At 58.9% G+C, this 54,830-nt stretch carries 60 protein-coding genes and 1 pseudogene (2 of these 61 only partly in view); 25 read left to right on the forward strand and 36 right to left on the reverse strand.

The window, feature by feature from the left end; all coding sequences use genetic code 11:
* The 4 genes from F0155_RS02685 to F0155_RS02700 all read right to left on the reverse strand — a co-directional run.
* Window positions 1–707 carry the 5' portion of an acetate/propionate family kinase gene (locus F0155_RS02685; RefSeq protein WP_192913738.1) on the reverse strand. 433 nt of this gene lie to the left of the window's left edge, so the window shows 707 of its 1,140 coding nt (coding positions 1–707); its start codon is at window positions 705–707; the stop codon falls past the left edge of the window.
* Window positions 708–728: 21 nt separating this feature from the next.
* Complete coding sequence (gene xsc / locus F0155_RS02690) at window positions 729–2,507, reverse strand: sulfoacetaldehyde acetyltransferase (protein ID WP_150522930.1); 1,779 nt, start codon at window positions 2,505–2,507, stop codon at window positions 729–731.
* 353 nt (window positions 2,508–2,860) lie between these two features.
* Window positions 2,861–4,330, reverse strand: a complete 1,470-nt coding sequence (pdxR, locus tag F0155_RS02695; protein ID WP_150522931.1) for a MocR-like pyridoxine biosynthesis transcription factor PdxR — start codon at window positions 4,328–4,330, stop codon at window positions 2,861–2,863.
* 176 nt (window positions 4,331–4,506) lie between these two features.
* Entirely contained in the window at window positions 4,507–5,886 is a 1,380-nt protein-coding gene (locus tag F0155_RS02700; protein WP_150522932.1) for an aminotransferase family protein, read from the reverse strand.
* Between the two features lie 318 nt (window positions 5,887–6,204).
* Here F0155_RS02700 and F0155_RS02705 point away from each other — a divergent pair, with 318 nt between their 5' ends.
* From F0155_RS02705 to F0155_RS02715, 3 genes are all read left to right on the forward strand, one after another.
* Complete coding sequence (locus F0155_RS02705) at window positions 6,205–7,206, forward strand: taurine ABC transporter substrate-binding protein (RefSeq protein WP_150522933.1); 1,002 nt, start codon at window positions 6,205–6,207, stop codon at window positions 7,204–7,206.
* A 78-nt stretch (window positions 7,207–7,284) separates the two neighbouring features.
* On the forward strand, window positions 7,285–8,091 hold the full coding sequence (locus F0155_RS02710; protein ID WP_150522934.1) for a taurine ABC transporter ATP-binding protein: 807 nt from the start codon (window positions 7,285–7,287) through the stop codon (window positions 8,089–8,091).
* Window positions 8,088–9,350 (forward strand): ABC transporter permease subunit, encoded by a 1,263-nt coding sequence (locus tag F0155_RS02715; RefSeq protein WP_150522935.1) that lies wholly within the window; start codon window positions 8,088–8,090, stop codon window positions 9,348–9,350. Before F0155_RS02710 ends, F0155_RS02715 begins: the two co-directional genes overlap by 4 nt.
* 95 nt (window positions 9,351–9,445) lie before the next feature.
* On the opposite strand, the gene F0155_RS02720 is transcribed toward F0155_RS02715, so the two are convergent.
* Window positions 9,446–11,062 (reverse strand): GMC family oxidoreductase, encoded by a 1,617-nt coding sequence (locus F0155_RS02720; RefSeq protein WP_150522936.1) that lies wholly within the window; start codon window positions 11,060–11,062, stop codon window positions 9,446–9,448.
* A 125-nt stretch (window positions 11,063–11,187) separates the two neighbouring features.
* Between F0155_RS02720 and F0155_RS02725 the strand changes: the two genes are divergently transcribed.
* The 4 genes from F0155_RS02725 (at window position 11,188) to F0155_RS02740 (ending at window position 15,361) form a co-directional block, all read left to right on the forward strand.
* Window positions 11,188–12,420 (forward strand): TRAP transporter substrate-binding protein, encoded by a 1,233-nt coding sequence (locus F0155_RS02725; protein WP_150522937.1) that lies wholly within the window; start codon window positions 11,188–11,190, stop codon window positions 12,418–12,420.
* Window positions 12,421–12,512: 92 nt separating this feature from the next.
* Window positions 12,513–13,181, forward strand: coding sequence for a TRAP transporter small permease (locus F0155_RS02730; RefSeq protein ID WP_150522938.1), 669 nt, complete (start codon window positions 12,513–12,515; stop codon window positions 13,179–13,181).
* Between the two features lie 13 nt (window positions 13,182–13,194).
* Window positions 13,195–14,556 carry a TRAP transporter large permease gene (locus F0155_RS02735; RefSeq protein WP_150522939.1) on the forward strand — a complete coding sequence of 454 codons (1,362 nt, stop codon included), beginning with the start codon at window positions 13,195–13,197 and terminating at the stop codon, window positions 14,554–14,556.
* Window positions 14,557–14,587: 31 nt separating this feature from the next.
* Window positions 14,588–15,361, forward strand: a complete 774-nt coding sequence (locus F0155_RS02740; protein WP_150522940.1) for an IclR family transcriptional regulator — start codon at window positions 14,588–14,590, stop codon at window positions 15,359–15,361.
* A gap of 8 nt (window positions 15,362–15,369) precedes the next feature.
* Here the strand turns inward: F0155_RS02740 and F0155_RS02745 are convergent, their stop codons facing one another.
* Genes F0155_RS02745 through F0155_RS02755 form a run of 3 tightly spaced genes read right to left on the reverse strand, consistent with a single transcriptional unit; the run spans window position 15,370 to window position 16,930 of the window.
* Entirely contained in the window at window positions 15,370–15,774 is a 405-nt protein-coding gene (locus F0155_RS02745; protein WP_150522941.1) for a hypothetical protein, read from the reverse strand.
* Window positions 15,771–16,040, reverse strand: coding sequence for a hypothetical protein (locus F0155_RS02750; protein ID WP_150522942.1), 270 nt, complete (start codon window positions 16,038–16,040; stop codon window positions 15,771–15,773). Before F0155_RS02750 ends, F0155_RS02745 begins: the two co-directional genes overlap by 4 nt.
* Window positions 16,037–16,930: a glycoside hydrolase family protein gene (locus F0155_RS02755; protein WP_150522943.1), complete on the reverse strand. Its 894-nt coding sequence runs from the start codon at window positions 16,928–16,930 to the stop codon at window positions 16,037–16,039. Before F0155_RS02755 ends, F0155_RS02750 begins: the two co-directional genes overlap by 4 nt.
* A 164-nt stretch (window positions 16,931–17,094) precedes the next feature.
* Here F0155_RS02755 and F0155_RS02760 point away from each other — a divergent pair, with 164 nt between their 5' ends.
* Window positions 17,095–17,607, forward strand: coding sequence for a hypothetical protein (locus F0155_RS02760; RefSeq protein ID WP_150522944.1), 513 nt, complete (start codon window positions 17,095–17,097; stop codon window positions 17,605–17,607).
* Window positions 17,608–17,613: 6 nt separating this feature from the next.
* Here F0155_RS02760 and F0155_RS02765 read toward each other — a convergent pair whose 3' ends face one another.
* The 5 genes from F0155_RS02765 to F0155_RS02785 are packed head-to-tail and all read right to left on the reverse strand — an operon-like array spanning window position 17,614 to window position 24,220.
* Window positions 17,614–18,336 carry a DUF2793 domain-containing protein gene (locus F0155_RS02765; RefSeq protein WP_150522945.1) on the reverse strand — a complete coding sequence of 241 codons (723 nt, stop codon included), beginning with the start codon at window positions 18,334–18,336 and terminating at the stop codon, window positions 17,614–17,616.
* Complete coding sequence (locus F0155_RS02770) at window positions 18,329–22,207, reverse strand: baseplate multidomain protein megatron (protein ID WP_150522946.1); 3,879 nt, start codon at window positions 22,205–22,207, stop codon at window positions 18,329–18,331. The genes F0155_RS02765 and F0155_RS02770 overlap by 8 nt, the downstream gene beginning before the upstream one ends.
* Window positions 22,195–22,677 (reverse strand): NlpC/P60 family protein, encoded by a 483-nt coding sequence (locus F0155_RS02775; protein WP_150522947.1) that lies wholly within the window; start codon window positions 22,675–22,677, stop codon window positions 22,195–22,197. Before F0155_RS02775 ends, F0155_RS02770 begins: the two co-directional genes overlap by 13 nt.
* Window positions 22,655–23,548, reverse strand: coding sequence for a DUF2163 domain-containing protein (locus F0155_RS02780; protein WP_150522948.1), 894 nt, complete (start codon window positions 23,546–23,548; stop codon window positions 22,655–22,657). The genes F0155_RS02775 and F0155_RS02780 overlap by 23 nt, the downstream gene beginning before the upstream one ends.
* A 33-nt stretch (window positions 23,549–23,581) precedes the next feature.
* Window positions 23,582–24,220: a DUF2460 domain-containing protein gene (locus F0155_RS02785; RefSeq protein WP_150522949.1), complete on the reverse strand. Its 639-nt coding sequence runs from the start codon at window positions 24,218–24,220 to the stop codon at window positions 23,582–23,584.
* A gap of 94 nt (window positions 24,221–24,314) precedes the next feature.
* Here F0155_RS02785 and F0155_RS02790 point away from each other — a divergent pair, with 94 nt between their 5' ends.
* On the forward strand, window positions 24,315–24,569 hold the full coding sequence (locus F0155_RS02790; RefSeq protein WP_150522950.1) for an HP1242/YdcH family protein: 255 nt from the start codon (window positions 24,315–24,317) through the stop codon (window positions 24,567–24,569).
* Window positions 24,570–24,591: 22 nt separating this feature from the next.
* On the opposite strand, the gene F0155_RS02795 is transcribed toward F0155_RS02790, so the two are convergent.
* The 14 genes and pseudogenes from F0155_RS02795 to F0155_RS02855 form a co-directional block, all read right to left on the reverse strand.
* Window positions 24,592–25,170 (reverse strand): phage tail tape measure protein, encoded by a 579-nt coding sequence (locus tag F0155_RS02795; protein WP_150522951.1) that lies wholly within the window; start codon window positions 25,168–25,170, stop codon window positions 24,592–24,594.
* Entirely contained in the window at window positions 25,163–25,423 is a 261-nt protein-coding gene (locus F0155_RS02800) for a phage tail assembly chaperone (RefSeq protein WP_150522952.1), read from the reverse strand. The genes F0155_RS02795 and F0155_RS02800 overlap by 8 nt, the downstream gene beginning before the upstream one ends.
* A 29-nt stretch (window positions 25,424–25,452) precedes the next feature.
* Window positions 25,453–25,764 (reverse strand): annotated as a pseudogene (locus tag F0155_RS02805) (gene transfer agent family protein); the annotation flags it as partial.
* Window positions 25,765–25,784: 20 nt separating this feature from the next.
* On the reverse strand, window positions 25,785–26,198 hold the full coding sequence (locus F0155_RS02810; protein WP_150522954.1) for a phage major tail protein, TP901-1 family: 414 nt from the start codon (window positions 26,196–26,198) through the stop codon (window positions 25,785–25,787).
* A 30-nt stretch (window positions 26,199–26,228) separates the two neighbouring features.
* Window positions 26,229–26,660 carry a DUF3168 domain-containing protein gene (locus tag F0155_RS02815; RefSeq protein WP_150522955.1) on the reverse strand — a complete coding sequence of 144 codons (432 nt, stop codon included), beginning with the start codon at window positions 26,658–26,660 and terminating at the stop codon, window positions 26,229–26,231.
* Window positions 26,657–26,977, reverse strand: a complete 321-nt coding sequence (locus F0155_RS02820; RefSeq protein ID WP_150522956.1) for a phage head closure protein — start codon at window positions 26,975–26,977, stop codon at window positions 26,657–26,659. The genes F0155_RS02815 and F0155_RS02820 overlap by 4 nt, the downstream gene beginning before the upstream one ends.
* A complete protein-coding gene (locus F0155_RS02825; RefSeq protein ID WP_150522957.1) occupies window positions 26,974–27,540 on the reverse strand; it encodes a head-tail connector protein in 567 nt (188 codons plus the stop codon). The genes F0155_RS02820 and F0155_RS02825 overlap by 4 nt, the downstream gene beginning before the upstream one ends.
* A 164-nt stretch (window positions 27,541–27,704) precedes the next feature.
* Window positions 27,705–29,033, reverse strand: a complete 1,329-nt coding sequence (locus F0155_RS02830) for a phage major capsid protein (protein WP_150522958.1) — start codon at window positions 29,031–29,033, stop codon at window positions 27,705–27,707.
* Window positions 29,034–29,057: 24 nt separating this feature from the next.
* A complete protein-coding gene (locus F0155_RS02835; RefSeq protein WP_244303451.1) occupies window positions 29,058–29,480 on the reverse strand; it encodes an HK97 family phage prohead protease in 423 nt (140 codons plus the stop codon).
* The gene (locus F0155_RS23575) at window positions 29,477–29,677 is read right to left on the reverse strand and encodes a hypothetical protein (protein WP_192913745.1); all 201 of its coding nucleotides are present in this window, start codon (window positions 29,675–29,677) and stop codon (window positions 29,477–29,479) included. Before F0155_RS23575 ends, F0155_RS02835 begins: the two co-directional genes overlap by 4 nt.
* An 89-nt stretch (window positions 29,678–29,766) precedes the next feature.
* Window positions 29,767–29,991 carry a hypothetical protein gene (locus F0155_RS02840; protein ID WP_150522960.1) on the reverse strand — a complete coding sequence of 75 codons (225 nt, stop codon included), beginning with the start codon at window positions 29,989–29,991 and terminating at the stop codon, window positions 29,767–29,769.
* Window positions 29,984–31,183: a phage portal protein gene (locus F0155_RS02845; protein ID WP_150523080.1), complete on the reverse strand. Its 1,200-nt coding sequence runs from the start codon at window positions 31,181–31,183 to the stop codon at window positions 29,984–29,986. Before F0155_RS02845 ends, F0155_RS02840 begins: the two co-directional genes overlap by 8 nt.
* A 246-nt stretch (window positions 31,184–31,429) precedes the next feature.
* Window positions 31,430–32,707, reverse strand: a complete 1,278-nt coding sequence (locus F0155_RS02850; protein ID WP_204934379.1) for a DNA-packaging protein — start codon at window positions 32,705–32,707, stop codon at window positions 31,430–31,432.
* Window positions 32,652–33,176: a hypothetical protein gene (locus F0155_RS02855; protein ID WP_150522962.1), complete on the reverse strand. Its 525-nt coding sequence runs from the start codon at window positions 33,174–33,176 to the stop codon at window positions 32,652–32,654. The genes F0155_RS02850 and F0155_RS02855 overlap by 56 nt, the downstream gene beginning before the upstream one ends.
* A gap of 206 nt (window positions 33,177–33,382) precedes the next feature.
* On the opposite strand from F0155_RS02855, the gene F0155_RS02860 reads away from it, so the two are divergent.
* From F0155_RS02860 to F0155_RS02870, 3 genes are all read left to right on the forward strand, one after another.
* The gene (locus tag F0155_RS02860; protein ID WP_150522963.1) at window positions 33,383–34,453 is read left to right on the forward strand and encodes a GGDEF domain-containing protein; all 1,071 of its coding nucleotides are present in this window, start codon (window positions 33,383–33,385) and stop codon (window positions 34,451–34,453) included.
* Window positions 34,454–34,479: 26 nt separating this feature from the next.
* The gene (locus F0155_RS02865; RefSeq protein WP_150522964.1) at window positions 34,480–34,695 is read left to right on the forward strand and encodes a hypothetical protein; all 216 of its coding nucleotides are present in this window, start codon (window positions 34,480–34,482) and stop codon (window positions 34,693–34,695) included.
* Window positions 34,696–34,763: 68 nt separating this feature from the next.
* Window positions 34,764–35,138, forward strand: a complete 375-nt coding sequence (locus F0155_RS02870; protein WP_204934381.1) for a hypothetical protein — start codon at window positions 34,764–34,766, stop codon at window positions 35,136–35,138.
* 2 nt (window positions 35,139–35,140) lie between these two features.
* Here F0155_RS02870 and F0155_RS02875 read toward each other — a convergent pair whose 3' ends face one another.
* The gene (locus tag F0155_RS02875) at window positions 35,141–35,566 is read right to left on the reverse strand and encodes a secondary thiamine-phosphate synthase enzyme YjbQ (RefSeq protein ID WP_150522965.1); all 426 of its coding nucleotides are present in this window, start codon (window positions 35,564–35,566) and stop codon (window positions 35,141–35,143) included.
* Between the two features lie 77 nt (window positions 35,567–35,643).
* Between F0155_RS02875 and F0155_RS02880 the strand changes: the two genes are divergently transcribed.
* From F0155_RS02880 to F0155_RS02895, 4 genes are all read left to right on the forward strand, one after another.
* Window positions 35,644–36,939, forward strand: coding sequence for a glycosyltransferase (locus tag F0155_RS02880; RefSeq protein ID WP_150522966.1), 1,296 nt, complete (start codon window positions 35,644–35,646; stop codon window positions 36,937–36,939).
* 77 nt (window positions 36,940–37,016) lie between these two features.
* Entirely contained in the window at window positions 37,017–38,654 is a 1,638-nt protein-coding gene (locus F0155_RS02885; protein WP_150522967.1) for an FMN-binding glutamate synthase family protein, read from the forward strand.
* A gap of 25 nt (window positions 38,655–38,679) precedes the next feature.
* Window positions 38,680–39,453 (forward strand): helix-turn-helix domain-containing protein, encoded by a 774-nt coding sequence (locus F0155_RS02890; protein WP_150522968.1) that lies wholly within the window; start codon window positions 38,680–38,682, stop codon window positions 39,451–39,453.
* Between the two features lie 68 nt (window positions 39,454–39,521).
* Window positions 39,522–39,902: a VOC family protein gene (locus F0155_RS02895; protein WP_150522969.1), complete on the forward strand. Its 381-nt coding sequence runs from the start codon at window positions 39,522–39,524 to the stop codon at window positions 39,900–39,902.
* Window positions 39,903–39,971: 69 nt separating this feature from the next.
* Here F0155_RS02895 and F0155_RS02900 read toward each other — a convergent pair whose 3' ends face one another.
* A complete protein-coding gene (locus F0155_RS02900; protein ID WP_150522970.1) occupies window positions 39,972–40,553 on the reverse strand; it encodes an NAD(P)H-dependent oxidoreductase in 582 nt (193 codons plus the stop codon).
* A 107-nt stretch (window positions 40,554–40,660) separates the two neighbouring features.
* Here F0155_RS02900 and F0155_RS02905 point away from each other — a divergent pair, with 107 nt between their 5' ends.
* Entirely contained in the window at window positions 40,661–41,308 is a 648-nt protein-coding gene (locus F0155_RS02905; RefSeq protein WP_150522971.1) for a TetR/AcrR family transcriptional regulator, read from the forward strand.
* A 189-nt stretch (window positions 41,309–41,497) separates the two neighbouring features.
* Complete coding sequence (locus F0155_RS02910) at window positions 41,498–41,719, forward strand: hypothetical protein (protein WP_150522972.1); 222 nt, start codon at window positions 41,498–41,500, stop codon at window positions 41,717–41,719.
* Here the strand turns inward: F0155_RS02910 and F0155_RS02915 are convergent.
* The gene (locus F0155_RS02915) at window positions 41,716–42,189 is read right to left on the reverse strand and encodes a YcgN family cysteine cluster protein (protein ID WP_150522973.1); all 474 of its coding nucleotides are present in this window, start codon (window positions 42,187–42,189) and stop codon (window positions 41,716–41,718) included. The two genes, F0155_RS02910 and F0155_RS02915, sit on opposite strands and share 4 nt — an antisense overlap.
* A 336-nt stretch (window positions 42,190–42,525) precedes the next feature.
* Between F0155_RS02915 and F0155_RS02920 the strand changes: the two genes are divergently transcribed.
* The 3 genes from F0155_RS02920 to F0155_RS02930 are packed head-to-tail and all read left to right on the forward strand — an operon-like array spanning window position 42,526 to window position 45,856.
* Complete coding sequence (locus F0155_RS02920) at window positions 42,526–44,628, forward strand: transglycosylase domain-containing protein (RefSeq protein ID WP_150523082.1); 2,103 nt, start codon at window positions 42,526–42,528, stop codon at window positions 44,626–44,628.
* Window positions 44,625–45,299, forward strand: a complete 675-nt coding sequence (locus F0155_RS02925) for a DUF1214 domain-containing protein (RefSeq protein ID WP_150522974.1) — start codon at window positions 44,625–44,627, stop codon at window positions 45,297–45,299. Before F0155_RS02920 ends, F0155_RS02925 begins: the two co-directional genes overlap by 4 nt.
* Entirely contained in the window at window positions 45,296–45,856 is a 561-nt protein-coding gene (locus F0155_RS02930) for a DUF1254 domain-containing protein (protein WP_150522975.1), read from the forward strand. Before F0155_RS02925 ends, F0155_RS02930 begins: the two co-directional genes overlap by 4 nt.
* A gap of 578 nt (window positions 45,857–46,434) precedes the next feature.
* On the opposite strand, the gene F0155_RS02935 is transcribed toward F0155_RS02930, so the two are convergent.
* Together F0155_RS02935 and F0155_RS02940 are read right to left on the reverse strand one after the other, a co-directional pair.
* Window positions 46,435–47,307: a hypothetical protein gene (locus tag F0155_RS02935; RefSeq protein WP_208999096.1), complete on the reverse strand. Its 873-nt coding sequence runs from the start codon at window positions 47,305–47,307 to the stop codon at window positions 46,435–46,437.
* A gap of 49 nt (window positions 47,308–47,356) precedes the next feature.
* Window positions 47,357–47,566: a hypothetical protein gene (locus tag F0155_RS02940; protein WP_150522976.1), complete on the reverse strand. Its 210-nt coding sequence runs from the start codon at window positions 47,564–47,566 to the stop codon at window positions 47,357–47,359.
* A 199-nt stretch (window positions 47,567–47,765) separates the two neighbouring features.
* Here F0155_RS02940 and F0155_RS02945 point away from each other — a divergent pair, with 199 nt between their 5' ends.
* The gene (locus F0155_RS02945; protein ID WP_150522977.1) at window positions 47,766–48,929 is read left to right on the forward strand and encodes a DUF2336 domain-containing protein; all 1,164 of its coding nucleotides are present in this window, start codon (window positions 47,766–47,768) and stop codon (window positions 48,927–48,929) included.
* Here F0155_RS02945 and F0155_RS02950 read toward each other — a convergent pair.
* From F0155_RS02950 to F0155_RS02960, 3 genes are all read right to left on the reverse strand, one after another.
* On the reverse strand, window positions 48,924–49,298 hold the full coding sequence (locus F0155_RS02950) for a DUF1491 family protein (RefSeq protein WP_150522978.1): 375 nt from the start codon (window positions 49,296–49,298) through the stop codon (window positions 48,924–48,926). The two genes, F0155_RS02945 and F0155_RS02950, sit on opposite strands and share 6 nt — an antisense overlap.
* 80 nt (window positions 49,299–49,378) lie before the next feature.
* Complete coding sequence (locus F0155_RS02955) at window positions 49,379–50,137, reverse strand: peptidoglycan-binding domain-containing protein (RefSeq protein ID WP_150522979.1); 759 nt, start codon at window positions 50,135–50,137, stop codon at window positions 49,379–49,381.
* Window positions 50,138–50,225: 88 nt separating this feature from the next.
* Window positions 50,226–51,974: a PAS domain-containing protein gene (locus F0155_RS02960; RefSeq protein ID WP_150522980.1), complete on the reverse strand. Its 1,749-nt coding sequence runs from the start codon at window positions 51,972–51,974 to the stop codon at window positions 50,226–50,228.
* A 339-nt stretch (window positions 51,975–52,313) separates the two neighbouring features.
* Between F0155_RS02960 and F0155_RS02965 the strand changes: the two genes are divergently transcribed.
* The 3 genes from F0155_RS02965 to F0155_RS02975 all read left to right on the forward strand — a co-directional run bounded on the left by F0155_RS02965 (window position 52,314) and on the right by F0155_RS02975 (window position 54,183).
* On the forward strand, window positions 52,314–52,808 hold the full coding sequence (locus F0155_RS02965; protein ID WP_150522981.1) for a DUF5330 domain-containing protein: 495 nt from the start codon (window positions 52,314–52,316) through the stop codon (window positions 52,806–52,808).
* 270 nt (window positions 52,809–53,078) lie between these two features.
* On the forward strand, window positions 53,079–53,513 hold the full coding sequence (locus F0155_RS02970) for a SufE family protein (protein WP_150523084.1): 435 nt from the start codon (window positions 53,079–53,081) through the stop codon (window positions 53,511–53,513).
* Window positions 53,514–53,760: 247 nt separating this feature from the next.
* Entirely contained in the window at window positions 53,761–54,183 is a 423-nt protein-coding gene (locus F0155_RS02975) for a hypothetical protein (RefSeq protein WP_150522982.1), read from the forward strand.
* Window positions 54,184–54,316: 133 nt separating this feature from the next.
* On the opposite strand, the gene F0155_RS02980 is transcribed toward F0155_RS02975, so the two are convergent.
* Window positions 54,317–54,830: the 3' portion of a DUF6456 domain-containing protein gene (locus F0155_RS02980; protein WP_150522983.1), read on the reverse strand. It continues 311 nt past the right edge of the window; the window shows 514 of its 825 coding nt (coding positions 312–825); the start codon falls outside the window, past its right edge; the stop codon is at window positions 54,317–54,319.

A 54,830-nucleotide genomic window follows, 5' to 3' on the forward strand; every position in this document is an offset into this window, starting at 1 on the left:
TTGGCATCAATGGAACCGCACCTGGTGCCCATGGTCAGGCCTTCAAGCGGTGAATAACCCATTGTCGTTGCAACAGACTGACCGTCCCGTATGGCGCAGATGCTGGCACCATTTCCAAGATGAAAGGCCAGAAGGCGTTTTGGCAGCGGTTCGCCGGACAGGACCGGCAGCAGATGCACGAGGCTTTGATAAGAAATGCCATGAAAGCCGTAGCGCCGCAGCCCTGTTTGGGTCAGCTGCGGCGGGATCGCATAAGTCGTGGCAACGTCCGGGTTTGTCGCATGAAATGCGGTATCGAAGCTGACATATTGGGGCAGCTTCGGCGCCAACTTGGCAACCGCCCGGATACCGGAAAGATTGTGGGGGTTATGAAGCGGCGCAAAGGGTGAGCACCGCTCGATCTCCATGAGGAGTTCTGTGGTCACAAGGTGGGGGGCGCTCAAGCTTTGCCCGCCATGAACGACGCGGTGGGCGGCAGCGGCCAGATCGGACAGCTTGACCCCGTCGCCTTCAAGAGCGCTCAGGATCGCTGCCAGCGCGTCCTCATGGTTTGCAAGTGCAATGTCCTGCTTCCGGGGCCCGATCGTCAGCCGGGACGCACCGCCGATCTCGACGGCACTTCCAGAGACTTTCTTTGCCATATCCGCCCCGAAGAGAGCGAATTTGACTGAGGACGAACCGGAATTCAGAACCAGAACATTGCGCATCACAAGATCCAGCCTGTCACATCAGGCTGGGGTCTGGGGTCGCATATCCGACTTGGAAATGCCTGCAACCACCACCGGCTTCTTCATGGCATCACGCCGGAAGGGTTCGCCGAGCTCCTGATTGATCAGTGCTTCGATCAAGGTGGTCTTGCCTTCCTTCATCTGGCGCTCGATGGCCTTGTCCAGCTCCGAGGTCAGCTCATCCATCGTCCGTGCCTGCACGCCTTCCAGGCCACAAGCCTTGGCAATCCCGGCGTAGCTGACATTGTCGTCAAGTTCCGTGCCGACGAAATTGTCGTCATACCACAGGGTCGAATTTCGCTTTTCCGCGCCCCACTGGTAGTTCCGGAAGACGACCATGGTGATCGCAGGCCATTCGCTGCGGCCAATGGCGGTGAGTTCCGTCACCGCAATGCCAAAGGCACCATCGCCCGCAAAGCCGACAACCGGCGTATCGGGACAACCGATCTTTGCGCCCACGATGGATGGCAGGCCATATCCGCAAGGACCGAAGAGGCCCGGTGCCAGATATTTCCGGCCTTCTTCAAAGCTCGGATAGGCGTTGCCGATGGCGCAGTTGTTGCCGATATCGGAGCTGATGATGGCTTCACGCGGTAGAGCGGACTGAATGGCGCGCCATGCCTTGCGCGGGCTCAGCCAGTCAGGCTTTGCAGACCGAGCACGCTCATTCCAGGAGGTGCCAGGATCATCATCCTCATGGTCCATCGAGGACAGCTGCTGGGCCCATGCGGATTTTGTCTGCGCGATCATCGCCTTGCGGTCGGCACGACCTTCATCGCCTGCTGACGGGCTCAGCTTGGCAAGGATGCTGTCTGCCACCTTCTTTGCATCGCCGACAATACCAACGGAGATTGTCTTGGTCAGGCCGATGCGGTTCGGGTTGATGTCCACCTGAATGATGCTGGCATCCTTCGGCCAGTAGTCGATTCCGTATCCCGGCAGCGTCGAAAAGGGATTAAGGCGCGTGCCGAGCGCGAGAACCACGTCGGCCTTGGAGATCAGCTCCATACCGGCTTTCGATCCGTTGTAACCAAGCGGACCAGCAAAAAGCGGGTGTGAGCCGGGAAATGCATCATTGTGCTGGTAGCCGCAGCAGACAGGTGCATCCAGACGCTCAGCCAATGCCATGGAAGACGGGATCGCACCGGCAAGCACCACCCCTGCCCCGTTCAGGATGACCGGGAACTTTGCCTTGCTGAGAAGGTCTGCGGCTTCGGCAATCGCCGTTTCGCCGCCGCTTGGGCGCTCGAACTCGACAACTGCGGGCAGGTTGATGTCGATAACCTGTGTCCAGAAATCACGCGGCACGTTGATCTGCGCCGGAGCGCTGCAGCGGTGGGCCTGCTGGATCACGCGGCTCAGAACCTCCGCGATACGGGTCGGGTCGCGGACTTCTTCCTGATAGGCCACCATGTCCTTGAAGAGAGCCATCTGCTCAACTTCCTGAAAACCGCCTTGGCCGATGGTCTTGTTGGCCGCCTGCGGTGTTACCAGCAGAAGCGGTGTGTGGTTCCAATAGGCCGTTTTTACGGCTGTCACGAAGTTGGTGATCCCCGGACCATTTTGGGCAATCATCATGCTCATCTTGCCGGTGGCGCGGGTGTAGCCGTCTGCCATCATCCCGCCGGAGCATTCATGCGCGCAGTCCCAAAAAGTAATGCCTGCCTTGGGAAACAGGTCGGAAATGGGCATGAACGCCGAACCGATGATCCCGAACGCATGTTCGATCCCGTGCGACTGGAGCACCTTTACGAAGGCTTCCTCGGTCGTCATCTTCATGTCACTTACTCCCGTGAGTTCAAACAGGCGAAACCTGCATCAGCAATATTGGCAGTAGTTTTAACCTCCTTCCCCTACGTTGTATTAGGTCCAGTTTTTCTTGTAATGTAGATCCAGTTTTCAATTTCAGTCCCAAACTGGATCTAGACCCTCATCATCAGACACACCTTGCAACCATGGATTTTTCCGACCGGATGTATTTATTTTGATATTTGCGGTCTCATTTTTGGATAATTAATCCATTTTTCGACCCGAAGGGGCCGCCCATACACTTTTTTGATGGCAGCCGCTTAGAAGCTGATTTCGGTTTTCTGGCATCCAGATTTGCGGTCCAAACCGGATCTACAGCGCGCTCACCGCATCGCTTCGCCAATCCGTTTGGCGATCAAGGCCATTCCTTCGGGAATATTGGCTGAGGGGATCGAGGAATAGGCAAGGCGATAATAGCCCGGCACTTCACTGTTTCGGGCAAAGAAGGCACGCCCCGGCTCGATCAGGACGCCGTCATTGCGCAGATTGAGCGCAAGCTCGGAGCTGTCGATATCCTCTGGTGTGCGCATCCAGAAGGACGAGCCGCCAAAGGTGCCCTGCCCCGGCATCAAGAGCCGGTTTTCCGCCATGCACTGTTCCATGAGAGACCGACGCTTCTGGTAGATCCTGCCCATGCGGGCGATCTGCGCGTCGTAGTGTCCGAGAGAGAGAAAGTAGGCTGCCGTGCGCTGGATCAGGCCGGGAGGATGGCGCAGCACCAATGACCGCAAGGCCCTTGCCTCGCGCACAAAAGGTTCGGGAGCCACCAGATATCCGAGCCGCAGACCGGGAAAGAGGGACTTGGAAAAGGAGCCCGTGTAGATCACCGAGCCACTGCGATCGAGAGACTTGAGCGCGGGGGATGGCGACTTGAGGAAGGAAATCTCGAACTCGTAATCATCTTCGACAATCACGAAGCCGTTGCGGGCGGCGAGTTTCAACAGCGCATGACGACGAGACACCGGCATCGTCGCATTGCTGGGGCAATGGTGGCTTGGAGTGGTGAAGACAACGTCGATCTGCTCTGGAAGTTTTTCCGGCGGCAGTCCTGCCGCATCCACATCAACCGAGACTGTATTGCATCTTGTCTGGTTGAGGATCTGCCGCAACCCCGGAAAGCACGGGTTCTCGATCACGGCGACCCGGCGCTGGGTCAACAGCAGTTGCGCGGTGATCCAGAGCGCGTTTTGAGCGCCCATCGTGATGAGGATTTCCTCAGGCTTTGCAGCAATTCCACGCCTTGGCAGGATCTGGCGAACGATGAACTCCACAAGCATGGGATCGTCCCGCTCGTAGTAGTCCGTTGCCAGAATATCAAAGTCCTTCCGCCCGACCGCCTGCAACGCGCATGTCCGCCAATTGCTGTGGTCAAACAGGCTGGGGTCAGACTGCCCGTAAATGAAGGGATATTTGTAATCGCGCCAATTGGAGGGACGCACGAGCGGCACTTCATCGGAAAAGCGCTGGCTGATCACGCGGGACCAATCAATCTGATTGGCTTCCCCTTGCGCGGGCAGCTCGAACTTCGGACGGCTCGGCGCAGTGTTCGCAACGAAATAGCCAGAGCGTCCGCGGGAAACCAGATACTCGTTTGATACCAGTTCCGTATAGGCAATTGTTACGGTGATGCGCGCAACGCCAAGATGATCGGCCAGCTTACGGCTCGACGGCATCTTTTCTCCGGGCAGGCATCTGCCCGAGAGGATCGCTTCGACAATCAGCCGCTGTATCTGGTGCTGAAGCGTCGTTTCGCTATCGGGCTGAAGGAAAAAGGTCTCTGCCGGGATCGCCATAACTGGCCTTATTTCAAGAACCTACTGGCACCATTAAACAGAAACACTCTGCCCCTGACAACTCTTACAATGCGATTCAGGCAACGACGCCAAGTCACTCTACGGCAATAATAAAAAAGTGTGGCGGCACAGGGCCGCCACAGTTCTTCGGCTAAAGGGAGTAATCGATGCGAGTGTCAGCCGAAAACTCTTGTCAGCGCGACATCGATAGCGCTGGTGATCTGATCGATGTCATCCGGCGTCGCAATCAGGGCCGGTGACAGGCAGAGTGTGTTGTTGAGGCCCGGAAGAGCGCGGTTCGTGGCACCGATGATGACGTTTTGTGCCATGCACTCGCCAACCACCGCCTGAACCAGCTTCTCAGCCGCCGGTTCCTTTGTCGCCCGGTCTGCCACCAACTCGAGCCCGCAGAAGAGACCAAGACCGCGGACATCACCGACGGCGCGATGCTTTTCCTGCAGAGCATGGAGATTGCCCATCAGGCGGGCGCCCATGGCCGTGGTGTTGTCGAGAAGATTTTCGTCCTCGATGATCCGCATGTTTTCCAGTGCTGCTGCCGGCCCGGCGGTGCATCCGCCATAGGTGGAAATATCGCGGAAGTGGCTCATGTGATCGGACGGATCGTCCTTGAACATGTCGAAGACCTTTTCGGTCGTCACAAGGCAGGCAACGGCGGCATAGCCCGAGGCAACGCCCTTCGCCATGGTCACGAAGTCCGGCTTGATGCCGTAATGCTGATAACCGAACCACTTGCCGGTTCGCCCGACGCCGCACACCACTTCATCGAGATGGATCAGGATTTCATACTTTTCGCAGATTTCCTGAACCCGCTCCCAGTATCCCTTTGGCGGCGTGATCACCCCGCCACCGGCGGTTACCGGTTCAAGGCAGATGGCGCCCACCGTGTCTGGCCCCTCCCGCAGAATGACTTCCTCAATCGCGTTTGCGGCGCGTTCGCCATAGGCTTCCGTGTCCCATTGGGCCCGGTATTCGCAGCAATGCGGGACTTCCACAAACCCCGGTGTATAGGGACCATACTGGGCATTGCGCTCCGGCTGCCCACCGGCAGAAATCGCGCTGATAGAGGACCCATGATAATCCCGCTCACGGAACAGGATCTTGTGCTTCTTGCCACCATGACGCTTGTGAGCGATCTGGCGGACCATCTTGAAAGCCTTTTCGTTGGCTTCCGTGCCGGAGTTGATCAGGTATACACGGCTCATGCCCGGCATCTTCGAGATCAGCCGCTCGGAAAAACGGGCACCGGGGATGGAACCTGCGGAATTGGCGAAATAGTTCAGCTTGATCAACTGGTCGCGCACCGCGTTGGCAATGCTCTCGCGTCCATAGCCGACATTGACGGTCCAGACCCCGCCGGAGACGCCATCCAGATGCTCCCGCCCGGTCGCATCCCACAAACGCATGCCCTTTCCTTCGACCATGATTTTCGGGTCGTTGGTCTCAAGCGACTTGTGCTGCAGCAGATGGTGCCAGACATGGGCGCGGTCAGCTTCAATGACGTCGCTCAGATCGTTCGGCGAAGACGCAATATTCATGACATTTTCCTTTCGTGCCACATCAACACGTACAAATGCTGGGTACTCAACAAGCCTGCCGGTCCGAGTAACGGAAAGAAGCGCCGCTCCCTATTCAGTTCCTCGCCATGCTCATGTTCAAATCAAACTGCACGCGTTTTGGGCAACATATAGGGCCAGTTCTGAACTTACCTTAGGTCCAGACCACTGTTTCTATTGTCAGAAGGCTCAACACCCGCGACCATTTTTACCTACGCAGGAAAGCCGTGGTCACAATCACGGTTTCAAGACGGCAAAAGCTGCGGACCTGCGAAAGTCTAGGGAACAATGGGAAAATCTATGACCATCAAATCTAAGCTACTCGGCACGCTTGCAGCACTTTCGGTGATCAGCGGCGTACAGGTTTCGCATGCTGCAGACGAACTCACCGTTGCCTATTTCCTGGAATGGCCGATGCCGTTCCAGTACGCAAAGGTCAAAGGCACCTACGAAAAGGAACTCGGTGTTCCGATCAAGTGGGTTTCCTTCGACACCGGCACAGCAATGTCCGCTGCCATGGCATCCGGCGACGTCCAGATCGCGGTCAGCCAAGGCGTTCCGCCCTTCGTGGTCGCAGCCTCCGCAGGACAGGACCTCCTGTTGGTCGACGTTGCCGTCAGCTACTCGGAAAACGATAACTGCGTTGTCGCCGAAGCCCTGGAAATCGACAAGACCAATGCCAAGGAACTGGAAGGCAAGAAGGTCGGCGTGCCGATCGGCACCGCCGCACATTTCGGTTTCCTTGAGCAAATGAAGCATTTCAATGTCGACATCACCAGCATGGAAATCGTTGACATGGCCCCGGCTGACGGCGCTGCCGCCTTTGCGCAGGGCAATCTCGACATGGTCTGCGGCTGGGGCGGTGCGCTTCGCCGGATGAAGGAACATGGCAACGTGTTGCTGACGGGTGCGGAAAAGGAAGAGCTTGGTATTCTCGTTTTTGACGGCATCAGCGTTCCTTCTGATTTTGCCTCCAAGGATGGCGAACTCCTGACCAAATTCCTGAAGGTCACGGCTGACGCGAATGCCATGTGGCGTGCTGGCAACAACCGGGAGGAAATGCTGGACGTGATCGCCAAGGATGCCGGTATGGAGCTGGCAGACACGGCGTCGACCATCGACACCTTCACCTTCCCGACGCTTGAGGAAACCCTCAGCGCCAAGTGGATGGGCGGCAACGTCCAGAACTTCATGCTCGGCGTTGCCGACGTGTTCCAGGGAGCCGGTTCCATCCCCAAGGCTCTCGACACCTACACTGCCACCGTCGACGCCAGCTATCTGGCTGCTGCCGGTTCGCAATAAGCCGCAGTCCTGCAAGACGCGGGGTGGCCAGCGGCCACCCCCATGTTTCATGTCTCAAACTGCAGGAGAATGCAGGCTATGGGTGGCCTTCATATTGAAAATATTTCCATGCGTTTTGACCTGCCGAACGGGAGCCACGTTCAGGCCCTTCAGGACGTATCCATTGATCTTCGCAAGGGCGAGATCATGTCCATCCTCGGCCCGTCCGGCTGCGGTAAGACAACACTCTTGAACATTGTTGCAGGCTTTCTGGCCCCGACCAGCGGTCAGATCCGCATGAACGGTCATGTGGTGACCGGCCCGGCAGCAGAACGCGGCATGGTGTTTCAGAAAGGCGCCCTGTTCGAGTGGATGAATGTCCGCGAAAACGTGGATTTCGGCCCGCGCATGAAAGGCATGCCCAAGGCCGAGCGCGACGAGATTTCAAATCGCCTTCTGGAAACCGTCGGCCTCAGGGATTTCAAGGAAAAGGCCGTCTATGAACTTTCCGGCGGCATGCAACAGCGCGTGGCCCTCGCCCGCTGCCTTGCCAATGACCCGGACGTGATCCTGATGGATGAGCCGCTGGGTGCTCTTGACGCCCTGACCCGCGAGAAGATGCAAGGTCTCGTGCTGAAGCTCTGGAAGGAAACCGGCAAGACCGTGATCCTGATCACCCACTCCGTGGAAGAGGCCCTGCTTCTGGGCGAGCGGCTGCTGGTTATGGCCCCGCGCCCCGGTCGCATACACAAGGAATATCGCCTTCCCTTCGCCGAGCGCGGTGTCGACAATGACCTCAGGGAGGTCAAGAAGAGCGAAGGCTTTGCGGAGACCCGCGAGGAAATCCTCTCCATGATCTGGGAGATGGAAGAAGAGATCATGGGCAGATCGGAGACAGCAGCATGACCGGCCTTGTTGTCCTTTTCGTCTATGTCGCCCTGTTTCTGCTGGCCTATTTCGGCGTCAGATACATTGTCTCCCGCCGCCAGCAGGCGCAGGACTTCACAAGTCTGAAGACCGTTACCTTCGGCGATGAAAGTGCGATCCGGCCAGACCGCGCCGCATCGATCATTTCGATCATCGTGGTGTTTCTCATCTGGGGTGCATTCACCGGGTCCAAGTTGGTTCCGATCCACGTTCCCGGCCCGTTCATTGGCGAAACGCAGTTTACCTACACAGCGACTGATGGTTCCGGAAATACCGGGGACGCCACTGTTACCGTGATCGTTCATGATCCCGGTGAGGATGTCGAGGAACCGGTGCCTTTAGCTCGTGACGGCTTTGCGCAGGATGATGCGGCAACCGTCGGAGCCTGGCGGTCGGTACTGATCAAGGCAACGCGCAACGATGGGGACGACGCAAATGTCACCGCCATCGACGGCAAGCCGATTGCTCCGGGTCAAACCGTGGATGTCGCAGATGGTCAGGTGACCATGACCTCAAAAGGGTCCCTGAACTTTCAGCCCGACAAGGGACTCCAGATGGAACCCATCTGGATGCCGTCTCCGGAAGCTGTTGTGAAGCGCTTTGGTGAAATCGCTTCCGAGGGCTATCAGAACTTCACCTTGTGGGAACACCTCGGCTCCTCCCTTCTCAGGGTCATCGGCGGCTTTGTCCTTGGGTCTCTGGTTGGCATTCCGCTCGGCTATGCCATGGGGCTCTCCAGCTGGGTGCGCGGATGGTTCGACCCGATCGTGGAGTTCATGCGTCCCGTTCCACCGCTTGCCCTGATCCCGCTCGTCATCATCTGGTTTGGCATCTGGGAGACAGGCAAGATCGTGCTTCTGTTCCTTGCCGCCCTCTGGATCATGACAATCGCGGCAAGAGCCGGTGTCTCTGGCGTCAACATTACCAAGGTTCATGCCGCCTATTCGCTCGGGGCCAGCAAGGCGCAGATCCTGTGGCATGTGATTGTTCCAAACTCCCTGCCGGAGATCTTCACCGGTGCCCGTGTCGCCATGGGCGTGTGCTGGGGAACGGTGGTCGCTGCTGAACTGGTTGCCGCGCAAAAAGGTGCCGGCATGATGATCATCGCGGCCTCGAAGTTCCAGCTGACCGACATCGTGTTGATGGGAATCATTCTGATCGGCATCGTCGGCTACAGTATCGACATCCTTATGCGGATGGCAGAGCGCGTGCTGGTTCCGTGGAAGGGACGTTCCTGACAAGCCTGATTGGCGGAACAAAAAGAGAGGCGCACCAGACATCGGTGCGCCTTTCAAGTTTCAGGCCCGAATGTGAGGACCGGGCCTCGGGAATTTCAGTTTGGCCGGGCGGCGTCCTCAAGGATCATGTCGCTGGCCTTCTCGCCAATCATGATCGCCGGAGCGTTTGTATTGCCACTGACGATTTCCGGCATGATGGAACAATCGGCCACCCGTAGTCCCCGAATGCCGTGGATCCTCAAACGGGCATCGACCACAGAATTGGTTCCCTCGCCCATCCGGCAGGTGCCGGTCGGATGGTAGATTGACGTGGAATTGCTGCGCGCCCAGTCCAGTGTTCCCTCGTAATCATCCATCTCCAGCTCTTTGGTGGGACGGAACTCTTCGGAAATCTTGGATGTCAGCGGTGCGTGCCGCGCAATCTTGCGGGCGATCTTCACGCCCTCGACGATGGTTCGGCAATCAAGCTCTGTTGAAAGATAGTTTGGAGTGATCTTCGGATAAGTCCGGGGATCGGGCCCTTGCAGGGTGATCTCACCCCGGCTTTCAGGACGAAGCTGGCAGACCGACATGGTGAAGGCGGAAAACGGATGCACGCCCTCGCCGGGACTGTTGGCAGACCACGGCTGAACATGAAACTGGATATCGGGCGTCTCGACATGCGGTCCGGTTTTCATGAAGCCGACGGCCAGACTGGCCGCCATGGTCATCGGACCTGAGCGAAACAGAGCGTATTTCAGCGCGATCCGCGCCTGATTGTAGAGACTGCGCACCTCGTCATTCAGGGTTGGTTCGTTGCACTTGAACACCAGCCGCGCCTGCAGGTGGTCCTGCATGTTCCTGCCCACCGCCGGCATGTGGGCAACCACATCAATGCCGTTTTGCTTCAGCTGCTCCGCGTCGCCAAGACCGGACAACATCAGGATTTGCGGGGAGTTGATGGCTCCACCGGAGACGATGACTTCGCGGTCGCAGGCAATCGTCTGTTCGACACCCGACTTTCCCGAATACACCACCCCGGTTGCCCGTCCGGCTTCGATTGTTACCCGGTGGACGAGCGCATTTGTGATGATCGTCAGATTGGGGCGGCTGCGGGCGGGATTGAGAAAGGCGACAGCAGAACTGCAGCGTCTGCCGTTTCTCGTCGTCAGCTGGAAATAGCCGACCCCCTCCTGTGTTTCTCCATTGTAGTCCGGATTGAACGGATAGCCCGCGGCCTGCGCCGCCGCCACCCAGGCGTCACAGATCGGACGCTGCAGGCGCATGTTGGAGACGGACAGCTCCCCCTGATTACCGTGAAAGGCGTCTGCACCACGTTCCTGATTTTCGGAGCGCTTGAACAGCGGCAAGACATCATCCCAGCCCCAGCCTTCGTTGCCCATCTGCCGCCAGCGGTCATAGTCTTCCTTCTGACCACGCACATAGAGAAGGCCGTTCAGCGACGAGGAGCCTCCCAGCACCTTTCCGCGCGGCCAGTCGATTGCCCGACCATTCAGCCCCTTGTCCTTGTCTGTGCGGTAACACCAGTCGACGGACGGGTTATGCATGGTCTTGAAATATCCGACCGGCACATGGATCCAGGGATTCCAGTCCCGCGGCCCGGCTTCCAGCAAGACAACCGTGTTTTTTGGGTCCCGGCTCAGCCGATTTGCCAGCACGCAGCCCGCCGATCCACCTCCAACCACAATGTAATCAGCTCGTATTGCTTGCATTTTCGGAACACCGGCCCTGCGGAAAATATCGATGTCAAGTTTCCCTTGCGGCATTATTCATAATCGACTAAAAATGATACTACAAGTCTCAAAAATACTAATTTATGAACATGGGAGGAGAGTTCATGAAAGTATCTGACAAACTGCGAGGCATTTCGCGCCGTGACCTGTTCAAGGTTGCCGGGCAATACGGATTGTCGTCCACGCTGCTGGCTGCAGGTGCGCTTGGGGGCAGCGTAACGCTGAGCTCGTTGGCCAAGGCAGCTGAGTCCAGCTACCAGAAGCGCTATGCCAAGGAAGCCAAGCACACGCTGAAATTTGGTGCCGCCGGTTTCAACGCCCGCAATCTGCTGATCGAACGCGCAGGCTGCCTTGAATTTGCACGTGACCTTGAAGAGCGCACGGATGGGGAGATCCGGGTCGAATTCATTGGTGACAACCAGATCTGCGGCCAGCTGTCCTGTGTCGAGAAGACCCAAAACGGCATCGTGGACATTTATGCAGCGTCAACACAGAACTCGGCAGGCGGTGCGCCCTATCTCAACGTGCTGGACTACGCCTATGTGTTTCCCGGCCGCGCGTCCCAGTACCACTTCCTGTACAGCCCGGAATCCAACAAAATCCTGCGCGAGCCGCTGGAAAAGCGTCATGGCCTGAAGTTCCTGTTCAGCCACTGCGAGCTGCGCGGCATTCAGCTTGGCCAGTCTTTCGCCGACAGGCCGACCGTCACGAAGCTGGAAGAGCTGTTTGGAACCAAGAACCGCGTCACCGGCACACAGCTCGGGCGTATCGCCATGCAGCTGTTGAACCTCAATCCGGTTCCGGTCGCCTGGGAAGAAACCCTTGATGGCCTAAAGACTGGCCTGATTGACGGCGCAGAAACCTGGGCCTCTGCCGTTGCCTACGCCAATATGTCGCCGGTCGTCTCGCAGTCCGTTGACCTGCGCTTCTTCTGCGGCACGGAGCACACCTCCATGTCGGCGAAGGTGTTCGACAGCCTCGACGGCCATCTTCAGGACGCTGTCATGGAATCTGCCTATCTGGCGCAGGTTCACGTTCAGGCGGCAAACGAAGCGGCACTCGTCAAGACTGTCGGCTTCTCGAACCCGGTCATGCCGGGCACCCTGTTTGACGAGTTCAACGTTCGTCCGGCCTTCCTTGCTGACGACCAGATCAAGCTGGCAGAGGAAATGTGCTCGCCGGAGTTCAATCCGGAGCCGTGGGCGCAGTGGCGCGAGCGGATCAACAATTGGGCCGGTGGTCTCGACACCTACACCGAGCTGCACCGTGTTGCCCGCGAAGTGCCGGCAGACATGAAGCCGGAAAACGTCGAGCCGCGCCGCTGGTGGAAGGCCTAACCTCCCCGACTGCGGCGGCAAACCATGCGCTTGCCGCCGCATTTTTCAAAGAGACAAAAAACAATCATAGCCGGCTTTTGGGAGGGGCGGTCGTGAGCACATTTGCAAGTGAAGTCGCTGAAATTTTCAACGCAGTCCTGTCAAACGACTCGTGGATGATCAGCGAAGCGTTGAGAGCAGATGCAGCCTGGGTCATAGGGGGCATCGCCACATTGCTGGGCGGTGCCTTTTTCCTGCTGCTCTACAAGCATGTTCCGTGGATCGAGCGGAAGCTGGAATCATCTGTGATGGTGTCCACTTATCTCCTGATTGGCGCGATCATCTTTGTGGAAGTGTTCCGTCGGTTCATCCTGAACCAGCAGGCGCCGTGGTCCACCACCCTGCCACCTTTCCTGTTCCTTATCATGACCTGGGCCGGATGCGCCTATAACGTGAAGCTGAGAACTCATCTCGGGTTCTCGGAGTTTCGCTCGATCATGCCGCGCGCCTTGCAGTTCGCCTGCCTCACTCTGGATGCGCTTCTGTGGATCGGCTTTTCATGGGTGGTTGTTGTCACGTCAACACAGGTGACTGCCAACTCCGCGGCAAATTTCCAGATCCTGCTTGGGACCGACGATGTGCTGCAGTGGTGGTTCCTCGTCACGGTGCCGATCAGCTTTCTTCTCATCACGGCACGGGCCATGGAAAACTGGCTGGACGACCTGAAAAACTTCAGAACCGGCGCTCCGCTTATTGCCGCCGTTTCCATCGGTTCGGACTAGGGAGCGCGCGAACATGACTGACGGGACCTGGATTACCCTGATATCGATTGGCGTCACGATATTCTTCATGCTTGGAGTGCCGGTGTTTCTGGTTATCGGCTATTGGGTCATCGGCATGAGCTTCGTGCTTGGCCTTCCGCTGATCAACACGGGCGCTGCGCTGGCCGATGTCTTTACCGACGGTTTTGCGCTTCTGGCCATGCCGCTGTTCATTCTGACCGGAGACCTGATCAATCGCTCCGGCATCGCAAAGCGCTTGTCCGATTTCGCCTATGCCTGCCTTGGCTGGCTTCGCGGCGGGCTTGCCATGGCAGCGCTTGGTGCCTGCGGTCTCTTTGCCGCGATCTCCGGCTCGAACTCTGCAACAACCGCCACCATTGGCTCCATGCTGCATCCGGAAATGGTGAAGGGTGGGTACGATGAGCGCTTTTCGGCAGCAACGGCTGCAGCTGGCGGCACCGTCGGCATCATCATTCCGCCGTCGATCATCTTCATCGTCTACGGCTTCCTGATGAACCTGCCGATTTCCGAACTGTTTCTGGCAGGCATCATTCCCGGCGCGATGATGGTCGGTGCGATGATGCTGGTTGCCTTCATCTACTGCACGAAAATGGGCTGGGGTTACCTGATCAAGCTGGAGTTCGCGCGCATTCTCAAGACCGGCATCGGCGCCTGGCTCGGGTTCTTTGCCATCGGTCTTGTGCTTTGGGGCATCTACACGGGCAAATTTTCTCCGACGGAAGCTGCCGGTGTGACCGTGGGCTTTTGCATCATTGCCGGTTTCGTCAGTCTGCCGATCCACAAGATGATGGGCTCAAAGTCCGAGGACCGGGATTTCCGCGAACGTGGAATTGCAGAATATCTCGTGGTTCAGGGCTTTGGCCCGCGGGAAGTTCCGTCCATCACCATGCGCTCGGCCCAGATTGCTGGCATTTTGGCCCCGCTGATTGCCGTGTCCGTGGTCATGCAGCAGATCCTGTCGGTTCTTGGCGCGCAGCAGTTCATTGGAGACTTTGTACGAGGCATGGGCGGATATCATGCTGTCCTGTTCACATCGATGGCGATTGTCTTCGTTGCCGGGATGGTTTTGGAAAGCCTGCCCGTCACGATCATTCTTGCGCCGATTCTGGCGCCGATTGCCCATTCGGTCGGTGTCGAGCCGGTCCAGTTTGCCGTGATCTTTCTCGTTGGCGCGTCAATCGGCTTCATCACGCCTCCCTATGGCTTGAACCTTTATGTCGCCTCCGGTGTTACGGGAGTTCCCTACTTCCGCCTGCTTCGCTATACGGTGCCCTATCTCTTTGCCCTTCTGGCAGTGTGGATAATCGTCGCTCTGGTCCCAGTTCTCTCGACGATCCTCATTCCAACCGGCTAAGAAGCATAAGTTGTTTCAGGTTGGGGGAAGTATGACAGACGAAAATTCAGAAGGGTCCGTCCCCCCCAACCTTCGCCTTCTCCTTGTTCTGGAGGAGCTGGCAGAAGCCGGTGTTCCGGTGACCCCGACGGAGGTCAATCAGAAGCTCGGCCTTCCCAAGCCCACGATCCACCGCCTGTTCAGCACGCTGGAAAGCGAGGGCTTCATCCAGCGCGAGATTGATGGACGTGGATACTCGCCGGGCCAGCGCCTGCGGAAGATGTCTACCGGCATTCTTTCATCGCTCCGGATCAGGACAGCACGGGTTGCCATCCTGAACGAGCTTGCCGAACGCATTGGAGAGACCTGCAACATCGCTATCCCCGACCGCGACGCGATGGTTTATCTGGACCGCGTCGAGACAAAGTGGCCGCTTCGTATCCAGCTGCCGATTGGGTCCCGCGTTCCCTTCTATTGCACGGCCAGCGGCAAGATGTATTTGAGCACGCTCGACCGCAGGCACCTGAAAAACTATGCCGGGTCAGCCGTTCTTGACGCCCGGACCCCGAAAACGATTACCGACCCTGACGCCCTCATCGCCGAGGCCAAGGCCATCAGGGATCGCGGGTATGCGACCGACAACGGGGAATTCATGGACGAGATGATCGCGATTGCGGTTCCGATCTTCGATTCCAACAGGCGGCTCGTCTCCACCCTCTCGTTCCATGCCCCCGAGCAACGCTTGTCGCTGGAGGCGGCGGTTGAGCATGTCGACAAACTGACGGAAGCGGCTACCCGTCTTTCGAACCTTTTGACTGGCGAATAGCCGTTCCCTCAGGCCTTCCTGGCCGCGACATAGCCGCGGCTGATGGCACGGGCACCGTCCACGAGAAACAGGCTTGCGACAATCACGCCGCCCCACTCCCGCAGCACCGGGACTTCGGCAATCTGCCAACCGAAGCGGAAGATGCTGTCGAGACAAACAGCGGACCACCAGCCCCCGAGCGGCAGGACAAATACCAGCCGACCCAACCTTCCGGCACTCCAGAAATACCCGGTTTCAGCAATCAGCACCTTTCGGGCTTCCGCCCGCGCTTTGAGCTCGGAGCGGATTTCCTCTGCAGCAAGGTCGGCATCGACCCGATGACGTTGATTGGCCAGTTCCATGCGCCGTTCGGCAATGGACAAAAGCCGGTTCAGGAGCGTTGAAGACAGCCAGCGAAGAAGCATCTCCATCATTCCTCGCTCCCTTTCCGCCACCCGGCCGGTCCAACAGTCCAATGCCGCAGCAGGATATTGATAATGCCCAGCGCCAGTGCGACCCATCCAGCTTCCCTTGGCGGCAGAACATCCGGCCAGGGAAACTTGTCCAGATAGTCACTGATCTGGAGCGCGATCACAGAAAACCCGACGAGACTGTTGAACAGAAAGGTTTTCCAGCCGCTGCAGCAGCGTTCGATTTTCGCTGTTTTCGATTGGGTGGGCTTCGGCTCCGCATCGCTCATTGCATGGTCTCCGTACGAAAGCTGAGACTTGGCAGGAACCGGCCACGGTGCCGCCATGCCAGATTGAAAAGGATTGCAATCAGGGCGATTGCGAGGGTGGCGGCGAGCACATCTGCCAAGGGAAAACGGGCGAGCAAGCCGACGCCGCATGCCGAAACAGCACCGCCGGCAGTGCTGATCCAGCCCTTGCGGCTTGCCAGAGCCCGGGCGATCCGGGCGCGTGTTGCCGGGCCCGCGATCCCGTCAACAAGCAGGGGCGGATGGGCTTGCTGGAAAGCGCGGATCGCATCGATCAGCGAACCGCTTGAGGAGCCATTGACCGGGCCGGGATCAAAGCCAAGCGTCCTCAGGCTCTTCTGGAGGTCCAGAATGTCCTCATTGTCCGGCTCCGGCTTTTGGCGAGAAAGGCCGTAGTCGCCAAATTGCAGGAGGCGCGCTTCGGCAATACGACGACGCACGAGTCCAGCCAGTTTTCGCCCCCCCGCTGTCGTTCCGGTTCTGGCAAGAAGGTCCGCAGCCTTGCCGATCTTCCCCGCCTTCAGCGCCGTGGCCCACTTCCAACTGAGGGCCCTTGGGCCAAGATTGTAGACAATGGAAACACAGGCATCGAACAAGGGCTGGGCCAGTCCCGGCAATGCTCTTTCCACCGGCGGGGCATATTCCTCGTCCAGCAGTTTCATGAGCAGCGTATTTGCGTCTTCGCGAGACAAGGTGTCGCCCAACACAAGCCCGCTCCCGTCATGGCGCACCCGCCACCACTGGGCGAAAACCCGGCTTTTCATCGTGAAGCCGTAGCCGATGGTCAAAACTCCGGCGGGGTCGAGATAGGCCCGACTGACAAAACCCTCATGGCCGGCAATGAAGGCCAGCCCGCGTTCGCTTACACGCATGGACAGTCTCCTCAAGGATCTGGATTTTCAGGATTAGGGACGCAGCGCGATCGGCTGCGTGAGCCAGACGATGGCTCTTTACGTTCTCGTAACGTGGATCATGGTAAACCAATCCTTACGCAGGATGGCGCGAGCCTCCCGCGGGACGGACAAGGGGACATCGCATGAGCGCGAGATTTGGGGCCCCCTTGCGTTGCGGTTACCGCATTTTCTGGCAGCTTTTTGGTATTGGCGTATTTGTTGCCGGGCTCGGCATTGCAACTGAACTGAGGGCCCAGAACAATCAGGAAGTCACGTTTAGGACGCCCAGTTCCGAATGGGAACTCAGCTGGCTGGACGAGCTTTACCACGCCGAATTCACCGCTCAGACCGGCGAAGAGCTGGATTGGAAAATGCCCCCCTTCGAGACCGCGATCCGCGATCTCGACAGCAAGCCGGGGAATGCAGCGATCCTCGTCAGATGGACACATCCTGATTATTGCACGGCGTCCGCCTGCCAACTCGATGTCTGGTATTGGGATGCACCCGAGGCGATCGACCAGGGGGTCTACCGCAAGGTCCTCAAGGGTATTGCCCTTGCTTCCACCAAAATCGGCCCACAGAAACATCTTGGAATGCGTGACATTTGGGTTGGCGAAATCCGATACCGCTGGAACGGCGAAGCCTACGCAAAGTAGGACTTGTCACTCTGGTGCCGCCGGCACGAAACAGTGGACGGCGATCTTCACGGCACCTCCCGTGAAGGCCCCGGTCTGAGCCGTCAGGACAACATCGGTTGGTGAATAGAACGCCGTCGGCCCGATGACACCCAGATTGCTGGCTCCTTGCGATATGCCCAGAAATCCGCCGAACTTGGAAGTTTCCCCCGGCACGCCGCAATCATAGGCACTTGCCCCGGTTATGGCAGCGCTCGTTCTGGTGGACACGCAAAACACGATGGCCCGATTGGGGATCAGACCGGGTGCGGAGACGGACGACCCACTGAGATCGGTCAGCTCGGCCTCGACCACTTTATGAAGACTTTTGGCTCCCAACGCGCCTTCTGCCAGAACGGTCTCAGCCGATGGCTTGTTTGAAAGAGACTGCCAGCCGGTTCCGTCATGAACCAGAAACGCCGCTTCATCCTGGATGAAGGCCGTCATCCCGGCGCGCGGGGCAACAAAGCTCCATCCTCCAGCATCGAAGAACGCGATCTGACCATCAGCACCTGACCACAGGCCGCCTGCCCCGCCCGGTACGAGGTAAGCGTCACCCTCTGTCAGGCTTGCCGGTGCCATGGTTGACCGGCTGAGCAAATCAAGGTGCATCAGCCGATCGATCCGCACCAATGCCTCATTATGCGTGACGTGTTTTTGCGCCTGTGCCGCAGCGAGCAGAGGAAGATTGAAGCGAGGTGTTTCAGACATGGATTGTCGCCCTTGTTTCTGCGCCCCGGCCATAGGTGGCCGAAAGCTGGACAGCAGAAAGGCTCAGCTCGGAGACAGGAGCCCCGAAATCTGCCAACTCTGCTGCGGTTTCATAAAGAACATGCGGTGTTGCCGTGGAGAGGGTCCTCAGCACGGCACTCTCTGAACCTAGAATATCGACCTCATAAGCCTCCCTCTCCTCGGCAAGCGGAACCTCCGCCTGCTCCCAGCTGTCTCCGCCGTAGCGCGTGCGGCGGACCCAGCTGATCCAGATACCACCTTCTTCCCGGCATGCCGTGAGATGAACCGGTGCGAGCGGCTTGCTGCCTCGCCGGTTGGAGACATGGTCAAAGCGGACGACCGATGGATCGTCCATAGTCATCCCCTGAGGCACCAACAGATAGGAAAAGGCTTGTCCGGCAAGGTCCTGTGCAAGCGGCACTTGCGGAACGGAAACAGCGTCCAGCATCACGACCGCAGCCCCTGCATCGGCCCCGTTTGCCATCTCCATCTCGGTCCCCTTTTGCCCGCGCAGGAGCCCGCTCAGGCGATAGCGACCGGGTGACACTAGATCAGCAGAGCGGAACTGGAGGATTTCGAACCCGCCAGACCGACATTCGACCGCCAAAACGTTGCCACCGGACAGGACTTCGTTTTCCGTCCTGCTTTCCAGATGGCCGCCAAACATCTCCAGATCGATGATGTTGGACGTATCCCATCGCCACAGCGGCCCCGTTTCCAGCGGACTGGTCAGTCGCCCCATGATGGCGGGTCTGTCGATGGTCGATATCGCCTCAAAGCCGGTTTCGCTGGTGGAGCGATAAAGGACATAGGACCCCGGCCAGGGTGAGCTGAAGACGGCAAGGCGCGGTGCATGGGGCACATCATCTTCCGTCAGCACGGGTAGATCCAGCATCAGGTGATGTGGCGGGCCGATGATCGTCGACTTGAACGGGGCCCCGGTCACCGGTTCTGCACGAATGACAGATGGGGCACCCGTCCCCAAAACCGTTGCCTCAATCTGTCGCCGGTCGGTTTCCTCAATGTTTTCGACCCGCAACCGGAGAGGCGGCGAAAAGGTTTCGAACGGTGTGGAGCCGAGCTCGATCATGTCACCAACATCAATCGCCTGCTCGGCTGGTCCCAGCGCAAACTGTACCCGTTCCCGTTCCTGCCAGATGCGGTGCAGCCGTCGTTCGGCGAGAGACTGGGCATCCGCCGGTTGCAGGACCGCAGCAAGATCGGCGCTTTCAATTGTTCGGCTGCCGCCTTCCAGTCGCCGAGACGCTGCAATCCGTGTTCTGAAATCGCTCAAGGGGTCATGGGCGCTGAAACGAACCTCGTGAGCCAGCTCATTTGCCTGCGCCCGCTTGCGCGACAAAAGCGCACCCTCTTCTGCAGGTTCTGCAAGGTTCTTTGCCTCAAGCGCCCACACGACCGGGCCCTGATGATCTTTCAGAACAACATGCGTTCCACAGTCGGCAGCGATACCGCCATAGGCTGACAGCAGGGGTTCGAGCACCTGACGGGCGGAAACGGGCCCCGGAATGGCAATGCCGTCAATCGACCCGCTCATGTCGTGCACCTGAAAATCGGATGCGGACAGACCGAAATCTTCAAGGATCGCCATGATGACCGCTGTCAGCCCGGATGCCCCGAGCCGCCCTGTCAGCCAGTGGCCAAGCATCCAGTTGTCCCCATCCGCCCAGACATCGCCAAAGCGGGGAAAGGCCGGATAGGGCCGCGCGTCCCAAGTCCACAGATAAATCCCGGCGGGGTCGATCATCGGCCCGCCATAGACCGGAGATACCGGCTGATCTGCGGGCGGATGAAGTGGATGCCCCGCCCCCCAGTAGCTCAGATGCGCTTCCAGTGCCCTGCGCTGGATCAGATCGTCCCGGTTGCCTCTTGAAAAATGAGGCATGGCATTTTCCGACGACTTCGGATCGACAAACACATTCGGCTGGTTCGCGCCTCGGTCAATGGCCGGAAAGCCAAGCTCGGTGAAGCGGATCGGCTTGGACATCGGCGACCACGCCGTTGGAACATGCAGCTCACTCCCGCCAACCCGCTCGTGATGCGGATTGGCCCACCAGGAGCGAATATCCTTGGCCTTGTAGACCCATGGTTTGCCGGCCGCCCCGTCCGAAATCGGCGTTCGCAAACCGGCAAGCCGGTCTGCCTCGCTTGCATAGTACCAGTCGTGAAGTTCCCCCTGCTCGATCTGGTCACGCAATGCGTTGACGTCATAAGGGTTCCGATTGCCATCCGGGTCACCGCCGTCGCGCTGATCGGCGAGCGGCAGATAGTTGTCGATGCCGATAAAGTCGATATGAGGCGACGCCCAAAGCGGGTCCAGCGGAAACCGCAGTTCACCCGCCGCGACCTGATGCGCGCCGTATTCCGACCAGTCAGCGGCATAGGAAGTTTGCGCCCCGCTTCCCAACAGCGCACGGACCTCGGCAGCGAGCGCGGCCCACTGGTCGACAAACGGATAGTGGCCGTTTCCGGCATGGGCACGGGTCAACCCGCGCATCTCGGTTCCGATGAGAAAGGCCTCCACACCGCCCGCCGCCTTGGCAAGCGCAGCACAGTGGAGAACATGACGCCGGAACTGCCACTCCTGCGGCCCGCTGTAGGAGACAGTGTCGCCTGCGACATGAAAATGCCCCGCACTGGCCGACCCGAAAAACTGTGCAGCCTCGGCAACCGGATCAGCTCCTGGCATAATGCGCCCGCGCCACGGAAAGGCCGCCTGCTTTGTGCCGCCATAAGGATCCGGCAGGCTGTTGTCTGGCGGAATATCCATCAGGACAAATGGTGTAACCATCACCTCCAGCCCGCGAGCCTTCAGGTCGCGAATGGCGGCAATCACTGTTTCATCGGACGGGGTTCCGCCATAGGCAGGCCTGTCCTCGACGCGGGAAACAGGAACGGCGTCCTCTCGCTGCACCCCTGCGACCGACCAGCTTGCCCCGGACGTCTGTTTCCAGCCTTCCTCGACCTTGGGGCGGATGGTGCAGTGGCCAGCACGCAGGTCATCGCCGAACCAGGCCACTATCAGCGCAACACGCTTCAGATTGGGGCAAAGGGCCTGCAGCTCGTCAATGGACGCGGTCCAGTCCGACACACTGCCCGGCACATGGGCATTGATGCTCTCCGTTACACCCGGTTTGGGGTGGCTGGTCACCCTGCCCGGCGCATAGACGAACTCACCGGCACCGGGAATAATGGTGACAGCCTGAACAAGCTTTTCCAGATGATCGACAGGCCGGATCACCTCGAAGGATAGCTGCGGCAGACGATTGCCGAAATTCTCCAGCGGCAGGCGCTCGAAGACGACATAGGCCGTGCCCCGATAGGCAGGGGTTGCTCCCCCCTGAACGGCGGCAATCAGTGGGTCAGGCATCTGGTCGTCGGCCCCCTGATGCACCCGCATCGTGAAAGCGGACGGATCAATCTCCTTGCCATCGGCCCAAACCCGGCCAATGCGCACAATGGGGCCTTCGCAAATGCCGACGGCGAAGCTGGCGAAATAGGCGTAGGACTTCACTTTCACGGAGGGCCTGCCGCCCTTTCCACCGTGCTTTTCCTCGCTGACGACTTCCTCGAACCGGGTCGACCAGATGATCTGACCGGCAAGGCGCACCCGGCCATAGACCTTGGGCAGACTGGCGCCTTCGGTGGAGGCCTGAACATCGAGATCCTTCAGCCGCGCCCCTTCGATGGTGCGCGTGGAACCGAAAAGGTTCTGGTCCAGCGCCCCGCCGATCAGCGCACCTGCGGCCTTGCCGACGATTGCCCCAAATCCGCCTGCGCCCAACGCAGCGCCAAGGGCCTGACCGGCGGCTGCCAGTATCAGCGTTGCCATGTTGCACCTCCGGGAAAGGCAAACCGTGCTGCGATCCGCCGTTTCCACGCTGGAACCAGCGGCGTCTCGACGACACCAACGCGGTCATAGGAATGGATGATCTGGCCGCTTTCGCTGACAATGCCCGCATGTTTTGCCGGCATTTCGTCTTTCCAGCGAAAGACAAGAATGTCGCCCGCGACGGTATCGTCCGAACGCATATTCTCGATTGGTCGCTCGATCAGCCAGCGACGCCCGGCTTCAAGCAGGGTCTCCCTGCCGCCCGTTTCCGCCCAGTCGGCGCTATAAGGCGGCAGTGTTTCAGGTTCAGCGCCGTAGATCGCGCGCCAGACCCCACGCACGAGACCAAGGCAATCGCAGCCTGCCCCCTTCGTGCTTGCCTGATGGCGATAGGGTGTTCCGATCCAGGACCTTGCCTCGGCGACGATCCGGGCACACAGGTCATCGTCAGGGCACAAGAGGTCCGCCATCGTTTTCTCCGGTGTTTCTGGAAGGGTAGGACAGGACGAAATCGGACCCCGGCATGTGCGGGAAGCCCTGAAAGTTCACTGCATTTGCAAATTTTGCGCGGCAGGTGCCAAAGCGCTTGTCGCAGCCTGCGGTCACTTCAATCCCGGTGCCGTCCGCGAGTTGTTCGGCAGGCGCCTGCCACAGACGAAGCTCCGCCAGACCGCCTGATCCGCCGTGATGCGAAATCTCGCTGGCAAACCCGGCAAGGGCACCGTCAACAACCCGCAGCCGACCGCCGGAAAACCAACCGGCAGCATAGGCGCCAAGGCCGCTCACCCGGACCATCTCCCGCGTTGACCCCGCTTCGACCGAAGCAAGTGCCCGAAAAGCCGGATTGGTGAGATCCACCTTGCATCTGGCATCGCCGAGATCGGCATCGCAGGCCCGCTGAAAGACCCGCCCGTGTTTGGACTCCAGCAGATGCGACAGGCCGCGCAGCTCCGCCTTGAATGCATTTCCCTCCTGTGTCACCTCGCCAATGAAGGCCCGACGCAGCAGGATGTGGTCCTCAGGCTTTTGCCAATTGACCCTGTAGACCCGGACCTCCGCGCCATCCCAAAGGCCGGATACGAGATCCTTTGGCTCAAGGGCAGGTCCCGACAATTGACCTGACACCTCGCCGCCGCCAATGGCAAAGCCGGGACCATCGGCAAGCGCCGAAACGCTGAGACCGTTTTGCGGATGGCAGGGCGTGCCCTCAAGGACAAGCGGACGGTCGTGGTCGGTGAAGCCAAGTGTCAGGCCGTCCTTTCGGGCGACCAGCCAGCAGGCGGCAAGCGTCGTCACCCCGCTGGCGAGATGCGCCGCAAGTGTGGAAGGTATCTGTTTCAAGACATACCCCTTGAGATCGGGAGAAAACGCAGGTCAGTCCAGCCGAATTTCCACCAGCGGAATGGAGGGAATATCGCCTGCGCGAAAATGGGTGATGCTGATCTCCAAGTGATCGGTATCAAAGCGAACCGGTACATCGAACCGGAAGCCTGCCGTGATTTGTGCCCCGTCAGGCGGCGCTTCGGCAAAGACGAGCTCACCCGTTTGCGGATCGATGGAGACGTGCGAACCGGTTTGCTGCGGCACGCCGCCAACAGCAACTGTCACGCTGTCGGCCTGCGGCAGCCGGATTTCGCGAATATAAGCCTGCCCACCGCCTCCATAGGTCTTCGTCAGACGAAACCGTGTCTGAGCCCCGTCTCCCACCCCGACAACCTGGTCCGCATTCGAAATTGTTGTTCCGGACAAGGCAGAGGAATGATCGAGCGGATCGCGAAACCTGAATCCGACCAGTCGCCCTCTCGCCTTTTCAAACAGGGAGACGACCTGCCGCAAATCGTCGACCGATCGAATGCCACTGCCGGCGTCATATCTGCGGCGGCTGTCGGACCAGCGGGCGTTTCTTGCCTCAAACCCGGTCGCAAGCGGTACAATGTCCGTTTTTCTTTCAGGCCCGCCGGTCGCGCCGAAGGCGATGGCGAGCGGAAAACTGTCCTGAAGAAATGAAATCATGGGTTCAAACCCTCGAAGTGAGGCCGGATTGATCTGCCTCAAGGTTTCTATCTGCGACCATCGCCATTCTGCCTTCAAACAAAGGAGGCATTGAATGAGCCACGTACCCCACGAGCTGCACGAAGAATTCCCGGATCAGGTTCAGGCGATCCACAACCTGAAAACGTCCGACAATCACTTCGCGCGCCTTGCCAATGAATATCATGAGGTCAATCGCGAAATTCACCGGATCGAGGCGGAGATTCAGCCGACCTCCGATGACGTTCTGGAGGATTTCAAGAAGAAGCGCCTTCACCTGAAAGACCAGATCGCAGCCATGCTGGCTGCCGCTGAAAACGCCGGCACCTGAGCCCCTCCTTTTCAGGCCGGTGTTAGAGCCCGCGCCGTCCCCGTCCGACGGCGCGGGCCACAATTGCAGAGACCTGCGCTTCCGATCTTCGGAAGCTCTCCACATCCCGCGCGACGACAGTTACATTGATCGCGTTTCCGGCATTGCCGGTTCCAGTGCGAACACCCAGGCGTCCATCCGCACCTCGTGATAGCGGCAGGATTGCCTCGGCTCCCGCCTCTCCGGCGAGCCCCGTTCCCCCTTGCATGGAAAAATAGGTGGGCGTTGCCACCACGCCTCCCTTTGCAAACGGGGTGATGGACTTCAGGATTGAGGGGAACAGCCCCTTCCCAATTCCACCCAAGCCGCTGAACAGGTTGCCCGCCAGAGACCCGGCCAGCCCCTCAAGCGGCGCCAGGGACTTTGCCAGAACCTTCGACGACAGGCTGAGCGCCATTTGTCGGAATACCGAATCCAGCGACTTCCCGTCGACAAGCGCCGACTTCATGCCTTTCGACAAGGTGGAGGAGAAATCGCGCGCCGAGAGGTTCAGCTCAGCCATCTGCCGTTGAAGGTCAGCAAGATCGGCCAACGGCTGTCCCCTGTCATTGTCCTCAATCATTGCCACTCTCCGTCGAAGGCTGTGCGTCCGGGAACCGCTCCATCAGCCCGGTCAATTGCCGGCGGGCAAATGCGGGAGGGCGAACAGGAACGAACGCCGCTTGCAACTCGGCCAATGTTGCGGACCAGAAAACGGCCGGGCTCCAATGCAGGCGGGCAAAGGCGAGATGCATCAGATCCTGCCATGGCAAAGCGGTTCGTGAAGGGCTGCAAAAGGGGGCTGGTCTGTCTGACCGCCCTCCCCGGCTCCGCATGTATCCCCCATAGTGCTGTCCTCGGCGGCATCCGGTGCGCCAAAGGTCACTTTCAGCAGGTCTGCGGCAATCGCGGCAAAGCCAGTGGCTCCTGCAGGTGTGCGCATGGTTGCGACCTGATCGTCGCTCACCTCGTGCCCTGCGCCGCGCAGCCCGGCACCAATGATGCGGATCATGTCACGCGCTGCCAGCCTTCCTTCCGAGAACCGCGCCAGAAGCGATGGTAGGTCCTCACAGGAAAAGGCGCCTTCCAGTTCCGCCAACGCTCCCAATGTCAGAACCAGTGTCCAGGTCCTGCCGTCGAGCACGGCTGATATTTCCCCACGTCTGCGATTGGGCATCCTCGATCCTCCCGATTGCTTCAAACTGCGGCGAAGGTCAGTTCGCCCGCCGATTCCAGAGCGATTTCATAAGTGACTTCACCGTCATGATTGCCGGCATATTCAAGGGCTGTGACCTGAAACAGGCCCGAGATGACGCCGAAGTCCGGGATTACCACCTGCCATGGCCGGATTGCGCCATCGAAAAAGACGGAGCGCACTTCGGCATCGCTCGCCGCATCCTTGAAGAGGCCTGCCCCGGAGAGACTGGCTGTGCGAGTGCCTGCCCCTTCCAGCAATTCACGCCAGCGTCCCGCGCTTTCTGCCGTGGTGACATCCACAGATGTCGCATTGAGGGAAAGCCGCCGGGCCCGAAGCCCCGCAACCGTTGAAAAACTTCCGTTTTGCGCGACATCCAGCTTCAGGAGCAGGTCGCGACCGCGTTGAGCGCCCATGCAAGGCCTCCAGATTGAGTTGAATTGAGATCAAGCGACAGGTTCCGTGACCGCCCGCAGGCGGATGGCTGCCTGAAATCCCCGCCCATCGCGAAACCGGCGGGACTGAACGCTGCCAAGGGTGAGATTGACCAGTCGGTGACCGCTCAACTGCACTGGCCCATGGATGAGCGTTTCACAGGCCCTTTCCGCAATTGCGACCGCCTCATCCCGGCTTTCGCCGCGGCTGTAGACAGACAGGGTCAGGTCGTGCACGAAGCCGTCTTCCGGATCACTCAGCACAGGCTTGCTTTCCAGATCCTGCAGCACAAGAAACGGCATGGCCTGAGCGCGCGGAACACCGTCGAACAGCCGACTTCCCCCCAACAACCCCGTCAAGGTTCCGTCGGCTTCCAGACACTGAAAGAGGCCACTGCGCAAAGACGTCTGGGCGCTGACGCTTGCCGAGATGGATGCGGTCATCGTCCTTCCTCCTCGGCCAGACACTCAAGTTCCCGTTCGCGGCCATCCGGATCGGCCACGGCAAGCAGGCGAAAGCTCCGCTCGCTGGTTTTAAGTCGCCATCCTCCGGCAAGATCCGGGCGATAGCGCATGCGAATACGATGAGTTGCCGTGCCATCCAGGCGTTCATGGGCAAACTGCTCCTGCAGGCTCAAAAGCCTCAGGGACACGAAATCCGGCCCGGCATTTGTGTAGATGAGTGCGGCCTGTCCGCCCGGAAGCTGCGTTGACACCGGTTGTTCAACGGTCACCGGCACCCGATAGCTCCCGGCACTCACAGCCGCGGCACCTTGTAGGGGGCGACAAGACGGTCGACACCGTGAGGAATGCTATCCAGCACCACCCCACCCTCTTCGCGATGTTCAAACCAGTGGGCAACCAGAAGCCGGATCGCCTGTTTGAAAGCCTCCGGAACGGCATCGGCAGTTGCCCCATATCCGGCGGAAAACTCGATTTCCGCGCCCATCATCGAGCGGGATGGAACGCCGGTATCAAGGCTGACCTTCACTCGCGCCGGAGCGACGTCACGCCCAAGCGACCATTTGTCAGGTGATAGCGCATGCGGAATGCCGGTAGCGTCATAAACAGTGATGCTGTCGATGCTTTGGACCGGAGCAACGGGAAGCCGGACTGCCCGCCCTTCCGGCCAGGCGTCGAGATAAAGCCGCCATCCTTGAGTGATGAGCGCGCGCCCTGTCAGGCGCTCTACATGCTCCCGCGCTGCCTTGATGTAATCGGCCAGCAGACCATCTTCCGTCTCGCTGGCAAGGCGCAAATGCGCACGCAAGTCCGCGACCGTCAACGGTTCGACCGCTGGCGCCGCAATCAATATCGATGTCATGAAAAGACCCCGCACCACAAAAAAAGACGTCGGCCTCTGCGAAAACGCCGACGTCAGTTGGGGAGGATTCAGGTGACCAGACGTGCCACCTGAATGAAAAGACTATCGGGACCAGCCGCTGTGATATCAACCAAGGCCGATTTCACGCTGGCTCGTCAAAATTGTCAGACCGAGAACTTCAAGAGCTTGATTGCATCGAAGTCCTGAACACCGCCGCCGACACGTTTTGTGGTGTAGAACAGCACATAAGGTTTGGCCGAATAGGGATCGCGCAGCAGACGGACACCCACCCGGTCAACCACGAGATACCCCCGGCGGAAATCGCCAAAGGCAATCGGTGTGGCATCAGCGCCGATGTCCGGCATGTCTTCAGCCTCGGTCACGGCGAAGTTCATAAAGGTCGCTTCGCCGCCTGCAACCGCTGGCGGTTGCCAGAGGTAATTGCCGTCTGCATCCTTCAGCTTGCGCAAGGCTCCTTGTGTCCTGCGGTTCATCACGAAACGGGCGTTCTGGCGATAGCCGCTCTTCAGCGTGTAGATCAGATCGATCAACCTGTCGGCGGGCGCAGTGGCTGCAAAGTCCCCGGCAACGCCGGTGGACAAGGTTCCGATGCTGCCCCAGGACCAGGCCGCCTCGTCCACCTGTGGAACACTCAGGAACCCGGTCGGCTTGTTGACCCCGTCGCCGGAAACGAACGCTGCGCCCTCCTGCTCGGCAAAGGCTGTCTCCACCTCCTCGGCAATCCACGCATCCAGATCGATGGCCGCATCATCCAGCAAGGCCGAGGTGGCAGCCGGCATGGCGTAGAGTTCCATGGTCGGGAAGGTCAGCTCAGCAAGGGTAGGCGATGCCGTTTGCGGGCGCGGGCTGGTTTCGCCCACCCACCCGGCTTGCGGACCTGTCTGGGCGAAGGGCTTCTTGTAGCTGCCGGACGAGACCTGGCGGTTTCCGGCAATCGCACGAATGGGCGAGACGAGCGAGAGGCGGCGCAGGATCTCCGTCTCGGTTTCTTCGGGAACCAGATAGCCGCCGTCGCTTCCGGTGCCGGAGTTCATGGATTTCAGTTCCAGCATGCGCATCTGCTGATCGCGGCCACTGCGCATGTAGCTTTCAAAGGCAGCCTTTTGCTCAAGAGTACGGGAGCCGCCCATGGAGCTGGAGCGATGACCGAGGGCTGGACGGCGCGCCTTCAAGCTCAGGTCATCAAGACGCTTCTTGGTCATGTCCAGCGTGGCATCGAGGCGATCCAGCTTTTCGAGGGTCAGCACATCGGCGCTGCCGCGTTTTTCGATTTCCTCCAGCCGGGCATCATTCACCTGCCGGTAAGCCTCAAACGCGCGAAAGAAGCCGTCGAAACTGCGCGCGACCTCGTCGCCAGAACTTGGCATCTGGGATGGCTCGTCAAAGGAGACATCGGCAACCGGGAAGCCGGCCTTTGTTTCAAGGTCGGTCGGGAGCGCGGAAAAATCATGATCGGAAATGGACATAAGCATTCCTTCTTTTGCTGGAAAATATGGTCAGGAGAGAAGACGGGCTCTCGCCCCTTCAACCTGCGGGAAGGTCACGAGGGAAATCTCCCACAGGTCAATTTCGGACAGGCACCGGACACCGCGCTGGTCCCGCGGACGGGTTGCCTTGCGAGCCTGGAAACCGATGGACAGACCGCTGAGCGCACCGGCTTTCATCAGGCAGGCCGCCTCGCGGCCAAGCGCCGTTCCGCCGATCAACCGACCGATGACGCGCAGGCCGACCCGGTCCTCGACGATCCGTTCCCATCGCCCGATTGGCCGGGTCTGATCGTGCTGCCAGAGCATGGCAATCCGGCTAGTCCCGCGTGTCATCAAGCTCTTGCGAAACGCCCCCGGCAGCACCTTGTCGCCCGCTCCGTCGACAATTCCAAAGAGGCTCGCATAGCCGCTGATCAGGGTTCCATCACTCACCGCTTCCGCTCCATTTTGCCTTTGCGGCCTGCGGCTGCGATCTCCTCTTCGGCCATCCGGGCAAGGTGGCATGCGAAGGTTCTGAAAACGGCCTGGTGATTGGCGACAGGCGGAATGGAGACTGGCGGGAGGGTGGCTGGGCGGGCGCGCAGACGCGGCACGCTCCAGCCGGTGGACTGGACACATTGATCGGTCATTGAAAACACCTGAAATCTGGCAGCAAAACTCCGTCTTCGGGGCAAACTTCCCGGAATAGGCAAATCTGCCGCTACGTAAATTTGTCAGTTTATTGAATCGGTTCGCCGGAAACGCTCACCCCGCTCCGCAAGCGGTTAAGGCGTTGATTCAAGTCGGAAAGCTCGTTCACAAAATCGGAGAACCGCTGGTTGGATATGGCCAGTTCCTTCAACAGGAGCAGGGTCAGAAATGATGCGGTTGCAGCCCACAGAAAAAGGGCCAGATGGGCAAGATCACCCCGGTCGAGAACCGAGCGCGCAACATCTTCAAGCATGGGCTCGTCCTCCCTCGCGGGAGCCGTAACCAACGGCCATGCGCTTTTCATCCTCGCTCAGGAAGTCGGCACTCCCCACCCGGCGCCACAGCGCCTCTCGCTCACTCGACAGGGCCTCGATGGCATCGATATCCGGCTCCAGCCGCAGGTTGCCCTTATAAGCGGGACCAAGCCATGCCGCCAGATTGGCCGCCATTCGCTTGACCAGAGGCAACACGGCACCGCGCCAAAAGGCCCGGTTGGCTTCCTGATAATTCGAATAGGTGTTGTCGCCGGGAATGGCGAGCAACATGGGCGGCACCCCGAAGGCAAGTGCAATCTCGCGCGCGGCCTGATTCTTGGCTTCAATGAAGTCCATGTCCTTGGGCGTCAGCCCCATGGGCTTCCAGTCGAGCCCGCCTTCCAGAAGCAACGGGCGACCTGCATTCTTGGCACCCTGATAGCCACTTTCCAGTTCTTCCTTCAAACGCTCAAACTGGTCGGCGGTCAGATTAAGGGCATCCCCTGCCCCATAGACCAGGGCGCCGGATGGCCGTGCTGCATTGTCGAGCAACGCCTTGTTCCAGCCGGTTGCCGCATTGTGGATGTCGAGGCTCATTTGTGCAGCTTCGACCGGTGCGAAACCGTAGTGGTCATTCAGCGGATGAAAGAAGCGAATGTGGCGAACAGCTGCAATCTCGCCTTCCCCGTCAGCGGGCAAACGAATGGTCTTTCCATCAACGGTGTAGTCGAATGCCTCAGGCCAGCCATTTGCCCCCGGCACGACCTTCATCCGGTCGGGCCTCAGCGCGTACAGCTCCCTCGGGATGCCATCAACACCGACCTGCTCCAGATAGGCATTGCCTGCCGTCAGCAGATAACCATAGGCGCTTTCCAGAAAATCCGGCCCGGTCTCCTGCCGATTGGGCCGGGCGAGCAGGTCCAGCAGCGGGTGAGTGACGAGCTCTTCGCCCCCCTCATGCAGCAGCAGCGGCACACTTGCCGCCGCCTCCGCCACCATACGCACGGCACGATAGACAATCGGGTTTCGGGCGTAGCCCTCGCGGGCCAGCGCCGCATAGTTGCGCGTGCTCCAGACCGGCTGGGATTGTCCGTGAACAGCCAGAAGCGCCCCGGTTCGGGATGCCTTCTCCTCACGACCCTGCTCCGGTCCCCTTCGAAAAATTGATTCAAATCTCTCGCTCAAGCGCATGACATGGCTCGCTTTTTTCAATGTTTTTCAAAAATGAGGAAAGCGTTTTCTATTCCAATCGCTTTCAGGCGAGGCACTCCCTTTTTCCCCTCCCCCATGTGGGGAGGGGTTAGGGGTGGGGGTGAAGTTCCCGAAGCCTCGATCTTTGGCATGAGCTGAGAACTCGCAAGCCCCCCACCCTGGCCCTCCCCACAAGGGGGAGGGGAACTGAGTTCCAAAGGGCAGCTGCTTTCGTGCTGGTACGTCTTAAAGCCCGCGTACCTTGGGTGTCGCTTTCGGGCCCAGCATCAAATCGGTGATGGCCCAGACCAGCGCGTCCAGCCGATCCGGTGATCTGCCTCCCGACAAACCGGAGGTGCCAAAATCCGCCATTTCATCTTCCAGTTCCGGAAACGGACCGACATGGTGCACCTTGCCTTGATCGTAAAGCATGGCCACGGGCTCGGCGCGCGAGTACTTGCCACGGGTCGCCCGCACTTGCCGAACAGGAACTGCAGGGTCGACGCCGGCAATCACCTCCGCCACCATCTCGCCGCCCTGATTGACTTCGGCAACGAGACAATCTGCGCTCAATCCGTGCCAAAGGCCAACTGCTGCAGCCGCCCAATCGGTGGGTTTGGCTTGCCTTCGACTTCGATCAGCCAGCACATAGGCGCGCCCCTCCTCCGACAGACCAACAGCGACAATCCCGCAGGCATCGGAGCGCTTGCCGGAGGTGGCGGGAGGGTCTATGGCCACCACGATGCGCACAAGCGTTGGCGGAGCACCATCTACGCGGCAGGCCTCCAACCCTTCCCTGGACCAGAGAGCGTCTGGCCGGTCGTCTATCATTTCCCCGTCGAGTTCCTGCCGACCAAGGCGGGTTCCCGCATATCTTGCGACCACGGTTTCCAGAAAGGTAGGTGCCAGATTATAGGCATTGACCCGTGTTGCGGCATGGGTAACGGCGGTATCGGTCTGTCCCGTGAGCCGTTTGAGGATCGGGACCGGGCGCGGCGTTGTGGTAATCAGCTGGCGCGGCCTTGTCCCCAGACGCAGGCCAAACTGCAGCATGTCGAAGGTTTCCTCCGCATGTTTCCATTTCGCCAGCTCATCACACCAGGCCAGATCGAATTGCGGTCCGCGCAAGGCCTCCGGATCTTCGGAGGAAAACACCTGCGCAACCACTCCATTTTGCCATTCCAACCGCCGACGGGACGGGCTCCAGACAGGTCTTCTGCCCTTTGGGTGCACAGCCAGAATGCCCGAAACACCCTCGATCATGACTTCACGGACATCGGCATAGGTCTCGCCGATCAGGGCAATCCGGCCAGCTTCAAGGAGGCTTCTGCCAGCAGGGCCCAGCGCAAGGGAGCGTATCCATTCCGCTCCCGCCCTTGTCTTGCCAGCCCCTCGCCCGCCCAGCATCAACCAGGTGGACCACGATCCGGGCGGCGGCAACTGATGAGCATGGGCAAACAAGGGCCAGTCAGCCAGAAGGAACCTTATGTCCTGCGGACTGAGACTTTGCAGCGCGTCCTGCATTTTCCCCATCCGAGCACAATCCATGAAGGCGGCCCGCAAGTTCGCTGCGGAGGTGGTCCGGATCGACATTGTCATCACCTTCCGATGCCTCCTTCTCGTGGCTTTTCCGAAGATCGGATACCAGCTCCAGTGTTCTTGCCAGACCGGCGAGCATTTTCACGGCCTTGTCGAGCTCTGCGATGTCAACACTCTGGTCGCCCATCTCGGCGAGTTTTGCTTCAATTCGGTCCAGCTGACCGGTGCAAGTCTCATAAAGCCGACCAATCAGATCGACCGGTTTTGCGCCCACCGCCCCGCTTGCGGAAAGGTCTCCACGGCATTGAGAAGCCCCGCTGTCCGGAGGCTTCCTCCTTTCGACCCGTCGCATCTTTTTCGCCCTCGCCCGCTCAGAGCGAAGGCTTGCGGAAATACCCCTTTCAACCAGACCGGAAAAACGCCCTTGGGCCGAGTTACGTGTTTGATCAGTCATTTTGGCCAACCAGAAATATTGATAAAATTTATTACTACATTTATTACTGCTCAAAATCTCTTTTATTGAGATAACTACATATATTTTCGCAATAACAATGCGCAATAACACGCATCATTATTCCCGCTTTACGCTTTTTTATTTGTATTACCCTACATCTTTAACTCAGTAGAATATCAGACTCGTGACTGCGGCAGGCGCCCAAAATGGACAAAACACTTGTAGAGATGCTCCACATCAGCAATCTGGAGATTGCCGATCGGCTGAAAATCCTAGGTATTTCAGCCGAGGAACTCGACCTGCTTTCCGGCTACAAGCCCATTGTCGAAGCTTGCGCGGAAACAGTCGTTGAGCAGTTCTACGAAGTGCAGGCAAACCACGACGAGGTGGCCCTTCTGATCGGCGATTCAGAGACAATGCGACGCCTCAGAAATGCCTTGAGGCGCTATGTCGTTGAACTCTTTTCGGGCTACTACGATCATGAGTATGTGAACAACCGACTGCGGATCGGTCTCGTTCACAAACGCATCGGCGTGGAGCCGAAATTCTATCTCGCCGGGATGTTGACCCTGAAGTCGATCCTCACCGAAACCCTTGCAGCACACGAGACTGACACCGAGCGGCTACAGAAATCGCTACTGGCGCTGGACAAGCTCCTGCATTTCGACACGACCCTTGTGTTCGACACCTACATTCATACGGTCGTGACCGAAGTTGAAAACGTCAAGAAACGGGCAATCCTGTATGCCAACGAGCTTGAGGAAAAGAACAAGCTCCTGGGCACCTATGCCGAGCGTGACTCCCTCACGAACATCCTGAACATCCGCGGGATGCAGAAAATCCTTCGCCGCGAAATCGCCATGGCGCAGCGACGCAAGTCCATTCTTTCGGTCATCTACATTGACGTGGACGACTTCAAGCAGGTCAACGACACCAAGGGCCATGCAAAGGGCGACGAGATCCTTGTCGATCTGGCGAAGTGCATTACCGAGAACATGCGAAGCGCCGATTTTGCCTGCCGGATCGGCGGAGACGAGTTCTGCGTCATCCTTCCCGATTGCGATCAGGCAGGCGCCTTTGCAATTGCCGATCTCATTCAGGACGCCTTTTCAGGGCGTTACCCGAACAATACAATCAGCATCGGCGTTTCGGAAACCGGACATCAGGAATACAAGGACGAGACGCGCCTGCTCCATGAAGCCGACGAAAAAATGTATGCGGACAAGAGCGCCAAGAAGGAACAAAAGACCGCCTCGACACAGGACGCTGCGGAATAACAGCTCCGGCGAACACGAAAACACCTTTGCTGGACGCGACCTCTGGTCCGGCACTGATACTTCTTGTTCTTCTTGATGTTCAGAAAAAACCGGAACAGCGCCTCAGCCGCAGTTTTCCGATCATGGCAAAACCCTATCAGAACATCGTCACGCTGTCAAGAATTTTTTCCTATTCCAGCGAATTCGGCACAACGGCTATCCGGACAGCCGCCACCGGCCTTTGTTTTCCGCGCGCCCATTGAAGAAGTCCCGCTACGTCACCAAGTGTCTGCTGTCGAACAAAACACTTCAAATATTATCAGGTGACATAATGGGAAAACGCGTCTTGATGGTTGGCTGGCATCCAACAGCTACTGCAATCGATTATACCAAATGGCCGGATCTGACGCCGGAAAAGCTGCTGGCCATGCTAAACGCCGACAAGGACAAGATTGCCGCGACAGGGCATGACATTACGCTGGCCTTCATTCACACCGCCGAGTCAGCTGCGGGCGATGTTCAATCCATTCTCGAACAGGACGACTTTGACATCGTCATGATCGGTGCCGGGGTTCGCCGCGTAGACGACCATTTCCTCGTGTTCGAGCGGCTGGTGAACGTGGTGCACGAACACGCGCCAAAGGCCAGAATCGCCTTCAACACCCGTCCGGAAGATTCCGCCGAAGCCATTGAACGTTGGGTTTGATCCTACCTGTCTGACAGGAAGTGTGCCGCGACCTGCCGTTGGTGAGGCCGGTCGCGGTGCTCGAACAGATATATGCCCTGCCAGGTGCCCAGTGCCATTCGGCCACTTTCAACCGGAATGGACAACGAGACCGGCAGGAGCGCGGCCTTGATATGGGCTGGCATGTCATCCGGCCCCTCATAGGTGTGGGTGAGATAGCTCATCGAAGGATGATCGCTCGGCGGCACCAGCCGCTGGAAAAAGGCGGCCATGTCCGTTTGAACTTCCGGATCGGCGTTTTCCTGAATGAGCAGGGAACAGGACGTATGACGCACAAACAGCGTCAACAGGCCGTCGCGTGCCCCGCTCGCCTTCAGCCAGCTTGCAACCTGCGCCGTGAATTCGGTGAGCCCCTGTCCGCGCGTATGAAGTTCAAAACGGTGATGCATCCGGTTCCCCTTCCGGCCTTGCAAATGCCACAGAACTCGGCCACCTGAAAGACATTCTGATCAAACGGGTTTTCAAAATGTCTTCTTCTGACCCAAGCGTGCAACGCCCCAAAATCCTGATTGCAAGTCTCGGCACCCGGGGCGATGTCCAGCCTTATGTCAGCCTTGCCCGTGCGTTGCATGCCGAGGGCGCAGAAGTTGTGCTGGCAACCGGCGAAGGCTTCGACGACATGATCCGCGCTGCCGGGGCGCGGCCTCTGGTTCTGCCGATCAACTACCAGACACTCCTTGGCTCTACCTCAATGCGCGAGGCGCTGTTTTCCCTGCGCGGAATGATTCAGGCTGCACGGGACACAACCCGACTCCAGCAGGAGGTGGCTGAAACGCTCTACCGCGAAACATTGAGCGAAAAGCCGGACCTGATCCTTTTCAATGTCAAGGCAGCCACAATCACCATTGCTGCTCGCAAACTCGGCGTTCCGGCCCTGCCGACCTGCCTGCAGCCGATCCTTGCGGCCACATCGGACTACCCGATTGCCCTGTTCGGCCTTCCGAATCTTGGCTCCATCGGCAACCGCGCCAGCTGGTGGGCGTTCCGAAAGCTCTTTTATCTCGGCATTGGCCACTTGATGAAATTCATGACCGGGCTAACGGGAGAAGATCACAAGAAGCGCGGCGATCTGGTGGACGGGTTTGACCCGAGCGGAGGCGCTGTTCTCTCCCTGCAGGGCTATTCTTCGGCCCTTGTTCCAAACGCGTCCGACTGGCCCGCTCATGTGCGCTCAACCGGCTACTGGTTCACCGAGCCGGATGCGCATTATTCACCTCCGCCAGAGCTTGCCGCGTTTCTGGAAAGCGGACCACCACCGATCTATGTCGGGTTTGGCTCCATGCCGAGCAAGGACCCGCAAGGCTTTACGCAAATGATCCTGACCGGTCTTGAGCGGGGAGCCTCTCGCGCCATCCTTTCGACCGGATGGGGCGGTCTTGCACCTCATGACCTTCCGGAGACGCTAAGGAGCAGGGTGCATGTTCTTGAAAAGGCGCCGCATTCGTGGCTGTTCCCGAAATGCGCGGCCATTGTCCACCATGGCGGGTCCGGCACGACCCACGAAGCCCTGCGCTGGGGCAAGCCCTCCTTCATCTCGCCCGTCTTTGGCGATCAACCCTTCTGGGGCAAGCAGGTGGCCACCATTGGCGCCGGCCCAGCCCCCATCAAGCAAAAGCACCTGACAGCAGAAACCTTTGCCCAAGCTCTTAAAGATCTGGAACAACCGACCTATCGCCAAAATGCGGAGAAAGCCGCATCGGTCATGGCCGGTGAACCGGGAGCTGCCGGCACCGCGCGAATGCTGATAAAGACATACTTGTAGACCGCTTTGGGCTTTTCTTTCCCTCAAACCCCTGACACACCTTGGGGCGAGAGATTCTTCGGAGAGGACTGACCCGCATGCCCCCTTCCCGCCATTTTGCATTTTACCTTTGCTGCCTTGCGGCGATCCTGTTTTTTCTTTTGGGGCTGGTCTGGACAGCCTGGTTTTTCTGGGGTGCCCTGATATTTGGCGCACTCGGCGCTGTCGGGATTTGGGACCTTTGCCAGAAGCGGCATGCGGTCTTGCGCAACTACCCGGTGATCGGACATTTCCGCTATCTGTTTGAATCCATCCGCCCCGAAATGCGGCAGTATTTCTTTGAAAGCAATCAGGACGGGCGGCCGTTCTCGCGCGAAAAGCGTTCACTGGTCTATGACCGCGCCAAGAACATCGAAGGCAATACGCCGTTCGGGACAGAATACGATGTCTATGCGCAGGATTATGCATGGGTGAACCATTCGATGGTGCCCCATGCGCATGGCACTCAGGACCTTCGTGTGACCATCGGCGGTCCGGATTGCACGCAGCCCTATTCGGCGTCGCTATTCAACATTTCCGCCATGAGCTTCGGCTCCCTCAGCGCCAATGCAATTTTGGCGCTCAACACGGGTGCCAAGCGCGGTGGCTTTGCCCATGACACTGGCGAAGGCAGCATCTCCCGCTATCATCGGCAGGGCGGCGGCGATCTCATCTGGGAACTGGGCAGCGGCTATTTCGGCTGCCGGGCGCAAGATGGCGGCTTTGACGCGCAGAAGTTTGCAGCGCAGGTCAAGGATCCCCAGGTCAAGATGGTGGAGATCAAGCTCAGTCAGGGCGCAAAACCCGGCCATGGCGGCGTTCTGCCCGGACCGAAGGTGACAGCAGAAATCGCCGAGGCGCGCGGCATTCCGATTGGCAAGGAATGCGTCTCGCCTGCCTCGCATCCGGCCTTCTCCACCCCGCTCGGCCTGTTGAACTTCATCAAGCAGCTTCGGGAACTCTCGGACGGAAAGCCTGTCGGCTTCAAGCTCTGCCTTGGCCACAAGTGGGAATTCATGGCCATCGTGAAGGCGATGCTGGACACGGGCATCAAGCCGGACTTCATCGTCGTTGATGGCGCGGAAGGTGGAACGGGAGCGGCTCCCGTCGAGTTCACCAACCGGCTTGGCACACCGCTGCGGCAGGGCCTTTCCTTCGTGCACAACACGCTCGTGGGCGCGGGGATCCGCAAGGACATCAAGATTGGCGCCAGCGGCAAGCTGATTTCCGCCTTTGATCTTGCCAGCGCCTTGTGCCTTGGCGCCGACTGGGTGAACTCTGCCCGTGGCTTCATGTTTGCCGTTGGCTGCATCCAGTCGCAGAGCTGCCACACCAACCGCTGCCCGACCGGCGTTGGAACGCAGGACCCGGAGCGCCAGAAGGCCCTTGTGGTGCCGGACAAGGCGGACCGGGTCTATCACTTCCACAAGAACACGCTGAAGGCTTTGTCCGATTTCACGGCTGCGTCCGGTCTCAATCATCCTTCCGAGTTCCGCCCGGAACATCTTTTCATCCATGAAGGCCACCGCGCCGTGCAACCGGCAAGCGCCGCCATGACATGGGTGAAACCCGGCGCGTTACTAGCCGATGATCACGACATTCCGGGCTACTCGCTCTATTGGCGCATTGCCGACCCGGCCAGCTTTGCTCCGCTGAAATCCGTCAGCGAGGCGAAATTTGGCAGTTCCGCAGCCTGAAAGGGCCTGACTGAATGGGCCTGAGATGAGCGGTTCTGGCACAAACAAGTCGACACGTCCCTATGACCCGAAGGGCCATGGCAGGGACAAGGCCTTTGAAACGGTGCACTTTGCCGAGACAGAACCGCCCGATCATTTGCGTAGCGTTGTGCATCGTTTTCTGGAGTTGAAAACGCAAGGCGCACTTGGTGAAGACTACCGGTTTCATGCCCTTCCCGATGCCTGCACCTATGTTGTGCTGGACCAGAGCGACACGCGGATTGCCGGGGTCACACGCTTGAAGGCCTCGTCCGAGGAACTGAACCTTGGCCGGTCCTTTCACTTCGTCAACATCCGCTTCCTGCCCGGTGTCTGGCAACCTACCATGGAGCCAGTCCACTATGGTCTCGTCGATACGCCTTATTCAGGCGCCTTGCCACTCGTCTCCCTGTCCGCAGCCGTCTCTGCCAAGGGTTTTGCCGAGAGCCAGTCCGATTTGTCGGGCTTTGTCGATGATCTGGTCCATCGGGGGACCGTGGTTCCAAACCCGGTGACCGAGAAGATCTTCGACCAGCTGGAAGACATTCATTGCGTTGCAGACATGGCCGAGGCGGCGCATCTCTCAGCCCGCCAGCTGCAGCGCACCTTGAAAGCCACCACCGGCTTTACCCCACATGATTTCCTGAAGGTTCTGAGGCTCCAGCAGTCGCTCAAGGGAGAGCCGTCGCTTTCCTACGCTGATCAGTCGCATTTCATTCATTCGTTCAAACGGGCAACCGGATATACGCCTGCGCGCTACTCCAAAAAGTTCGATGTCTGAAATCTACAATACCCGCCAGCGCTCTCCTGTTAGGCCTGCAGCATGGTTGACCATGACAGGAGATTGGCATGACACAGATGAACGCGATTGGCTGGTTTGATATCTTTGTTGACGACATGGAGCGCGCCGTCCGCTTCTACGAAACGGTTCTGGGCCAGAAGCTGGAGGCGATTGGAGACCCGACCGGCGAAAGCCAGATGATGAGCTTTCCGGCAGACATGAGCGCCTATGGCGCAGGAGGGGCGTTGTCAAAGACCCCGCATGGTAGGCCGGGCCCGGGCGGTACAATCGTCTATTTCAATGCCGAGGACTGCGCCACCGAGGAGGCCCGCGTTGTCGCTGCCGGCGGTCAGGTCATCCGCCCCAAATTCTCCATTGGGGAGTATGGCTGGGTGAGCCTGTGCCAGGATACGGAAGGCAACCTCTTTGGCATCAGCTCAATGAATTGATTGGTTAGAGCCTCTGCCGGGGCGGGGCGACAACGCCCCGCCCTATCCCCATTTCCCTACTCGGGAAACTCAGGCCCGCTCGCCAAGCCTTGCAGCGCGGACCAGCATTTTCTCGCGGTCCGCGTCAGCAGATCCCATGATCGGGGCAAACCAATGGTATCCGGTCATTTTCAGGCCGCAGAAATTCAGGATCTGCTTTTGGGTCTGCTTTTGAATGCCCGCCCCATAAATCCAGCGAAAGATCCATCCGGGCGTGTCCGCTGTCACCAGAACTTCCGATGTCCGACCCTGCATCAGCTTCTCCGGCAGGGAGTTGCCCTTGACATATTTGAAGGTCTTGCCGGGCAGAAAGACACGGTCGATCAGGCCCTTCAGTTTGGCAGGCATGCCGCCCCACCAAAGGGGATGCGCCAGAACGAAATGATCGCACCATTCCAGATCCGCGAAAAAAGCCTCCAGATCCGGCTCCCATGGCTTCGTGTTATGGAAGCTGGACGTGCCAAGATCAGGGTCGAACCTCAGCGCAGACAAGGCAATGCGACGAACCTCATTGCCGCTGCCTTTCGCGCTCTCGGCATAGGCGACAGCCAACGCCCCGCAAAAACTGTCCCCTGCCGGATGGCCATCCAGCACCAAAATCTTTCGGCTCATCGCCTGCTCCTGTAAGAAACGAAATTAATTGACCGTGGTCATTTTTTTAATGATCTAATGTCGAAGGTCAAGAATTATTTTGACCATGGTCATTTTTTGACAGAGTGATGACAGACCAGCCTCGCACCCGGAAACCTCAGGCCAGAACCCTTCTGACCCGCAATCGCATCCTCGAAGCCGCACAGGAAATGGCGGGCACGTCTTCGCTGGAGGACATTACGGCAGAAGCGCTTGCGCAGGCCGCAGGGGTCGCCAAGGGAACGATCTTCGCTCATTTCGGCGATATGGACGGGCTCTATTCCTACGTTCTGCTCGATCGCCTGACAGCGCTGCGCGCTGCAACCGACAATGACGACATGTTTGATGCCGCCGGAAAGGAAGATCCGCTAACGGTGCTCGTGTCGCGCATGATGAAACTGGTCGACGTGATCACTCACACCCCTGTGATGCTACGGATTTTCATGGACAATATTGGCGCGACCAAGGGAAATTGCGCTCCGGAATTCGTCGAACAGCTGGACAGTCTGGACGCTCATCTGGCCTCGTTCCTGGCCAAGTGGCAAACGTCCGACGACATGCGCCCCCGTTTGCGCCGTGACCGGAACCCGCAAGAAATGGTCGACGGTTTGATCGCCTTCATGTGCCACGGCGCAATCCTTCGCCGCTCACACCAACTTGAAGATCGCGATTTGCTTGCCCAGAGGATCAGGCGCCATGTGGAAGCATTCCTGATTTCTGCCCCCGCCAATGAATAACCGTTAACAATTGGTGAATCGTCTTTATCGAATTCGTCTTACTTACTGCCAGCAATAGCGGAAAGACGATCGATACAACTCCCAGTATGGACAACTTCTTAACCATATGAGAGCATGACTCATCCCGACAAGAAAAATCCGGGATTGTGCATATAAAACATATACTTGACCCCATCAAGGAACCACGTCATGCTCTTCACCGCCTATGTCGCTGTGTGCTTGTCCACAGTCTCGATTCAGGATTGCAACAGAGAAACAGCCCTAAGCTGGATGGTTGCCCCCGGAAATCACCAACTCGCTTTCTGCATGATCAACGGCCAGCGCTATGCCGCAACATCCGGCGTTGTTCATGAAGGCGAGTATGTGAAGATCTTCTGCAAGGCCAACGACCAGTTCACCACAGCCGGTTAATCGCTGGTTTGCGGGACCTCCCCCGGCCATGAGACAACATGGTGCTCGTAATCCTCGAGCGCCATTCCCTCTTCCGACACGGTGCGTCCCTGAACGGAAATGCCGGCCTGATGCACGGTGTCAGGATCGCCGGAAACAAGCGGGTGCCACCAGTAGAGGTCTTCGCCGTCTCGAACCAGACGGTAGGCGCAGGTGGGCGGCAACCAGGTCAGCGTGCGCACTTCAGATGGTGTCAGCTGAATGCAGTCCGGCACGGTCGCGGCCCGATTGTCGTAGTCCTTGCAGCGGCAGCTGTCGCCATCGAGCAAGGTGCAGCGCACATCCGTCCACACGATCTCGCCACTGTCCCAGTCCTCAAGCTTGTTCAGACAGCAGCGTGCGCAGCCGTCGCACAGGGATTCCCATTCAGCCGGAGACATTTCATCAAGGCTCTTGGTCTTCCAGAACGGGGTGACTTCGGTTGACGACATGCATCGTCCTTTCAGGGCTCGGGCAGCTTGTGAACTGACCCTGGCAAGCAAAGCGGGAAACGCCGGGTATCACGCCTTTTGCAGGCAGGCAACCAAATGCCGACGGGCATCACGGCTACTCTGCTTCCACCCCTTGCCACCCGCCAAACCACCAGCCGTCTTCTAATTTCACTTTTTGCGAAACACTGCGGTTCTCATTTGCGCTGCAACCGGCTATTTTGTCTGTAATTGTGACGAGGACGGAACAGGTTTCTTCAGACCGTGAGCGAGCAACCGCCCGAAGACGAAAAGCAGTCAGCGATATCGCAGGTACGGCCGAAGCGAAAATTCTCGCACATGCTGCTGGCGGTCGACGCCTGGGTCGACACTGCGCTGTGGACGATTGGCTCTGCCATCGCACGCGTTTTCGAGGCCTATGACACATTCTTGCGGCGGTTTCGGGCCAGGGGTGGCTGGCGGGTTGCCGCCGAGCTGTCTTCAGATGGCCTCACCTATGGCGTTCTCGGCTTCATCGTGGTGCTTGCCTTCGCCCAGCCGGCTTTCGAGGCAACGCGGCATGCCGACTGGAGAACCACCGACGATTTCTCCGTCACCTTCCTCGACCGTTTCGGTAACGAGATCGGCAAGCGCGGGATCGTCCTGAACGACAGCGTGCCGCTCACCGAAATTCCGGACGCGCTCATCAAGGCGACTTTGGCCACGGAAGACCGCCGGTTCTTTTATCATTTCGGCATTGATGTCATGGGCACACTCCGTGCCATGGTGGAAAATGCACGCGCTGGCGGGGTTGTTCAGGGGGGCTCGTCGCTGACGCAGCAGCTGGCCAAGAACCTGTTCCTTTCGAATGAACGCACGCTCGGCCGCAAGATCAAGGAAGCCTATCTTGCCCTATGGTTGGAAGCGAACCTGACGAAGCAGGAAATCCTGAAACTGTATCTCGACCGCGCCTATATGGGTGGCGGGGTTTTCGGGGTCACAGCGGCTGCTGAATTCTATTTCAACAAGAGTGTCCGCGAGTTGTCGTTGGCGGAAAGCGCGATGCTGGCCGGGCTCTACAAGGCGCCGACAAAATACGCGCCGCATGTGAACCTGCCTGCAGCCCGTGCTCGCGCCAATGAAGTCCTGACCAACATGGTTCAGGCCGGTCTGCTGACCGAAGGCCAGGTGATCGGCGCCCGCCGGAATCCCGCCATAGCCATTGACCGGTCTCAGGAGCGCCTGCCGGAATATTATCTCGACTGGGCTCTGGAAGAGGTCAAGCAACTGGCCCGCGCTACACCCTCCCTTGCCAATGACCGTATCCTGACCGTCCGCACCACCTTTGACCCGGCGCTGCAGCGGCAGGCGGATTTTGCGGTGGAAACAACCTTGCGGGATGAAGGCAAGGCGCGTGATGTCAACGAGGCTGCCTTTGTGGCCATGGTGCCGGATGGGGCGGTCGTTGCCATGGTGGGCGGCAGTTCCTATGGCAACAGCCAGTTCAACCGCGCCACCAATGCGCTGCGCCAGCCCGGCTCGACCTTCAAGCCCTTTGTCTACATAACCGCCTTCATGAACGGCTATTCCAAGGACAGCATCGTGCCGGATCGGCCGATCTCCATCGGCAACTGGTCGCCGAAGAACTACACCCGCAGCTATCGCGGACCGGTCAGTCTGAAACTGGCCCTGACGAAGTCGATCAACACGATCCCGGTCCGCCTTGCGCAGGCTATCGGCCGCGACAAGATCATCGAGACCGCCTACAAGATGGGCATCACCAACGAGTTGCAGAACTCCGTATCGCTGCCCATTGGCTCATCAGAAGTAACAGTCATGGACATGGCCGCCTCCTATGCCACCTTTGCCAATGGCGGATTGCGGGCCGAGCCCTATGCCATTGTGGAAGTGCAGAACAGTGTCGGTGAGACGCTGTACAGGCGCGAGGAAGTTGAGCCCCTGCCGGCACGGGTTCTGCCTGCCGACAAGGTGGCCGAAATGAACGACATTCTGGTCAATGTGGTGGAAGCGGGCACAGGGCGCCGGGCGAGGCTGGAAAACGTGATCGCCGCCGGAAAAACCGGAACCACCAACGCTTACCGCGATGCCTGGTTTGTTGGCTATACGGGCAATTTCGTGGGCGCTGTCTGGTATGGCAACGACAACTTCCAGCCGACCAGACGACTGACTGGCGGCAGTCTGCCCGCCATGACCTGGGAGAAGTTTATGGCCTATGCCCATAACGGCATCGAAGTGGCCTCCCTGCCCGGAATTGATGCCAGCACGCTGCAACGCCCGCAGCTGGCAAAAACGGTCACACAGGATGATGCACCGCCGCAGCCGCGCATTTTGAATGCCCGGGCCCTGTCGGTTCTCAAGGATATTGGCTCCAACTTGAAAGCCATCAAGACCTCGCAGGCAGCCGCTGTCGCACCTGATCAAAGCGTGGCCCAAGCCCAATGAACAGGCAGTGGCAACCCGTTGGCGAGGAAAACCTCTTTCGCTCTGATCTGCCTGCGATCCTGCAGGTGCGCCGCCCTGCTCCATTGCGATCTACGCTGGCTGTCATGATGGTCATGATCCTCGGCGCGCTGCTCGGCATTGTCAGCGCCTATGTGGTGATTGAACGGGATCGCCCTCTTCTGCCCGTTGCCATCGGGCCGTGGGAGGCTTATCCGCAGGCCGGCACACGGGACTCAGACCCCTATTCCATCGCGATCTACACCCGCGGGGCGCTGGTGCCGCTGGCCTCGGGTGAAGGGCTGATGTTGACAGCCTATTCCGACAGCAACGGCCGCCGCCTTGACCCGACCTGCACCTACACGATTTCCGGACAGACCCCGACTGCCCGCTTCTGGACGCTGACCGCCACAACTGCGAGCGGTCGCCTGCAGGAAACCTATGCAGGCCGCACCTATGTAACCAGTGATCAGCTGCTGCGGCGCGAGGATGGAAGCTTCGAGATCACGGCAGCCGTGCGACCGGAGCCCGGCAACTGGTTGCCGCTGCCCCGCTATGCGAGGCCCCGCGACGGGCTGGTTCTGACCGTCCGTCTTTATGATGCGCCGGTCACAACCGGCGGCGCACTGGACGGCGTGTCGATGCCCTCCATTACGCGGGGGCTTTGCCAATGATGCTGTCGCGGCGCATGAGCTGGACCATCGGCCTTCTGGCAATTCTGGCGATTGCCGGGATCGTGCATATTCTCGTGATCCTCTCGATCCCGAAAAATGTCACCCACAGCGCTTATGCCACCACGGCGAAATTCGGACCTGATTTTCAATTCAATATTCTGGAAACGATACGGCCGGGAGAGGAAGCCCTGCCCGCGCTTGACCCCGCCATGACCCATGCGGCCTGCCGGTTCCAGCTGGATCAGGGGCCGGTGCTCTTCACCGCAAGTCTGCCGACCTCCTTCTGGTCCATCGGGCTTTTTGATGAAAGCGGGCAGATCATCTACAGCCTGAACAATCGGACGGCGGGGTCCGCGTCCCTGTCACTCCTGCTGCTATCTGCGGAACAATTGTCGATCTTGCGCGAAAATCCGCCGGAAAACCTCGAAGACCTGATCGTGATCGAGACGGACAGGACTGCGGGCTTTGCCCTTCTTCGGGCCTATGTTCCAAACGAGACGCTCGCGCCCGAAACAGCCGCTGCGCTCTTGTCGGCAGACTGCGAACCGCTCGTGTAACCCTGCGTGGAGCCCTACGCTTTCCGCTAAGGCACTTTTTGAACCAACCCCTTCAAGGCATTCGCAATTCTAATTTTATCTGCAATTTCACTCATGATAAAACTACTTAAGAAGTTTCACTAAGTATCCTTATACATGCTAGTGGCACATATTTTATTTGTCGCAGCAAATTAATTACCCGTTGCGATCAGTCGCTTGAGAGCTGGGGGACCAATAGGAGACCAGACACAAATCGCGGGCCGCCACCTGCATCTTCGTGTTCACATATTGCTCCCGCAGTTCGATTTGCCACCGCAAATCATTCTTCCTGCACGAGACTGAACTCAACTTCCCACCGTTTTTCAGCTGCCGCTGGAAGGCGGTGGTTTTCCATGGGCCAATAGAGCACGTCTCGCATTCACTGAATCACGCGACGTGCTCCAAGTAACTGATTTGGCGCATTTCCTGACGGCGAACCGGTATCCACTTCGCCTGGAAATACCCTAGCCGCGAACGCAGCGGCACCTTGCTCCAAACGGCGCGGCAATTCTACCCGGGAAACTCCGTACTCCGGATGGTCTATTTCGGAAAAAGCAGGATCACTTTTGCGGAGCCGGCCGCTCGTCACCCCAGCTCTGGAAGATCCGGGATCGGCGAACAGGAGCTTCGCTCAGTCCGGTTCCCTTGCCGTCACAGCCCTTTTCAGCGATGCGCACTTGGCCTTCCAGCTGACGAATGGCCGTGTTGACCTGCCACATGCGATCGCCCGTTGGCGTTTCAATCTCCAGACTGTCCAGCGCGGTCCTGTAAGCCTTGATGCGGTAGCGCAGTGCCTGTGCCACCCAACTGACCACGGCCCGGTTTTCCCAGACCCTCGCTTTCGCCCCTTCGTAGATTTCGCTTGTGGTCAGGCTTTTGCTTTCCAGAACGCGCAGGCGTTCCTGATCGGCCTTGCCCACACGCGTGGCGATTTCGCAAAAGGGCGGCACAAGTTCGGAATCCCCGCGTGCATCGCTGGCAACACGGTCATAACGGGCGTCGCTTGAGCGAAACTTGTCGGTTCGAAGGAAAATGTAATAGAGGTCCGGCGGTACCCTGCCTTCTGCTTCCGGCAAGGCCCGGGTTCTAGAAAATTCAACCACTGTTCCGCCAATCCAATCCTTGGTCCAGGGGGGGCGGATCAAGGCCCAGGCGCGATCGCGAAGGAGCTCTTCGTCGTTGGTCATGTTGAATTTTGAAACAGGATCGCCGCGCCATCTGGCAGCCTGTTCTCCCACTGCCGGCATGACTTCGTCATGGATCACGGAAGGGGCAGCCCGGTCAAAATCTCCGGTGGGACGCGTGCAAGCCGAAAGACCGGCGAGCAGCATAAGCGATAGCAGTGCGGACGACAGCGGCTTTGGCAAGGCCGGAGCGGACGCAGGGTGATTGCGTCGGCACGGTGCTGCTTTGGCTTCGGGTCTAAAACCCATGGTGCTGGTCTCCGCGGATCCTCATGATCGGCAGGCCAGCCCGAGACCTTCAGTCAGCGTCCGGCAGTGCTGGCCTAGCCGATTTACTGATCGTCCCGATTCTTGCAGCCAGATCAAGTTCCTTGCGCTCGTAGCGCACACCTGGAAAGATCACAACCTCTCCCCGCTGGCTGTTCATGTGTCTGTCGGCTGTCCGGTCGGTTCTTTTCAACCGGGTTGTGGGCCGTGGTGCGGATGCAAAATCCAGCAAAGTACCCATCGATTTCTCCTCTCGTTCCTGACGACAGCGCTCAAAATCATCAAAACGCATACCGGGTACATTGGGCGACGCAATACTTCGACTTTTACAAGCCTTATTAAGCCTTCATCAGGGTTAACAGCTTGCTAACGCTTTTCGCGCATGGTGCCGATAAGCCCCTTTTCGGTCGCGGGTCATAGTGTTGTTCGTGTCGTAGAATATGAGCCAGTTCCAGAAAAACGATCCTGCCCCTGATGCAATTGCCGCATCCAACCTGTCTTCGCCGTCGTCGGACCGCGGGGTGCTTTTGTCTGCGTGCGAGCTTTTTGTCAGCCGAGACCGGCACGATCCTGCGGAAAAGCGGGTCTTTCAGGAACTTGCCCTCAATCTGCTTCCCAAGGCGAGCCTTGCCGATCGGCGCCGGGTTTCGAGCATCCTGTCACGGCATGGCGATGCGCCCTTGGCCCTGGTGGATGCCCTGGCCCGCGACGAAGATCCGCTGACCGCCTATTCGGCACTGCGCTTTGCGTCCAATCTGCCGATGACAACCCTTCTGGAAACGATCGAGCGCGGGCCTGACAGCCTGCGTCAGGCCATTGCCGAGCGGCCTGTGCTCACCGAGCAGATTGTTGAGGATATCTGCCGCTTCGGCGGGGAAAACGTGGTTCAACGATTGCTGGCGCGTCCCGGCATCTCCCGCTTCATCAAGAAAGCGAAACCCGACCTGAAACCCGGGGAGGATGTGGCTCCCTATGTCGAGAACATTACCCGGGAAACAAAGAAGTCTCCGGAGGCCCTTATGCGCGATTTCTTCAATCTGGATTTGAAACTGCGCAACAAGGCGGTCGCTGCCGCGGAAATGACCGCCCTTGTCGGCCATACCAACGGACAACTGCCGCTTGGCGACGAGCTGGTACGGGACGACGATCTGGTCGAATTGGTGGTGAAGGCCGCCCGATCGGAAACCCCGCAGAACGCCGTCAAGCTGCTGGCCCAGTCGGTGCGTCTGCCAGACACCACCGCAGACCTCATTTCCTCGGAAGACAACGGCGATACGCTGGCCGTCATCTTGAGGGCGACGGGTTTTTCCGAGGAAGAAGCAACCACGGTGATCATCCGCACGCTGGGTCACAGACGCGGCCTGCTGCAGATCCGTCCGGTCTTCTCGCTATTCAACAATATCAGTCTCAATGCCGCTCGCGTGCTTCTGGACCAATGGAGCGAAGATGCGCCACAGCAGGCAGTGCCAGCAGCCGCAGCCGGGCATCAGCCGTTTCATTCGGACGCCGCGCGCCGCCACGAACCTGCAAGCGCCACGCCTGCGGCGGACCCTGCTCAGGTGCAAAAGCCCTTCGGTCGCCGCGTGGGCTTCAAGGCCTCATAAAAACGGATCAGCGGGCTTGTCTTTGGGCTCGTCAGTGACGACAGGCAAATCGACAGCCCCATCCCGGGCCTCGATTTCAACGAGCCAATAGTCCGGATCCATCCGGTCTTCGCTCGCCAATCTTGTCATGACGGCCTCTTTTTCCGAGCAAGACAGGATCTTCTCGAACTGGCGCCCGCCTTGCTGCATCACGTCAAAGAAGGCCTGTGGTGCTGGTCCGTAGAGATCGAATGTCCGGTCCAGGCGATCGACCAGAATGAAGATCGCTCCGGCCTCATGCGCGCCCTTTTTTGAAACGGCAGCAAACCCCCCTTCCCCGAACACCCGCCGGACAAGCGCACTGACGAAAAAGTCTGATGTTAAACGCATGGGACACCTGAAACAGAAACAGCCTCGGACACTTCACCCGTCAGAGCTGAAATGTCCAGAGCGGTTCTGTCACACATGGGTCAGTTGCTGATCCGCTGACCTGTCACCTTTTCCAGATGACGGACAACCTCGGGGCTCGGCTCGCCGCTGAGCGGCAGTCCCCGATCCAGCTCGAAGCGCCGGATGGCGGCCGAGGTGTTTTCACCCATGGCGCCGTCAGCCTGCAGAGGGCCATATCCAAGCTCGGCCAGCAGACGCTGGATGTTGGCAAGACGTGCATCCCTCGGCGGCTGGGCCACGGGCTGCTCGTCGAACGACGTGTCCGGTGATGCCCCGACAATCCGCCCCGGCTTGCGGCGAGGGATCGGCGCATAGCTGGTGACAGGTTGCGTCAGTGTTGTCTCGTTAGCCGTCTTGTTCAGGGACATGGCGGCCAGCAAGGCTTCAGACGGCTCGCCGTTCTCCATCTTGCCGAGATTGCGCTGCATGTGGCGAATGGCCCGCTCCGTTGCCGGACCGTTGACCCCATCCAGCGGGCCTTCGTAAAGACCCTGATTTCTCAATTCCAGCTGGATGTCCAGAACAAGCGGAGACATCTGCTGAACGGGTACCGACACGGTTTCCTGAGGCTGAACCTGGCCTTGATCGCGCGTGGAGAACAGCGGCGCCGGATGGCGACCTGGCTGCAGACCAAGAGCGTTGGCGACAATCAGAGACCCTGTCAGCGCCATGACGAGCGTGCCGCCAGCCGCAACCGGATTGTCACGCGCAAAGCCGCCGACCCGATCGATCAGGCTCTCGCTCTTTTCTGTCTGCTTTTGTCCTCGACTACGCGGCATATGCCGTCCCTTGTTCTTTCAAATCCGTGGGGTTGCCCCCGTTTCAACAAACTCTGCCCGTCAGGCCATGCCTTGTGGCATGTGTTCTTCAGGCGATCCTCAAAGACTTCGGTGCCGAATGGCGCTCCTGGTCAACAGGTGACACGGCAACCGGCGCTGCACAGGGAAGCCGCAGCAACAAGCGGCAATCACCGTTCGGCTCGACATGGCTTTCCGTGACGCCGCCTTGCATGGCGCACAAACGTTCAACCATTGTAAACCGGAAGTCGTTTTCGACTGTCTTCGAAGGTTCGCCCTCTGCCGAGGCATGCTGCCCCTGCAGAACCATTTCCACATATCCGCGGCCACGTCTGAGAGACAGGCTCACCTTTCCGCCGTCCCGGGAGCCATCGACAACAGCGCGCAGAGACTGGATCAGAAGGTGCTGAACCGCTGCCTTGTCTGCCGGGATAGTCAGCCGGTTCTGCGGAAGATCCAGTTGCAGGCGGACCCCGACGCCGGTAGCGACAGGCGCAACTTCGCCACGTGCCGTCTCAATAATCTCGTGAAGATCGACTGCGGTGATTTCGAGCGAGCGGTGCCCGCCACTCAGAGCTGCAGCCTCTTCAAGTCCGTCGACCGTTTGCAGCAGCTTGCGGCCCGTCCAGAGCATCTCGTCCACAACGGCACGGGTGCGCTCCCCGCCCTGTCTGTTGGTTTCCGGCAGGGCGTTCAAAAGGCTGCTGAGCTTCACGAAGTTTTCTGCGGAGCCGCGCAGGTGAATCCCGGCAGCTGCCACCAGACCCACCTTTTGCTGCAGCTCAGCTTCGATGGCCGTGCGCGCAAGCTCATGGTCCTGATCGACTTCCTTGCGCTCGGTGATGTTGGTGAGGCAAAGCAGGATATCTTTTTCAGAAGAATCGACCGCTTCAGCCGTCTTGAGATCCGCGCTGATCCAGATGTAGTCAGCAGTGCCTTCTTCGCCCGGATCGCTGGCACCGTGACGCAGGCGAAACTCTATGCGCTTGCGTGGTTCTCCAGCGCGCGCATCGGCAAGAGCTTGAAGATAGCTCGGCCGATCTGCGACATGGACCCGCTGGAACAGCCAATTGCCGCGCAGCTGGCGTTTTGTTGCCCCAAGAAACCGTTCCAGATTGCCGCCGACATACCGGATATCCCCGTCAGCTTCGCAGCGAAGGACGAGATTGTCGGTTCCCTGATTGAGAAGGCGCGCTTCCCCTTCCCGGCTGACAAGCTTGGCGTGAAGGCGCGTCTGATCGGCCACAAGACGCGTGCACAGCCCACCACTGTAAAGGATCGCGGCCAGCGAGGACGCGGCAAAGAGGGATGACCCCGGCAGGTCAAATGCCAATCCGGAGGGAGCCAGAAGAAACAGGGCCGCAACAACGGCGACACAGGCGGATGCCGCTGCAAGCACGACACGCTTTGAACCGGAAAGCGCGGCTTCCATCGGCACAATCGCCAGCCAGATCACCGCAAACGATGCCGGGCCGCCTGACACAAAGGCCATGGCACCCAGAAAACCGGCAAAAAGAAAGGAAGACAGTCCGTAGGCCCGATCAAGGCGCCCGGTCTGACTGAGATAGTGAGCCAACGGCCACTGCGCGAGCATCCATCCAACCAGCAGCACCATGGGAAGCGGTGTGGGCCCTAGTAATGCCAGATGAAGGGGGAGAAGAATCAGCGAGACCGCCCCCGTCACGAGCGCAACGGCGAGGAAGGCGCGATGCCGAGGGGCTTCAAGCGGATCGTTCGCCCATGTGGGATGCACCATTCCGTTCAGAAGGCGCAGGGCTTCCCGCCAGATCGTCGGTATTGATTGCTTTGTTTTACGCACGTCTTTTACCGCGCCCATGCGGGCGATTCACTACTCGATTACTCTGACCCGCATTTTTGGCAGCGACCACTTAAAGAACGATAAAGGATACCTGCACAAATACGCCAATCGCCAACGGACTCATTACCGATAACGCTTGGGAAATACTGGCATTTTTGTCGATAGATAAAATTTGACTCAATTTCTCTTCAAACTTTCGGCAAATACCTGATTAATTTGATGAAAAACTCGCTCTGACATTCAACCGGGCGTTTTCACCTGCCTGCTATTGTGCTGCCATAACACAAAGAAAGCCCACCAAAACCGGGCTTCGGAAAAAACTGAACAGGGTAGCAAAAGATGTTTTTTCTTCTCAGGACAGCGTTCTGGATCACGCTGGTTCTCGTTCTTATCCCTCTTGGTTCGGACAAGGAGGAATCGGCTCAACTCTCTATCGACCCGGTTGCGACCTTCTTTGCGGCTCAGGCTGCGGTGTCTGATTTTGGCGGTTTCTGCGACCGCAACCCGGACGCCTGCAAGACCGGCGGGGAAGCGCTGACAGCAATCGGCGCTCAGGCCCGCGACGGCGCACGGATCGTCTACGAGTTTCTCGATGAGAAGGTTGCCACTCCCGATGGCCAGGGCGGCTTCGATCAGTCCGGCGCCTCCGTCGTCTCCATCGAGCCCCAGTCACCGCTGACCACAGGCTCGACCAACAGGGTTGGCGTGTCCGACCTTGCTCAGATCAGTGGCCCTGCTTCGCTGGCTGCCGGTCACTCCATCGACGCCCCTGCTCAGGGGCCCGTTATTGGGGCCATACCTCGCCCCAACCCACGTTTAGGTCACCGGACCTGAACGCGGAGACCGGACTGGATCCGACCTTAGGTCGCCCACTCGGTTGTTTGCGCCCGCTTGATCAGGCTCCGGAGAATGTGCTCCCTGCCTGGATGGCAGTTACACCTTAGCGGAATTTTCCGCACGCCGCAGATGGGCTGCTGCCCATACCATCTGCGGCGTTTTTTCTTTTCCGCGCCCCTTTTCGCTATTCCTTCCCTGCCGACGGTTTGCCTCCGGCCGCGGGAGCGGTATATGGAAAGGCATCTTCCCATTCAGAAGCGGACAGACATGGCAACTTCACTTCAGGACATCATCGACTCCTTCGATTTTCTCGACGATTGGGAAGATCGCTACAAATACCTGATCGATCTCGGCAAGGAGCTGCCCGGCCTCTCCGATGACGAGAAGAACGAGGTCAACAAGGTGCGCGGCTGTGTGTCCCAGGTCTGGCTGGTCACCGAAGTCGACACGAGCGGTGCAGAGCCCGTTCTCACCTATCGCGGCGACAGTGACGCGCTGATTGTTCAGGGGCTGGTTGCTGTTGCCCTTGCCCTGTTTTCAGGCAAGACGGCTCGGGAGATTCTCGACACGGACGTGGACGGCTTCTTCAACACGCTCGGCCTGAAGGAACACCTCACTCCACAGCGCTCCAACGGCCTGAAGTCGATGATCGGACGTATCCGCGCCGATGCCGATGCGGCCCAGCGGTCCGTTCAAGCCTGAACCTCACTGCAACCTTCTTTTCCGATCCGTAGCTATTTCAGGGCGGGACTGTTTCTGATTTCAAGGCTTTGCGCCCCTAAAACCGGCACGTCAGACGTGCCGGGAGACCACACCTGTGTCTCAACCAGCATTCACTACGTAGCTCCTCTACGTAAATAATGCCTAGAACTTTCTGATATGATTAATTCTTTCTCAATGTATACGTTCGTTGCGCAGTCGTTCTGCGCCGTTATTTTTAGGAGGAATTATGCAACTTCATAAGGCTGGGGCCGGTGCCGCCGCCCCTCAAATGCAATCCATGAAGGCAAGTGCCATGAAGATGGCGCTTCAAACTGCACAAGCCAATCACATGGCTGCCCCAATGCCAGCGGCAGCGAAGAAACCGGCAGCTGCACAGATGGCCGCCCCTGCCCAGATGGCGGCTCCTGCACAGAAGGCAGCCGCAGCCCCGGCTGCTGCCGAGGCCCCGAAAGCGGATGCCGCTCCCAAGGCTGAGGAAGCAAAAGAAGCCGATGGCGGCAAGGATGGCGGCGGGTTCGACCTGAACGGCCTGTTCAAGGGTATCGTGGACATCATCAAGGCAGTTGCTCCGATCGTCGAGAAACTGCTTCCGGCAATTCTCGGGGCCGTCGGTGGTGCTGCTGGTGGCGGAGCTGCCAAGGCGAAGTAATGTGCCTCCCCCTTTTCACCCGGAGCATTTTTCTCTGCCCGTGGTGATCAGAGAAAAGGGCGTTTGGGGAGCCTTTCCCAAACGCCGTAACAAAACCAAGCCGCAGTCAATTGCCGGCCACGGCTTGGGGGGCTCAATGTGCGCTACCGGGATCTGATGACCACACCTTTATCCGGCCTAGCCTGTCGGGCGCCTGTGTGACCATGCCGTATTTGACCGCAAGGCTGTTCAACGCGATCTGGAGAACGATTTTCGCAGACCGTGCCGGCCACCCCTGCTCCGCCTCTACCGCCTCCAGTCCCTTCGAATGACAGCAGACATCGATGAGGACGCGGGCGCATTTGGGCTCCAGCCCGTCAAGGATGGTTTGAACCCGCTGGCGGGCAGCGATCACATCGTCGCGCATCGCCCCGGCACCTTGCCCTCCACTACCCTTCGCGAAGCCGGACGGTTCCCCTTTCCAGCCACGGCCAAAATCCGGCATCAGGGACGCAAAGGTGAAATCCGAACGTAGGCGCTCACCTGCCAACACCTGTATTTCGGTGAGGAGCGGATTTCCCTTCCGGTCCTTGCGCCTCGCGAGCCAGGCCAGCGGACTTTCGGCAAGGTTCATCATGGCTGGAGGGGCAGAAGTCTCTTGTTCCTGG

The organism is Roseibium sediminis (genome assembly GCF_008711325.1).
Classification (GTDB): Bacteria; Pseudomonadota; Alphaproteobacteria; order Rhizobiales; family Stappiaceae; genus Roseibium; species Roseibium sediminis.

Excerpts from the sequence above, each read along its gene's own strand:
- F0155_RS02720 (WP_150522936.1), bottom strand. The coding sequence starts at position 11,062 with ATGCAAGCAATACGAGCTGATTACATTGTGGTTGGAGGTGGATCGGCG.
- F0155_RS02815 (WP_150522955.1), bottom strand. The coding sequence starts at position 26,660 with ATGACCGCATCCATCTCGGCAAGCGTCAGCGCCCAGACGTCTTTGCGC.
- F0155_RS02855 (WP_150522962.1), bottom strand. The coding sequence starts at position 33,176 with ATGACTGATCAAACACGTAACTCGGCCCAAGGGCGTTTTTCCGGTCTG.
- F0155_RS02885 (WP_150522967.1), top strand. The coding sequence starts at position 37,017 with ATGCCCCCTTCCCGCCATTTTGCATTTTACCTTTGCTGCCTTGCGGCG.
- F0155_RS02800 (WP_150522952.1), bottom strand. The coding sequence starts at position 25,423 with ATGCGGAGCCGGGGAGGGCGGTCAGACAGACCAGCCCCCTTTTGCAGC.
- F0155_RS02840 (WP_150522960.1), bottom strand. The coding sequence starts at position 29,991 with ATGCTTGAAGATGTTGCGCGCTCGGTTCTCGACCGGGGTGATCTTGCC.
- F0155_RS02965 (WP_150522981.1), top strand. The coding sequence starts at position 52,314 with ATGTTTTTTCTTCTCAGGACAGCGTTCTGGATCACGCTGGTTCTCGTT.
- F0155_RS02735 (WP_150522939.1), top strand. The coding sequence starts at position 13,195 with ATGACTGACGGGACCTGGATTACCCTGATATCGATTGGCGTCACGATA.
- F0155_RS02875 (WP_150522965.1), bottom strand. The coding sequence starts at position 35,566 with ATGCATCACCGTTTTGAACTTCATACGCGCGGACAGGGGCTCACCGAA.
- F0155_RS02765 (WP_150522945.1), bottom strand. The coding sequence starts at position 18,336 with ATGTCTGAAACACCTCGCTTCAATCTTCCTCTGCTCGCTGCGGCACAG.
- F0155_RS02810 (WP_150522954.1), bottom strand. The coding sequence starts at position 26,198 with ATGGGCGCTCAACGCGGTCGCGACCTGCTCCTGAAGCTGGATGTCGCG.
- F0155_RS02725 (WP_150522937.1), top strand. The coding sequence starts at position 11,188 with ATGAAAGTATCTGACAAACTGCGAGGCATTTCGCGCCGTGACCTGTTC.
- F0155_RS02920 (WP_150523082.1), top strand. The coding sequence starts at position 42,526 with ATGCTGCTGGCGGTCGACGCCTGGGTCGACACTGCGCTGTGGACGATT.
- F0155_RS02870 (WP_204934381.1), top strand. The coding sequence starts at position 34,764 with ATGGGAAAACGCGTCTTGATGGTTGGCTGGCATCCAACAGCTACTGCA.
- F0155_RS02940 (WP_150522976.1), bottom strand. The coding sequence starts at position 47,566 with ATGGGTACTTTGCTGGATTTTGCATCCGCACCACGGCCCACAACCCGG.
- F0155_RS02860 (WP_150522963.1), top strand. The coding sequence starts at position 33,383 with ATGGACAAAACACTTGTAGAGATGCTCCACATCAGCAATCTGGAGATT.
- F0155_RS02880 (WP_150522966.1), top strand. The coding sequence starts at position 35,644 with ATGTCTTCTTCTGACCCAAGCGTGCAACGCCCCAAAATCCTGATTGCA.
- F0155_RS02755 (WP_150522943.1), bottom strand. The coding sequence starts at position 16,930 with ATGCGTGTAAGCGAACGCGGGCTGGCCTTCATTGCCGGCCATGAGGGT.
- F0155_RS02900 (WP_150522970.1), bottom strand. The coding sequence starts at position 40,553 with ATGAGCCGAAAGATTTTGGTGCTGGATGGCCATCCGGCAGGGGACAGT.
- xsc (WP_150522930.1), bottom strand. The coding sequence starts at position 2,507 with ATGAAGATGACGACCGAGGAAGCCTTCGTAAAGGTGCTCCAGTCGCAC.
- F0155_RS02925 (WP_150522974.1), top strand. The coding sequence starts at position 44,625 with ATGAACAGGCAGTGGCAACCCGTTGGCGAGGAAAACCTCTTTCGCTCT.
- F0155_RS02945 (WP_150522977.1), top strand. The coding sequence starts at position 47,766 with ATGAGCCAGTTCCAGAAAAACGATCCTGCCCCTGATGCAATTGCCGCA.
- F0155_RS02775 (WP_150522947.1), bottom strand. The coding sequence starts at position 22,677 with ATGGCGGACCTCTTGTGCCCTGACGATGACCTGTGTGCCCGGATCGTC.
- F0155_RS02935 (WP_208999096.1), bottom strand. The coding sequence starts at position 47,307 with ATGGGTTTTAGACCCGAAGCCAAAGCAGCACCGTGCCGACGCAATCAC.
- F0155_RS02890 (WP_150522968.1), top strand. The coding sequence starts at position 38,680 with ATGAGCGGTTCTGGCACAAACAAGTCGACACGTCCCTATGACCCGAAG.
- F0155_RS02770 (WP_150522946.1), bottom strand. The coding sequence starts at position 22,207 with ATGGCAACGCTGATACTGGCAGCCGCCGGTCAGGCCCTTGGCGCTGCG.
- F0155_RS23575 (WP_192913745.1), bottom strand. The coding sequence starts at position 29,677 with ATGACCGATCAATGTGTCCAGTCCACCGGCTGGAGCGTGCCGCGTCTG.
- F0155_RS02955 (WP_150522979.1), bottom strand. The coding sequence starts at position 50,137 with ATGCCGCGTAGTCGAGGACAAAAGCAGACAGAAAAGAGCGAGAGCCTG.
- F0155_RS02825 (WP_150522957.1), bottom strand. The coding sequence starts at position 27,540 with ATGACATCGATATTGATTGCGGCGCCAGCGGTCGAACCGTTGACGGTC.
- F0155_RS02830 (WP_150522958.1), bottom strand. The coding sequence starts at position 29,033 with ATGCTTATGTCCATTTCCGATCATGATTTTTCCGCGCTCCCGACCGAC.
- F0155_RS02745 (WP_150522941.1), bottom strand. The coding sequence starts at position 15,774 with ATGATGGAGATGCTTCTTCGCTGGCTGTCTTCAACGCTCCTGAACCGG.
- F0155_RS02760 (WP_150522944.1), top strand. The coding sequence starts at position 17,095 with ATGAGCGCGAGATTTGGGGCCCCCTTGCGTTGCGGTTACCGCATTTTC.
- F0155_RS02715 (WP_150522935.1), top strand. The coding sequence starts at position 8,088 with ATGACCGGCCTTGTTGTCCTTTTCGTCTATGTCGCCCTGTTTCTGCTG.
- F0155_RS02705 (WP_150522933.1), top strand. The coding sequence starts at position 6,205 with ATGACCATCAAATCTAAGCTACTCGGCACGCTTGCAGCACTTTCGGTG.
- F0155_RS02930 (WP_150522975.1), top strand. The coding sequence starts at position 45,296 with ATGATGCTGTCGCGGCGCATGAGCTGGACCATCGGCCTTCTGGCAATT.
- F0155_RS02905 (WP_150522971.1), top strand. The coding sequence starts at position 40,661 with ATGACAGACCAGCCTCGCACCCGGAAACCTCAGGCCAGAACCCTTCTG.
- F0155_RS02915 (WP_150522973.1), bottom strand. The coding sequence starts at position 42,189 with ATGTCGTCAACCGAAGTCACCCCGTTCTGGAAGACCAAGAGCCTTGAT.
- F0155_RS02710 (WP_150522934.1), top strand. The coding sequence starts at position 7,285 with ATGGGTGGCCTTCATATTGAAAATATTTCCATGCGTTTTGACCTGCCG.
- F0155_RS02790 (WP_150522950.1), top strand. The coding sequence starts at position 24,315 with ATGAGCCACGTACCCCACGAGCTGCACGAAGAATTCCCGGATCAGGTT.
- pdxR (WP_150522931.1), bottom strand. The coding sequence starts at position 4,330 with ATGGCGATCCCGGCAGAGACCTTTTTCCTTCAGCCCGATAGCGAAACG.
- F0155_RS02740 (WP_150522940.1), top strand. The coding sequence starts at position 14,588 with ATGACAGACGAAAATTCAGAAGGGTCCGTCCCCCCCAACCTTCGCCTT.
- F0155_RS02950 (WP_150522978.1), bottom strand. The coding sequence starts at position 49,298 with ATGCGTTTAACATCAGACTTTTTCGTCAGTGCGCTTGTCCGGCGGGTG.
- F0155_RS02975 (WP_150522982.1), top strand. The coding sequence starts at position 53,761 with ATGCAACTTCATAAGGCTGGGGCCGGTGCCGCCGCCCCTCAAATGCAA.
- F0155_RS02795 (WP_150522951.1), bottom strand. The coding sequence starts at position 25,170 with ATGATTGAGGACAATGACAGGGGACAGCCGTTGGCCGATCTTGCTGAC.
- F0155_RS02750 (WP_150522942.1), bottom strand. The coding sequence starts at position 16,040 with ATGAGCGATGCGGAGCCGAAGCCCACCCAATCGAAAACAGCGAAAATC.
- F0155_RS02845 (WP_150523080.1), bottom strand. The coding sequence starts at position 31,183 with ATGCGCTTGAGCGAGAGATTTGAATCAATTTTTCGAAGGGGACCGGAG.
- F0155_RS02910 (WP_150522972.1), top strand. The coding sequence starts at position 41,498 with ATGCTCTTCACCGCCTATGTCGCTGTGTGCTTGTCCACAGTCTCGATT.
- F0155_RS02785 (WP_150522949.1), bottom strand. The coding sequence starts at position 24,220 with ATGATTTCATTTCTTCAGGACAGTTTTCCGCTCGCCATCGCCTTCGGC.
- F0155_RS02850 (WP_204934379.1), bottom strand. The coding sequence starts at position 32,707 with ATGCAGGACGCGCTGCAAAGTCTCAGTCCGCAGGACATAAGGTTCCTT.
- F0155_RS02895 (WP_150522969.1), top strand. The coding sequence starts at position 39,522 with ATGACACAGATGAACGCGATTGGCTGGTTTGATATCTTTGTTGACGAC.
- F0155_RS02700 (WP_150522932.1), bottom strand. The coding sequence starts at position 5,886 with ATGAATATTGCGTCTTCGCCGAACGATCTGAGCGACGTCATTGAAGCT.
- F0155_RS02970 (WP_150523084.1), top strand. The coding sequence starts at position 53,079 with ATGGCAACTTCACTTCAGGACATCATCGACTCCTTCGATTTTCTCGAC.